Raw genomic sequence first — 57,671 nt, forward strand, 5'->3', positions numbered from 1 at the left:
TAATGCAACTGCAACGTCGAGTTGAACTGGCTGATAGCATCGACCACATGCCTGGAGCCTTGCTGGATCTCCAGAATTGCCTCTCCCGCCTCATTGGCCAGTTCAACACCCAGCCCGGTTCGGCTCAGGCTCGACTGCATGCTGGTGACCGCACTGAGCGATAGGTCATGGTTTCTGCGTACCACTTCAACAATTTCCAGTGTGGCCGCACTGGTGCGCGCCGCCAGATTTCTGACCTCATCTGCCACCACTGCAAAACCGCGCCCGTGCTCACCAGCCCTTGCCGCCTCTATCGCGGCATTGAGCGCCAGCAAGTTGGTCTGATCGGCGATCCCGCGAATGGTCTGCACAATCTTGCCAATGCTGTCCGACTGCTTGCTCACGGCATCAATGCTCTGCGCAGCTTCATTGAGGTCCCTGGAAATGGCCTCGATGATTTGCACCGTCTGCTGAACCACCTGCGACCCCTTCTGCGCGCAGGCGTCGTTTTGCACCGAAGTGCTGTGGGCCGATTCGGCAGCAGTTTGCAGGTTGGTGACCTGGGCGGTGATATCGCTGGCGAACTTCACTATTTTGTACAACCGGCCTTTGGCATCGAAAATCGGGTTGTAGGACGCTTCAAGAAAAACCGTATGACCGTATTTGTCGACCCGCTCAAAACGTCTGGAATGGTATTCACCTCGGTTGAGCGAGGCCCAGAAAGATTTATATCCGGCTGATTCGCTCTCACTTCGATGACAGAACATGCCGTGGTGTTGGCCAACAATTTCGTTCACTGAGTAATGCATGGTGTCGAGAAAGTTCTGGTTGGCATTGATCACCCGCCCATCAGGTGAAAACTCGATGACGGCCATGGAGCGGCTCAGGGCATTCACGATGCTCTGGTTTTCGTGCTCTTTATTGATTTGCTCGGTGATGTCCGAAGCAACCTTGATCACACGGGTGACCTGCTGGTCTGAACCGACAATGGGCATATAGCTGGCTTCCAGCCATACCTCACGCCCCGACTTGTCAAGCCGTGAGAAGGTGCCGCTCAACGGTTCGCCGCGTTCCAGATCGCGCCAAAAATGGCTGTAGTCGCTGCATTTGATGTAAGACTGTTCACAAAAAAGTCGATGGTGTTTGCCACGAATCTCGTCAACGGAATAACCCATGACCCGACAAAAGTTCTCGTTGGCATCCAGGATGGTGCCATCAGGGGCGAACTCAATAATAGCCATGGAGCGACTGATAGCCTGCACTTTGGCTGCCATGTCATTTAACAAGCTATTGAGGCGTTGATTCTCAAGCTGATCGGCTTTTCGGGGCGAATTAAACATGGCTCAATCCCTGGAGGTGCTGTCTATTGATAATTCAAAAGTGTCCAAGACACAGCAAACCACCTGCGCTTTTAACTCTTAACGTTAGAGCTGTACGCACTTCGAGGGTTTAAGCACTTAGCGCCCGGCCCCGTGAAACAGGAGCATAGCTAGCCAAATAACGGGTGCAAGCAAATGGCCATCAACTTGCGACGAAACGCACAGGCTTAAAAAATAATCCAAATGGAGGATGCGGCGTTTAAAAGTACGACAGGAGCCCGAGAACCGAGCTCCTGGAGAGTTACTTAATGCCCAAACAACCCGGTATCGGACTTTTTGGATTTTTTATCAGCGCGTTTTTCGTCAGCTGTTTTGGCCGGTTTTTTCTTCGCTGCTTTCTTTGAATCCATGCCTTTAGCCATGTTGTGCGCTCCAGTGTTCAGGGATGTGGACTCAGGTATAGCACTGATCACGCGCGAACTTTTATTTAAAACCGTTTATTCGAAAAAGAACGATAAAACTTACGTTTTAATTCCGAATAGACCTCAACAGTAAATATCGGCAACACCACAAAACCCGCGCCATGTTTGTTTATACTGCGCGCCCCTTCCCTAAAAGCCTGTGGACTCATGACTGCCATTGTTTACGCCCCGCTTGAAGCACCTTTGTGGCCGTTGATGAACAAGTTTTATCGTGCGCACCAGTCGTCGATGAAAGCGGTCAAGGACGCGCAATTATGGGTCGCTCGCCAAGAAGAGATTATTGCGGGGTTGTGTTTGCGGCCAATGGCTAACGGCTACTGGCTAACAGGGTTGTTTGTCGCGCCAGCGCTACGCGGGCAAGGTGTGGCTGGCGAACTGGTCAGCCAGGCAGTGGCAACCTGCGACGGCCCGGTCTGGTTGTTCTGCGATCCAGAACTGCAGGGTTTCTATGAAAAACTGGGATTCAACCTGGACGTGGAATTGCCCCACGCCCTGCATGAACGACTGGTTCGCTACCAACGCAACAAGGCGATGATTGCGTTAGGGGTTACTCCTGCGTGCCCGGTTCCAGATCCGGAAACAACACATCAATAAAGCCAAATTTGTTGAAGTCCTTGATTCGTGACGGATACAGACGCCCGATCAGGTGATCGCATTCATGTTGCACCACCCGCGCATGAAAGCCTTCCGCAACGCGTACGATCGGCTCACCTTTGGGGGTGAAGCCTTCGTAGCGGATCTTGTGATACCGCTCGACTACACCGCGCAGGCCTGGGACTGACAGGCAGCCTTCCCAATCCTCCTCAAGCGCGGGGCTCAGAGGCGTGATCAACGGATTGATCAGGATGGTCTGCGGCACGGCTTCGGCATCCGGGTAGCGTTCGCTGTGCTCGAAGCCAAAGATCACCAGTTGCAGATCAACACCAATCTGCGGGGCCGCCAGACCCACACCGCCCGCATGTTCCATGGTCTGCAACATGTCGTCGAGCAGTTGCCAAAGTTCAGGCGTGTCGAACATTTCAGCCGGCACCGGTTGGGCTACACGCAATAGACGCTCATCGCCCATTTTCAGAATTTCACGAATCATAGTCAGGCTTCATCAGAAGTGGGTTTAAGGGAATGGTCGCGCCCCAGGCCAGAAACATGCTGCTTCGAGTCGGGGTCTTCGGATTCAGCGAATGTTTTCTCACCCGGATTTTTGCCTTCGGCCGACAAGTGTTCGATCACCGCATTCATCTCGGCTCCCAGCAACAGCACTGCCGACGAAATGTAGAAGTACAGCAACAACACGATGATTGCCCCGATACTGCCATACATGGCGTTGTAGTCCGCGAAGGTTTTGACATAAAAGGCAAAACCCAATGACGCCACAATCCAGACGACTACCGCAAGCACCGACCCAGGCGTAATAAAACGAAATTTCTGCTCAACATCGGGCATCACGTAATACATCAGTGCCACCGCAACCATCAGCAACAGGATAATCACCGGCCAGCGCAGGATGGTCCACAGCGTCACAACGAAGTCTTCAAGCCCCACCTGCCCTGCCAGCCAGCTCATCACTTGCGGCCCGAGCACCATTAGCGCAGCCGCGGCCAGAAGCATGCCGGCAATGCCGATGGTGTAAAAAATCGACAGCGGAAAACGCTTCCAGATGGGCCGCCCTTCGACCACGTCATACGCGGCATTCATCGCACTCATCATCAGCCGCACACCCGCCGAAGCGGTCCATAACGCAATCACGATACCCACCGACAGCAACCCGCCCTTGGACTGCTGCAACTGGTCGATGACCGGATTGACCTGCTCCAGCGCTTGCGGCGGCAAGACCAGTTCAGACTGCAAACGCAACCAGGTAAAGAAGTCGGGCAGATGCAAAAAGCCGATCAGAGCAATCAGGAACAGAATGAAGGGAAACAACGAAAACAGCATTTGGTAGGCCAGCGCCGAGGCGTAGGTCGACATTTCATCGTCGATAAATTCCTTGACCGTACGGATCAAGACTTTGCCCAAAGGCAGGCCGTTCAAGCCTGGAAAAAACATAGCGTCTCCTTTCGCCGCGCAGTTATTGAGTTCAACACGCCTCCAAGCGAAGGGTTTTACCTAAAAGTAGTCCAATTGGCGACTCTGAAAGCACTTCACCGCCAAACCTGTAAATCGACCAACCCAAGGTTGACTCACCTTCCCGCACCGAGTTTCATTTATTTTCTACCGATCATTTCGTCGTTCCGCGCAGGTTGGGCTTTATGTTTGCCCGCTAACCCCCGAGAATACGCGACGTATTCAGGCTATGGCGCTGAAGATCCGCAATTGTAGGAAGGTTATGAAACTCGATAAAAAGCTGGCTATTGCCCGCAGAAACCAGGAACTCGGCGGCGCGGTACTCGGCGTCAACAACTGCCATTTCGCCGCACTGAACACCAACAAGAACATCTGGTGGTTCGATATTCCGTTGGCCCGCTTGGCTGTCGGTCAATACGAATGGGTACACTTGTTGCTGCACACTCCAAGCACCGACGAGCTGCTGCATTTGAAGGTAACGACAGCATTCCTGCGCGAAAAGCGCGAAGGCATGGTCGTACGTGCTACGCACAAGCGTACGCCAACCATGAGCCTTGAGCTGAGCGCAGACAAGGACTCCTTCCTGCAGGACGTGCGTCCGACAGGTACTGGTGTCAACTTCGCGCAATTTATGCAGAAGTAAAAAATCCGTGGGAGCGAGCCTGCTCGCGAAAGTTACAAGCGTTAACATCTTTCGCGAGCAGGCTCGCTCCCACACAAGTAAACAACAAAGCCCCGCAATGCGGGGCTTTGTTGTATTCAGGCAAGTTACTTTTTAAGGCCCAGCTTTCTCAGCTCTTCGTCTCGCAGCTCACGACGCAAAATTTTGCCCACGTTGGTGGTCGGCAAACTGTCGCGGAATTCGACGAATTTAGGCGCTTTGTAGGCTGTCAGATTGGCACGCATATGCGCCATCACCTGGTCTTTGGTCAAGGTCATGCCCGGCTTGACCACGATAAACACTTTGATCAGTTCACCGGTTTTCTCATCCGGAATACCGATTGCCGCGGACTGCAAAACACCAGGCAAGGAAGCCATCACGTCTTCCAGCTCGTTCGGGTACACATTGAAGCCCGAAACCAGAATCATGTCTTTCTTGCGATCGACAATACGGATATAGCCATCTGGCTGAATGAGTGCGATATCACCGGACTTCAACCAACCTTCAGCGTCCATGATCTCCGCGGTCGCGTCCGGGCGCTCCCAATAGCCTTTCATGACCTGCGGGCCCTTGATGCACAACTCGCCAACTTCACCCAGCGGCAGCTCCTCACCGGCATCGTTGATTACTTTGCACAGCGTCGAAGGCACCGGAATGCCAATGGTGCCAACCTGGATGCTCTGGGCCGGGTTTACCGTGGCCACAGGGCTGGTTTCGGTCATGCCGTAACCCTCGCAGATCGGGCAACCGGTCACAGTTTTCCAACGTTCGGCCACCGACATTTGCAAGGCCATGCCGCCCGATAACGTCACCTTGAGAGCCGAAAAGTCCAGCTTGCGGAAGGCATCGTTGTTGCACAGCGCCACAAACAGGGTATTGAGACCCACAAAGCCGGTGAACTTCCACTTGGACAGTTCTTTGACCATCGCCGGCAAATCACGTGGGTTGCTGATCAGCACGTTATGGTTACCGAGCAACATCATCGCCATGCAGTGAAAGGTAAAGGCGTAGATGTGGTACAGCGGCAGTGGCGTAATCAGGATTTCACAACCCTCATTGAGGTTGGAAGCCATCAGCGCCTTGCACTGCAACATGTTGGCGATCAGGTTGCGGTGGCTCAGCATCGCGCCCTTGGCCACACCCGTAGTGCCACCGGTGTATTGCAGCACAGCAACATCACTGCTCGCAGGGTTGGCTTCCTTGACCGGCTGGCCCTGCCCTTTGCTCAGCACATCGTTGAATTTGATGGCCTGGGGCAAGTGATAAGCCGGAACCATTTTCTTCACATACTTGATGACCGAGTTGATCAGCACCCGCTTGAAGGGCGACAACATGTCGGCCACTTCGGTGACGATCACATACTTGATCGAAGTCTGCGGCACGACCTTTTCGGCCAGATGCGCCATGTTCGCCAGACATACCAGCGCCTTGGCGCCAGAGTCCTTGAATTGGTGTTCCATTTCCCGCGCGGTATACAGCGGGTTGGTGTTGACCACGATCAAGCCGGCGCGGATTGCTCCGAACACAGCGATCGGGTATTGCAGCAGGTTGGGCAATTGCACGGCGATGCGATCGCCGGGTTGCAGGTCGGTGTGCTGCTGCAACCAGGCAGCAAAAGCGCCGGACTGCTCATAAAGCTCACCATAGGTGATGGTTTTGCCCAGATTACTGAACGCCGGTTTATCGGCGAAACGCTGGCAAGATTCCCGCAGTACCGTCTGAATATTTGGGTATTCATCTGGATTGATTTCAGCAGCAATCCCAGTTGGGTACTTATCCTTCCAAAAGCTCTCAATCATGGAAGCCCACTCCTCAGCGTCGCGAATTCTTCACCGCATGGGTGCGGTTCTTATTTGTTTGATTTTTATAATGGACAGTTCAGGTTTTTACTTAACCTGGAAGTCACAAAGCGCGCCGAGAGTAGCAGCTTTGCTAAAGGCCGCCTAGAGCCAAAAATGGGCCGCAGAGTAACCAACCTGACTGTAGGACAATCCTAAGTCATCATTAGTGCAATAACTCTACTAACGTCAAAAGCCCTCTATATCGGGCATTACAGCGCACCTACTGAAGGTTATGGGCCATTGTCGGTCAGTGTCATGGCCGAAAAAAAACGCCCACTGGCTTACTGCCAGTGGGCGTCTGTCGCCAGGTTGAACGAATCAGGCGTTATCGCGTAACTCGCGACGCAGGATCTTGCCAACGGGGGTCATGGGCAAGGAATCACGCAACACGATTTGCTTGGGCACCTTGTAGCCCGTGAAGTTGTCCTTGCAGTAAGCCTTGAGTTCTTCAACGGTCACCCCGCCTGCGCGCGGTACTACAAACAGTTTGACCGCCTCCCCGGTGCGTTCATCGGGCACACCAATGACTGCGCAATTGGCTACTTTTGGATGAGCCATGACGATGTCTTCAATCTCGTTGGGGTACACGTTGAAACCGGAGACGATGATCAGGTCTTTTTTGCGATCGACGATGCGGACAAAACCATCCGGATCAATCACCGCAATATCGCCGGTCTTGAACCAGCCATCGGCGTCCAGCACCTCGGCTGTGGCTTCCGGGTTTTGCCAGTAGCCCTTCATCACTTGCGGACCTTTGACGCATAGCTCGCCCCGCTCGCCCAGCCCCAGATCAACCCCCTCATCGCTGATCACTTTCATGGCCGTGCCCGGAACCGGCATGCCTACCGTGCCCAGCCTTGCCAGGGAGCCGCAAGGGTTGGCGCTGGCCACCGGCGAGGTTTCCGTCAGGCCGTAGCCTTCGACAATTCTGCACCCCGTGAGTTTTTCCCAACGCTCAGCCGTGGCCTTGACCAGTGCCGTACCGCCCGAGTTGGTGACTTTAAGCCCGGAGAAGTCCACGGTCTTGAAGTCGGGGTGGTCCATCAGCGCAACAAACAAGGTGTTGAGGCCCAGAAAACAGGTGAATTTCCAGTTTTTAAGTTCCTTGATAAAACCTTTGATATCACGCGGATTGGTGATCAGGACGTTATGGTTGCCGGTGACCATCATGCCCATGCAATTGGCGGTGAATGCATAGATATGATAAAGCGGCAGCGGACCGATCATGATCTCGCGGCCGTCCTTGAGCATCGGCTGGCCATCAGCCCCATGCTGTGACAGGCACGCACGCACCTGCTGCATGTTGGCTATCAGATTGCCATGGGTGAGCATCGCGCCTTTGGGCAGGCCGGTGGTGCCGCCCGTGTATTGCAGCACTGCGGTGTCATCCAGCGTTACCGTCAGCGGGCGAATAACCTGGCCGGCACCACGGCGTAACACGCTTTTGAAGGAAATCGCCTGGGGCAACTGGTAGGCAGGCACCAGTTTTTTAACCTTATCGACCACCAGGTTGGTGATCCAGCCTTTGGCGGCCGGCATCATGTCGCCCATTTTGGCTTCGATCAGGTAGTCGATTTCGGTGTCTTGCAGTACTTCCTGTACGCGCTTGCCGAACATGTTCAAGTACACCAGTGCACGAATACCTGCGCTCTTGAACTGATGACGCATCTCACGCGAGGTGTAGAGCGGGTTGGTGTTGACCACTATCAGCCCGGCACGCATCGCACCAAATACGGCAATCGGATACTGCAAGGTATTGGGCATTTGCACGGCGATGCGGTCGCCAGGCTTGAGATCGGTGTATTCCTGCAGATAACCGGCAAAAGCGGCACTGTGGCGTTCAAGCTCGGCATAGGTGATGGTCACACCCAAATTGCTGAAGGCCGGGCGATCCGCGAATTTCTTGCAGGAGCGCTCAAAAACATCAACCACCGACTTGAAAGTCGTCATATCGATATCCAGCGGTACACCGGCGGGACGTTTGTCATTCCAGAAATCAGGTTGCATTATTTTTATCCTCGTACCTGAGCGTGTCTGGCCGCGTCATTCATTTAATGAAAAGCGGAATGTGCGGACGTTAACAGTTATCAAGTTGTAGGCAAATACAGCGATCTTCGCCATTTACATCTTGAATCTTATTGCTACGGGATTACCTGTTGAGTGGCCTTCAGGCAAATGCGCTATACACTGCTACGACTACAAATGAAGGAATTGCCATGATCCCTGAGACTTTCTGGCTGGAGGCGAACGACCGTAGTGGTCTTTTTGTTCACCAGTGGCTGCCTGCTGGCACGCCCAAAGCCATTGTTCTGTTGGCTCATGGCATGGCTGAACACAGTGGCCGTTATGCATACCTGGGCAAAACCCTGTGTGATGCCGGTTTTGGGCTGTATGCCCACGACCAGCGCGGCCACGGCAAAACGGCGGAGCAAGAAACTCTGGGCTACTTTGCCGACAACGATGGCTGGTGTGCTGTGGTCAGTGATGTGGCGGCTATTAACCGACATATCAGCCAGACCTATCCGGGAGTGCCAATTTTCCTGCTCGGCCACAGCATGGGCAGTTACATCGCCCAGGCGTATTTGATGCATCACAGTGCAAGCCTGCAAGGCGCGATTCTCAGCGCCTCGAATTTCCAGCCGGTGGCGCTCTATCGTGCCGCCAGCCTGATCGCCCGTTTCGAACGGTGGCGCCAAGGACCCAAAGGTCGCAGCGCGCTGATCGAGTGGCTGTCCTTCGGCTCTTTCAACAAAACCTTCAAGCCCAACCGCACCGCTTACGACTGGCTCAGTCGTGACCCGGCCCAGGTCGATGCTTACGCCAGTGACCCCTTGTGTGGTTTTCGCTGCACCAACCAACTGTGGATCGATTTGTTAGGCGGGTTGCAGCAAATCAGCAAAGCGTCCAATCTCGCTCAAATTGATCCGGGCCTGCCGTTACTGATAATGGGCGGCTCATGTGATCCGGTGAGTGAAGGCAAGCGTCTCACTGATCTGGCCAAGGCTTTGCGACAAGCCGGTAATCGTCAGTTGCAGTTGAATCTGTACCCGCAAGCGCGGCACGAACTCTTCAATGAAATTAATCGCGACGAAGTGATGGCTGATGTTATTGAGTGGCTCAATCAGGCATTGAGCCACACCCGCCCGCTGCGCAGCGAATGAGCATATTTGCTTTTTTATCTAAAAGAATTGAAAAATCTTTTAAAATCATGGCTTTAAAACCAAACACTCGTCACAGGACATGCGCTAGATGACCCAGGTTACCAACACCCCGTACGAAGCCCTCGAAGTCGGCCAGACTGCCAGTTACAGCAAAACCGTCGAAGAGCGCGACATCCAGCTTTTTGCGGCCATGTCCGGCGACCACAACCCGGTGCACCTCGACCCTGAATTCGCCGCTGCGACCATGTTCAAAGAGCGCATTGCCCATGGCATGTTCAGTGGCGCGCTGATAAGTGCTGCCGTGGCCTGCGAACTGCCTGGCCCGGGCACTATTTATGTCGGCCAGCAAATGAGCTTTCAGAAGCCGGTAAAGATCGGTGACACCCTGACCGTGCGTCTGGAAATTCTGGAAAAAATGCCCAAGTTCCGCGTTCGCATCGCTACCCGCGTGTTCAATCAGCGCGATGAAATCGTGGTTGATGGCGAAGCCGAAATCATTGCCCCGCGCAAGCAACAAACCGTGACCTTGCCGGTGCTGCCGGCGATCAGCATTGGTTAATCCCCGCCCATAAAAAAACGCCGGTTAACCGGCGTTTTTTTATTCAGCCATGTTGCTCTCAAGCACGGGCACGGGCCTGATTACGCAGGGCTTTGACCTGATCGTGATTGCGTTGCACACCGTGATACTGGCGTTCTACCAGATCGCGAATACCCACCAGGTTGTGCTTGCTGATTTTCTCCAGCGCTTCCTTATAAGCTTTCAGCGCGTGGTCTTCACCGCGCTCAGCTTCGTTGAGCACTACTTCTTCATCCTTGCCGGTAAACACCGACTTGACGTCCACCCAGCGGCGATGCAAATCACCGGCGACGCTGGTGCTGGTTTCCGGATCACCACCCAGTGCACGTACCTGTGCCTGCAATTCGGCAGCTGCCGCTGCACAGTCAGCAGCACGCTTGGCAAACAGTGCCTTGAGCTCCGGGTGTTTGATATCTTCAGCGCAGGTTTTAAACCCTTCCTGGCCGTCTTTGCTGGTTTCGATCAAATCGTTCAGGACGCTAATGGCTTCTTTATTAAGGTCAGTCATTGTTCAATTCCTTACAGGGTTGAGGATCGTGCAATAGAGATTGCAGGGCTCGTGCCAGTTTTTAAAATCGAATAAAACCCTTAATAATCAGCAAGTTACAAAACTCATTAAAATCTGTATCCGGTTTATATGCATGAACTGTCAATTGGCCTTCATGCAAATTGCCTGTATTTTTCATCCTATAGCTTCACGTAATAAAGGCCGCCGCATGAACCCCGAAAAACTCGAACTGTTGCTGACACGCGAAATGCCCTTCGGCAAATACAAAGGCCGCATCATCGCCGACCTGCCCGGCCAGTACTTGAACTGGTTTGCCCGCCAGGGCTTCCCCCACGGCGAACTGGGCGGCTTGCTGGCCCTGATGCAAGAGATTGATCACAACGGCCTGTCGGACCTCCTCGACCCATTGCGCGCCAAACACGCAAAACCCAAACCCCGCCACTGAAAGAGTTGCCCATGCCAAGGATTGAAGACAACGCCCGCGACGAAAACTTCTGGCACGCCATTGCCGAGCGCTACGACGTAGCTCCCGGCCCGATCAATCTGGAAAACGGCTACTTCGGGCGCATGACCCGCGACGTGGCGCAGGACTACCAGCGCAATATCGACTTTATTAACCGCAACAACTCGATCCCTGTGCGCCAGCATTTCGATGTGTCCCGGAACATCGAGATCCGCGACCAACTTGCCGAGCTGCTGGGCGTTGACCCGGCAGGTGTGGCACTGACTTCGCGCGCGTCCGACGCACTGCAATCGTTGATTCGCAACTACAACGGCCTGCAACCCGGCGATCAATTGCTGATCTGCGACCTGGAATACCACAGCGTCGAATATGCGATGCGCTGGGTGGCACAGCAACGCGGGCTTGAAGTCATTGAAATCACCCACAAGCACCCTGCTACTTATGAAAGCCTGGTGGCCAGCTATCGCGAAGCCTTTGTGCGCCACCCGCGTATCAAGCTGATGGCCCTTACCCATGTGACCCACCGCACCGGGCTGGTGCTGCCCGTGCAGGAGATTGTCGCAGCGGCCAAAGAGCACGGGGTCGATGTGATACTTGACGGTGCCCACGCCCTGGGCCAGATCGAGTTCGATCTGCAGACACTGGGCGTCGCCTTTGCCGGGTACAACCTGCATAAATGGATCGGGGCGCCGCTGACACTGGGCTGTATGTATATAGACCCGCAGCGCCTGGCCGATATTGACCCCGACATGGCCAGCCAGCATTACCCGGAACCGGATATCCGCAACCGCTCGCCCTACGGCACCGCCAATATCCCGGCCTGGCTGACCCTGCCCACAGTGTTACAGGAGCACCAGGACATGGGCGGCGCACGGGCCAAGGGAGCACGACTGAACTACCTGCGCGATCTGTGGGTGAGTGAGGCGCGAAAAATGCCGGGGATTGAAGTGCTGATCGAAGATGATCCGCGGCTGCGTTGCGCCATTACGTCGCTGCGCTTTACCCATCTACAGGATCAGCAGCCGATGGTTGACCGCCTGCTCAAGGACTACAACCTGTTCACCGTCGCCCGCAATGGCTCGGCGTGTGGCAGTTGCATTCGTATCACTGTGGGTTTAACCACCAGTCTGGATGACATTAATCAGTTGGTCAGGGCGTTGCGCGAGCTGTCACTGGCCCACGCATAACCATTTGATGCTCGCCCCGGAGCAGCTGCCGTAGGAACGAAGCTGCGTTGGCGTGGTGCGGCACTCCGACGAAGCCGTCGTAAAGTCAGACTATGCGTTCTTTCTGAAAAAACCGTGCATTCAGGATTTACGATCGCTGCGCAATCGAACGCAGCCTCGTTCCTACGGCAGCTGCTACGGGTTGGTTGTAATCACAAAAACCCGGGCAAAAAAAAGGTGCGCCGACCAAGCGCACCAAAAACCGTAGAACACACAACATATTCGTAGCTAAAACATCAATCCAGCAGAGCAAGCGCCTCTGCGGTGCATTCCTGGATTCGGGCCCAGTCGCCGTTTTTGATCCACTCGCTGTCCAGCATCCAGCTACCGCCCACACACATCACGTTTTTCAACGCCATGTAGTTGCGAATATTCGCCGGGCCAACCCCGCCAGTCGGGCAGAATTTGACCTCGCCAAACGGGCCGCCCAATGCCTTGATCGCGGCCACACCGCCACTGACTTCAGCCGGGAACAATTTAAAGCGACGGTAGCCCAGTCCGTAGCCTTCCATGATTCCGGAAGCATTGCTGATACCCGGCAACAGCGGGATATCGCTGGCAACGCTGGCCTGGAGCAAGTCACGGGTAATGCCCGGCGTAACAATAAATTGCGAACCAGCTTCTTCTGCCGCCGCCAGCATATGGCGATCCAACACGGTGCCCGCACCTGTCACCAGCTCAGGGCGCTGATCGCGCAGAATACGGATGGCCTTGAGGCCGAACGACGAGCGCAAGGTCACTTCCAGGGCCGTCAGACCACCGGCCGCCAGCGCATCCGCCAATGGCAGGATGTCTTGTTCGCGGGCAATGGTAATCACCGGCAGAATTCGTGCACGTTCACAGAGGCTGTCGATCAGGGCGACTTTATCCGCCATCGATACGTTCGCAATTGTTGTTGTCATGGCAGCTGATCCTTGGCTCATGGGCACCAGTAAATCTCTAACGTAGGTTGCAGAAAGGCACGAATCGGCAAGGCAGCAACATCTGTGCCCCCCAGCGCTTCGTTGAGGGTGTTCAATTTGGACTGTCCCTGGATCGACAGCACTTTGTGCTTCGCACTGGCCAGCAGACTGCGGCTCATGCTCAAACGCTGATGCGGCACGGTTGGCGCCAGCATCGCCCAGCAACGGCGCGGGTTGTCCAGTTGCAGGGCTTCGCTCAGGTTCGGGCTGTTAGGAAACAACGACGCGGTATGCCCGTCATCACCCATGCCCAGAATCAGCACATCAATCGGCGGCAATTCGGCCAGGCCTTGATCCGCTTCCAACGCAGCCTTTTCAACTGTGGCTGCAGCGTTATACAAACCGACAAAACGGGCCTTGGCGGCTGGCCCCTGAAGCAGGTGCTTTTTCAGCAGCCCGGCGTTGCTGTCGGCATGTTCAACCGGCACCCAGCGTTCATCAGCAAGGCTGACGACAACTTTCGACCAGTCGATCGGCTGTTTGATCAAGCTCTGGAAAAATGCCACCGGGCTGCGACCGCCAGACACTACCAAAGTGGCAACGCCCTGAGTGCTGATGGCCTGGTTCAATTCCTCGGCAACACGAGTTGCCAGCCCCTCGGCCATGTGTGCCGGGTTCTTGAAAGTGTGCGCATTGACACCTTCAGGCAGTTTCACATCAGATATCGCCATACCAAGACCTCCCGTCCCGCGTAATCAGAGCAATGGAACTCATCGGCCCCCAGGAGCCCGCCGCGTACGGCTTGGGTGCATCACCGGACTTTTTCCAGCCGGCGATCAACTGGTCGCACCATTTCCATGCTGCTTCAATTTCATCTTTGCGTACAAACAGGTTCTGGTTGCCACGCATGACTTCAAGTAACAGACGCTCGTAGGCATCCGGGATCCGCTCACTGCGATAAGTGTCGGAAAAATTCAATTGCAACGGACCGCTGCGCAGCTGCATGCCTTTATCCAGGCCCTGCTCTTTAGTCATCACACGCAAGGAAATACCTTCATCCGGCTGCAGACGAATAATCAGCTTGTTGCCGATTTGGAGACGCTGCTCAGGGGCGAAGATGTAGTGCGACGGTTCCTTGAAGTGGATCACGATCTGCGACAGCTTTTGCGGCATCCGCTTGCCGGTCCGCAGGTAAAACGGCACACCCGCCCAACGCCAGTTGCGAATATCGGCACGTAGGGCAACAAAGGTTTCGGTGTCGCTCTGGGTGTTGGAGTTCTCCTCCTCCAGATAACCCGGCACTGACTGGCCTTCGCTGTAACCGGCAATGTACTGGCCGCGCACCACTTGGGTGGTCAGGCCTTCGGCGCTGATCGGGGCCAGTGCCTTGAGTACTTTTACCTTCTCGTCGCGAATGCTGTCGGCCGACAGGTCCGCAGGCGGATCCATCGCAATCAGGCACAGCAACTGCAACAGATGGTTTTGAATCATGTCGCGCAGCTGGCCAGCCTTGTCGAAATAACCCCAGCGACCCTCGATGCCGACTTTCTCGGCCACGGTGATTTCAACGTGGGAGATGTAGCGCTGGTTCCACTGGGTTTCGAACAGGCTGTTGGCAAAGCGCAGCGCAATCAGGTTTTGTACGGTTTCTTTGCCAAGGTAGTGGTCGATCCGGTAGGTGCGGTTCTCGGGGAAGAACTGCGCCACGGAATCGTTGACCTTGCGCGAGGATTCAAGATCCGAGCCGATGGGCTTTTCCAGCACCACGCGGGTGTTTTCCGCTAGGCCAACTTTCGACAGGTTCTCGCAAATAGCACCGTAAACCGCCGCCGGTGTGGCGAAGTAGGCAATCAAGCGCTGTTCTGTTCCGGCAAGCTCTGCCAGAGACAAATAGTCTTCAGTCTTGAAAAAATCCACATGCAGATAGCTCAATCGAGCCAGGAAGCGGGTTAGCGCCTCAGCTTCGATTTCCTTGTCGCCCAGGTACTGGCGCAACTGGCTGTCGATATGCGCCAGATGCGCGGTGGCGTCGCCGGGTTCACGAGCCAGCGCAAGAATGCGCGTGTCAGCGTGGAGCAGACCGGCGCGATCCAATTGGTATAAAGCAGGAAACAGCTTGCGCAAGGCCAAATCGCCGAGGGCGCCGAACAAGGCAAAGGTGCACGGTTCAACCGTAATCGAAGGCATGATGTTTGTTCTTTTATCAAGTTAAGCTACAAATACCTTTTTTCAAGGCATCACTCAAGGAAAAATGTAGTAATAAACACAACATTTTCTGAAAATACAGATTCCTGCTAGTGGTCGTCACAGGCCACCAGTAGGATAGGCCACCTTCCAGAACCGCTTTAGTCCGGTTCTTGCATCGCTGACCCAAGGATCATAAATGGACCGCGTGCGAAATTTACTCGAACAGATCAAGGGCCGCCTCGAAGACCTGAACAAGGCCGAGCGCAAAGTGGCTGAAATCATTTTGCAGAACCCGCAGCAGGCAACCCGGTTCAGCATCGCTGCGCTGGCTCAGGCAGCCTCCGTCAGCGAACCCACGGTCAACCGTTTCTGCCGTTCATTTGGCGTCAGTGGCTACCCTGAATTAAAACTGCAACTTGCGCAGAGCCTGGCCAGTGGTGCAGCTTACGTCAGCCGTGCGGTTGAAGCGGACGATGATCCGGCCGCTTACACGCAGAAGATTTTCGGCAGCGCCATCGCCTCCCTGGACAGCGCCTGTCAGGCATTGGACCCCAACCTTGTCAGCCGCGCCGTCGACTTGCTGATCCAGGCTCGGCAGATCCACTTTTTTGGCCTGGGTGCCTCGGCCCCGGTGGCACTGGACGCGCAGCACAAGTTTTTCCGCTTCAATCTGGCGGTCACCGCCCACGCCGACGTACTGATGCAGCGCATGATCGCCTCGGTGGCGCATACCGGCGAACTGTTTGTGATTATTTCCTACACCGGACGCACCCGTGAGCTGGTGGAAGTGGCGCGTATTGCGCGAGCCAATGGTGCCTCTGTACTGGGTTTGACCGCCGAAAATTCGCCGCTGGCCAAAGCCAGTACCTTGAGCCTGAATATCCCGCTGCCCGAAGACACTGACATTTATATGCCAATGACCTCGCGCATTATTCAGCTCACCGTACTCGATGTGCTGGCCACCGGCATGACCTTGCGCCGCGGCGTGGACTTCCAGCCACACCTGCGCAAAATCAAGGAAAGCCTCAACGCCAGCCGCTATCCGGTAGGCGACGAATTCAACTGACAGCCCACGGGGCTTGTAGCCGCTGAGGAGCGCAGCGAGCCCGACATTTTGAAGGTTCTTCGGACCTTATCGCAGCCTCTCTGCGCTCCTCAGCAGCTACACCATGATCTTCCCTCCTCTTCTAAAGCCGCAGTCCCCAGGACGTTTTACTGTCAGATATGACAGGTTACAGCTGTCGAAAACAGTCATAACGTGAACGCCTCGGGGTCATTCTTTAAACGGGGTTCAGTCTCTCCTCTGCCTGCTACTCCTGCCCCTTCATCTTCAGATCGGTCTATCTGAAAAAGCCCCGTGGCAGGAGTTCATGATCATGGCCCAAGAACCGCTCAGTATTTCTGCACCCTCACTGCCAAAAGGCGGCGGAGCCATCCAAAGCATTGGCAAAGGCTGGGCAGCCGTCGGCTTCACCGGCGCAGCGTCAGTCGCCATTCCCTTGCCCATCACGCCTGGCCGCGGCTATGCCCCAGCACTGGGATTGAGCTACAGCAGTGCTGGCGGACGGACAGAGTTCGGTCAGGGATGGTCAATCAACCGGCCCTCGATCAGTCGGAAAAACAACCGGGGCACGCCGCAGTTCGAGCCCGACGCCAATGGCAATATGAGCGAACCGGCCTACCTCTCGCCCAATGGCGATGTGTTGTTGCCTGAGCGCAATGCCAATGGCCAGATCAACACTCGCGATGCATCACGCTTTCGCGACCGGTCGTTGTCTGAAACCTACCGCGTGACCGCCTACAGACCACGGGTGGAAGGAGACTTCAGCACATTCGAACACTATGTCGGCGCAACCGATTCGTTTTGGCTGATCCAGATCGCCGACGGTAGCGTCCATATTTATGGCCATAGTGAAACCGCCCGATTGCAACACCGGCATGACACCTCGACCTGGGTTGCAGAGTGGCATCTTGAAGAGTCGGTCGCGGTGAATGGCGAACATGTCCTGTACGAATACATAGCTGAAAACGATGTATCGCTGAGCACTCTGACAGGGCCCTACGCAGACGCCTGGCAACGCAGGGACAGCAACACCCATCGTTATTTGCAGCGTGTGCGTTATGGCAATCTGACTGGCGACCGGGTGCCTTTTTTGCTGCAAAAGCCAATGGCACCGGTCTGGTTTTTTGATCTGGTGTTCGACTATGGCGAATCCGACGCTCGACTGGTGGCCCAGCCCGAGTACCCGCAGACCGCTGGCCAGTCGTGGCCACTGCGGGCTGACCCGGTCAGCAGTTACCGATATGGCTTCGAGGACCGCACTCTGCGCCTGTGCCATCAGGTACTGATGTATCACTGGTGTGCCGATGGCCCCGACAATACCGGCCCGGTACTGATTGAGGGCAAACCGACGCTGGTCCAGCGCCTGCAACTGGAGTACCAGCAGCAACCGGTTGCGTCATTGCTGAGCGCCGCTCACTTGATTGGTTATGTCGGGCAAGAGGCGCAGTTCAACCCGCCGATGGAGTTCGAGTACAGCTCATTCAACCTCACCGCCGGGGAGGCCCGGTTCTCGCCATTTTTTTCCGAGCAGGCGCCAAGGCTGGACGCGGGCATCGATGCCGGTAACTACCAATTGGTGGACCTGTTCGGCGATGGCCTGGCCGGAATCCTGTATCGCCTGGAAAACGCCTGGTACTACCGGCGCCCCGTCCGTCATCCCTCTCCCGGTCTTGATAAAAACGCGGTGAGCTACGCTGCGCGGGAGTTGCTCAAGCAAATGCCTGCCGCCAACCTGCAATCGCCGACACTTCAAGTTCTGACTGATCTAAACGGTGACGGCAAGCTCGACTGGCTGGTGGCCCAGCCCTCCATTGCAGGCTTTTTCACCCTCGACACCAATCAGCAATGGGACCACTTCACCCCCTACGCAGCCTTCCCCAGCGAATTTTTTCATCCGCAAGCACAACTGGCCGACCTGATGGGAGACGGCCTGTCGGATTTGGCGATGATCGGGACACGCAGCGTTCGCCTGTATGCCAATTTGAAGAACAAGGGTTTCGCTCCCCCCGTCCTGGTCAAACGCCAGGTCGATGAAAGCGCCTTGCCCGTATTCAGTGATGATCGCTACGAACTGGTGGCGTTCAGTGACCTGCTGGGATCGGGCCAGCAGCATTTGATCCGTATTACAGATCAGGCCGTGAGCTGCTTTCCTAACCTGGGGCGCGGTCGATTCGGCGAGCCGATCAACCTTGGCAAACTGGAGTTTGCCGGGGAGTTTAACCCCGCGCATATTCGGCTTGCCGATCTCGATGGCTCGGGTGCCGCCGACATCCTGTATTGGCAAAGTGGCTCGGTGCAGATTTTCATCAACCTCAGCGGGCATGGTTTCGCCGCCCCCGTCACTATTACGTTGCCCGAAGGGTTGCGATATGAGGCGCTGACCAGCGTCAGCGTGGCTGACCTGCAAGGTCTGGGCTGCTCAAGCCTGGTGGTGACCAGCAACACCTGCAAGCCAGATCTTGAGCCTGTTCATTGGCGTTGCGACTTTGTCAGCAACAGCAAACCGTATCTGCTGTGCGCCACGGACAACAACATGGGCGCTGCGGGCGAGGTTGTGTATCGCTCATCGGCCCAGGAATGGCTGGATGAAAAAGCCCTTCTGCAAGACCCGTCTCAGGCAGTGTCTGAAATGCCCTTCCCCATGCATCTGGTCAGTGAACAACGCCAGTTCGATCAGATTACCGGCAACCACTTATCTCAGTTCTTTGCCTATCGACACGGTTATTACGATGGCGTAGAGCGGGAATTTCGCGGATTTGGGTTGTTGCTGCAAACCGACACAGAGTCTGCACCGGCTACCGAGACCCAAGGATTTAGCGCACCGGTACTGAGCAAAACCTGGTTTCACACCGGCAAGACCCTGCACATGGCCGTTACCGATGCCTGGGCCGACGATGCACTGCTTGCGCCGCTGGGCAGCCCACTGTGCACCCAGCGCGTGGACGGCAACGAGCAGATCCATACCGACTGGGATGCCCCAACCCTGCGCGACGCGGCCCGCACCTTGAGTGGCTCGGTTTTGCGCACCGAAATTCTGGGGGTGGATGGCAATTGCGTGCCTTACAGCGTCTCGCAAAGTCGCTATGGCGTTCGCCTGCTGCAAGCGCGCTCGGCACATGACAACTACAGCGTCATGCTGCCTTTCGTCATCGAACAGCGCAGCCTGCAATACGAGCGCCAAGGCGATGATCCGCTCTGCCAGCACCAGATCAACCTGACCATGGATGAGTATGGCAGCGTAAACCATGCCGTCTCCGTTGCATGCGCCCGACGGGCCGGTGCACGGGCTCCGTACCCGGACGACGAAGATCACGCACACTTGCGTCGTTGGTGGGGCGATGCCTGGGACGACGCCCAACTGCGCTGCTACCTGAGCGAGAGCCATGCGCGGGTGTTACATATCAAGCAGACCGACTACCTGCGATTAGGCCTGCCCTACCGCAGCCAGGATGTGGCCTACGTCCTGGACGCTGGCGACCCATCGATCAAGAACATCAGTTATGAAACCTTTATTGGCCCCCAGTCACCGCTGGGCAAAGACCCGCTCAACGGCCAGCGCATGCTGGCGGGCCAGAGCCGCGTGCAATACCAGGGCTGCCCTGACGGGACGGTAAACTTCGAGGCACTGCCCGAATATGGCGAACAGGCCGAACTGGATGCCAGTGCCTTGCAAGCCTATGTGATCAAGGATGCTCAGGGCGCACCGACAAACCTGCTGGGCAACACTCCTGACGAGATCAAGGCCAAACTCGAATCGGCCGGTTATGTGGATGTCGGTCTGTGGCGGCCCACCAGCAACACGGTCGATGCCAGCACCAGCCTGTGGGCCGCACGCACGGGGTATTCAACTTTCGCCGCGATTGAGCATTTCAACAAATTGCTCGAGCAAAAACCGGTGGTATGGGTCAAACCGTCCAGGGTCAGCTATGACCACCTTTGGTTACTACCGGAAAAATTTACGGCACCTGACGAGGGTGTGACTGAAGTGGTTTACGACTACAAATCCTTGCAGGCCAAATGGATTCGTGACCCCAATCAGAATGTTAACGAAGCCCGCTACGATGCGATGGGCAGGCTGGTGCTGAGCACGTTCTGGGGCACCGAGTGGAACGACACAACCCAGGCGGTCATGGATGTCGGTTTTGGCACCATGGCCAGCCATACGCAGGCCACGGCAAGCGCTGGGCAGGCCATTGCCGACAGCTCGGTGATGGGCGACCTGGCCTCGGCCATGTTCTACGAACCCTGCAGCTGGATGGGGAAGGCGCCGCAGAACCTGCTGCCCAATGGCGTAGCGCTGGGGGTGCTGATGCCCACCGGGTATTTACGCGCCAGTGCGCGCAAACGCTTGGCCAACGGTGAGTACCCGCAAAGCCAGATCTCGGCTCAAACCTGCGCAGCCTTGTTGGCCTTGCCTCGCGAACCGGCCTATTGCGCAGTTTTGCAGGCTGACCGCTACCCGAACGACCCGCAACGCCAAGTACGCATGTCCATCAGTGCCTCGGACGGGTTTGGCCGAGCCTTGCAAAGCAAACAGAAGGTCGAACCGGGGCAGGCCTACGCAGTCGACGACCAAGGCAACCTGAGCATTACGGGAGGCCAGCCAGCACAGGTACAGGCCGCCGAGCGCTGGCGTGTCAGCGAGCGCGTGGAATACAACAATAAAGGCTTGGCGGTTCGCGTCTACCGGCCTTACTTCGCCGATAAGTATCGTTACATCAACGACGAGTCCTTTCGCCAGTTCGGTTACAGCGACCAACAGTTCTACGACCCGCTGGGCCGCCCGACCAAAACCATTACCGCCAGTGGTTATTGGCGGCGCCAGACGTACCTGACCTGGTACAGCATCAGTGAGGATGAAAATGACCTGTATCTGGAGGCCTTCCCCCTCAAAACCATGAGCAGCGTCGGCGATACAGGAGGCTTGCAATGACTATTAGCTTGCACAACCGGCAGGATGCAATGACCCCGATACTCACAGTCATTGAACCGCGTGGGTTGGCTGCCCGAACAGTTGCCTACTATCGCAGCAACCTCGAAGAACCTGTCAGCGAACGTGTAACTCGTCAACAATTCGATGCCGCCGGGCGACCCATCGCGTGCACTGACCCGCGCCTGGGCGCCCCCAATCAAAGCGCCGTATTCAGTCTGTCCAACCGGGTACTGTTAACCGACAGCGTTGATGCCGGTTGGCGTTTGCTTCTGGCTGACGCAAATGCCAACAACGCTGAAAGCTGGGACAGTCGAGGCAGCCATTGGCGGACCGAGTTCGATGAACTGGCACGACCGGTCTCCATTAGCGAACAAGGACCGGGCCAGCCTGAACAGGTTATTACGCGTCTTGGCTATGGCGCTGTTTCTGCGCCAGCCGCTGCACACAACCAGTGCGGTCGTTTGGTTCGCAACGATGACAGTGCCGGCACACAACTCTTTGCCGATTACACATTATCGGGCACCGCCTTGAGTGCAACACGACACTTTTTAACCCGCCTGCAGACGCCTGACTGGCCGCAGCCCGTAACCGAACGCGATGCGTTACTCGAACCCGGAAGTGGTGCAACCACTAACTGGCAGTACAGCGCCCTAGGCGAAACAACCTGTCAGATCGATGCCTCGGGTCATCAGCAACGCACGAGCTACAACGTTGCAGGTGAAGTCAACGGCGCAACCCTGCAACTCAAAGGAGGCACGCAAACTGCTGTTTTCCACAGCGTGGCCTATAACGCCTTTGGCCAAATTGAAAGCCAGACCCTGGGCAATGGCGTCACCCGCGCCAGCCAGTACGACCCTGCCAGCGGACGCTTGATAAAACTCACCTCAACCCGACCCGGTAGTACCCTGCAGTCGCTGAGCTATCAGTACGATCCGGTGGGCAATGTGCTGCAAATTGAAGACTTTGCCCAATCTGTGCACTTCTTTGCCCATCATAAAACCTCACCCATCAACACCTATCGCTACGACAGCCTCTACCAATTGATCGAAGCTACCGGCAGCGAAGCACTCGGGGCCAGCATTGGCCCGCATTTACCTGAACTTGCGCCCAACCCGGGCGATTTGAGCCTGTTGGTCAATTACCGCCAGACCTATCAATACGATGCGGGCGGCAATCTGACTGAACTACGTCATACAGGCCAGCAGAACTACACCCGCACGATGCTGATCGCGCCCAAAAGCAATCGTGGTTTGACCCAGGTTGAAATACCGGACTTTAACGCGGCCTTCGATGCCAATGGCAACCAGCAAGCCCTGCTACCCGGTCAGCCCCTGAGCTGGGATAACCGCAATCAATTGAGCCGAACCGTACAAGTCAGTCGCCAGGGAGGCAGCGATGATGAGGAGCGCTATATCTACGACGCCAGCGGCCAGCGCCTGCGCAAAGTCGGCACCCAGCAGGCAAAAATGGTGACCCATACCTCAGAGGTGCGCTACTTGCCGGGGCTGGAAATACATACCCACGAAGGAGAACGCCTTGAAGTCGTGATCGCGACTGCCGTTCGCTGCCTGCATTGGGCACACGGCAAACCCGACGCGGTCGAGAATGACCAGTTGCGCTACACCCTGGATGACCACTTGGGTTCAAGCACCCTGGAACTGGACGCACACGCCAGCCTGATCAGCCATGAAGGTTATTACCCCTATGGCGGTACAGCCTGGTGGTCAGCGCGCTCCGCCGTTGAGGCAGCCTATAAAACCATTCGTTACTCGGGCAAGGAGCGCGATGCCAGTGGGCTTTACTACTACGGCATGCGCTATTACGCGCCATGGTTGCAGCGGTGGATTAACCCGGATCCGGCGGGGACTGTGGATGGCTTGAATCTGTATCGAATGCTGCGCAACAACCCGCTGAACTTTGTTGATCCAAATGGCAATGCGCCGCAAGAAGTCGAGGCGGCCTATAACCATATGCTCAAACATGGCGAGGCGTGGGAGGACATAAGAACCCAAGGCAACGGTTTCACCGCCATCAGTGAGTTATCCGATAGAAATATGGCGAGGCTTAAGCAAGACCTGGACTTGTCAGCCGCAGAAGAGCTGTTCGTCACGGGGTTTCAAGAAGAAGTATTTAACCTTGTGCACTTTTCAAACAAGGATTTTCGCGACAGCAGTGGCGCACTGACGCTGCAGTCGAGAAAGCAGCTGCAAAAAAACAAAATCACCTTCGATAAAAACAATACCGAACTCTTGGACATCGAAAGTTTCGCTACAAACGATTTCGTATTTTTTTCACTAGAGGCCGGCGAAAAAAACCAGAAAGAAAAGAGCCGATTCGGTGAGCATCGATACCGGACGGTCCTGGAACCCATGCATGAGTATCACGACGTGGCGCATTTAGAGCTGACCGACCTTGCGCAAATTGATCAGAGACCCGTAACGAACCCACCCGCATGGGTAGCACATGGGGATAAAGATCTTTTTTTCAGGTCAGCCGAGTCAAACACAATTCTGCCTTCCATCTTTATGGGAATGGACATGATTGAGGGCCTTGCACTCAGCATTGTGAACGAGCTGCAACCGTTCAGCGGCGACACAAAAGAGGCTGTTTTCGAGTTGCAGCGTTCCGGGCAATCGGACGTGGTCATGAACAGTTTGTTTCGACCACAAATACTCATACCCCACAGCCTGACTATTTCGAAATCAAACCTGTCTTATAAAGGCCCGGCAAAAAGTACAGCATCCGCTGCAAGCTCTGCCCCCATCGTCAAGCATTTCTACGTTTGATGAGAAAAGAGGCTGTGAGCAAGCCGCAACATTAACCAGCCACCAACCCCGCCCTCGCCTGCAAACTCAAATGAGCTTTCTCGCCGGGGGCCAGGGTCTGGTTATGCGTGCCGCCACTGGTGGACTCCACGCACACAAAACCCATCACTTCATTCCAGCTCACGCCCAGTAATGGCCGCTTGCCCGGATGCCAGACCACCGTGTTGGCCTTGACTCCCGTGTCGATACTCAACGCTCTCTGCCAGGCGTGATCGTTGAGCTGCATTTCGCCGTCATGCTGGAACACCCGCTGGCAACCGCCTTCCACCCGCAGCTCGCCCTTCTGCTGACAAACCTCACGGTTCAACTGATCGTAGCCCTGCACACCGTCCAGACCGGACAGCGCTACCTCCGCGACATCACCAATACGCCAGTAAGCGCGTAATGCTTGGCTGACCTGGCACGGCTCATCGTCCTGATGTTCGGTACTCAGGCGCAGCTCCATTTCTTCACCCAGACGTGCATGCAAATCGACCTGCCAATCGCACAGCTGCAAACGCCAGTGCAGGGTCACACCCTCTTCATCGGTGCTGCTGTCGAGCAGCTTCCAGTCGATCAACCGCGCCCAACCATGGGATGGCCACGCGTTTTCACTGGGATGGCGGCCATACCAAGGCCAGCAAATAGGGACCCCACCGCGTATGGCACCCACTTGTGGCCATTTGGCTGCGCACCACAACCACGGCTTTTGCCCGGTTGGTTGGAAGTGCAGCAATTGCGCGCCCTGACGGCTGAATACGGCCTGGCAATGTGGGTGATCGATCACCAGTACGTCGCGTTGCTGAAAACGCTCCCACTGAAAAATCGGCTGTTCGCGTTTGGATTTGAAGAAACGGTGAAGCGGATGCTCATGCATGTGCCGCAGTCCTGAAAATCATACGCCGAGGTGTGCAGCCCCGAAAAAAAAACGGATAGCCAAGGCTATCCGCTGGAAAAGCAAGGAGCTTAGCGCAAGAACCCTAGAACACCGACTGAATTTTCAGTCCTGCTACCAATGCGTTATCTACCTGGTCCACACCACCCGGGTGAGTGATGTATTGCAGGTTTGGACGCACGGTAAGCCAGTTGGTCACGTGGAAGCCGTAGTTGATTTCGTAGTTGTACTCGGTAGAGCGCAATGGCGAGTACAGCGGATCGCTGTAGTCGGTGGCGCCAATGGCCGCGTTGGCCAGCTCGGCGTTTTTCTTCACCTCGTCGTTGACATGGATACGGGCAAAACCGATACCTACGTCATCTTTTGGACGCGCATCGAACGGGCCCTTGTACACGAACATCAGCGACTGGTAGTTGTCGACGATGTTGGTGTCCTTGTCGTGGAAGGTGGCATTGGCAGCAATGTTCAGGCCGCGGGAAGCATCACCGTTATGGGTGGTGAGTTGCTGCTGCGCAACAAACCAGTAGCCGCTTTTGCTGTTGCGAACGCGGTAGCTCTGGCCGGTGGTTGCGGCGTCATTGCCATTGATGTCTTCGCGCAGGTCATCGGCCGGCGCGGTGCTTTTGTAGTAACCGACACGGTATTCACCCGGCAGGCTGTTGACCTTCGGCGACCAGACCAGTTCGACCGGCAGGACGGTGCCCTTGGTGCCGCTGCCGCTGAGCTTGAAGCCATTGCCGTGTTCAAGCTGCGACGGATTCTGGTTGTACGCGCCGATCTGCGCATAGAACTCGGGCGAAATATTATATTTCACACGCAGTGCAGCCTGGCTAACCGGCCAGTTGTACCAGATGTTGGTGGCCCAGTTACCGACCTGGGAGCCGCAGAACGCCAGGTTCTGGAATTCGCACGGGAAGGTGTTGAAGTCTTCGCCTTCACCGAAGTAACCGGCCTTGACGTCCAGTTTGCCGTCGAGGAACTGGTGCTGAATCCACAATTGGGTCAAGCGCACCATATGGCCACGGCCGTAGACTTCCTGGGAGGAACTCAGAGTGCCGGCACGCGGGTCGCCGACACGGTCATTGGAGATGTTCTGGCCATTACGGTTGGTGAGTTGGATCTTGGCCTGGGTGTTATCCCAGCCCCACAGTTTCTGCAGGTCCAAAGCCACGCCCAGACCGAACTGGTCGCTGTAGCGCGCAGTCTTGTCGTCGTTGTAACCGCCATGCAGGTTGGCACCGACTTCACCGACGTAATCGGCCTTGATGTCGATGCCCTGTTCAATCAGTTTGGTCCGTTCACCGCCCCAGTCGCCGGTCATCCATTTCGAGTCGGCGCTGAACGCTTCGTCGGCGTAGACACTGCTTGCACCCAGGCTTAGCGCGATAATTGCCGATAGCTGGCAGGCCAGACGGGTGCGGGTCATTCTGTTAGTCATCCCTTAATCCTCGTTGTTTTCTTATTGGCATTGTTTAACGCGGCACAACTCAAGGAGGCCTGGTCACAGGCTCCCTGTTCCGACTTAACGACCCTTGAATTGCGCCACGTTATCTGCCCGGCCGTGGGTCTGAGGCGAACTCATCGCTCCCAGACGCTCGCCCGTATTCGCATCAAACAGTAGCACTTTGGCCGGATCGAACTGCAAATTGAGGCTCTGCCCCACTAGCGGCGCATCATCAGGGGCCATTCGGCAGCAGACCTTGCTCCCGTTCAGGTTCACAAAAACCAGGGTGTCAGGGCCTGTGGGCTCGATGACCTGCGCTTCAGCACGAATCGTTGGCAAGCCATTGGGCTCGGCGGGTGCCAACACAATCTGCTCGGCGCGAATGCCCACAATCACATCACGATCCTCCAGCCCGGCGTCCTGCATGCCCAGCGGCAACTCGCAGCGTGCCTGCCCGCTGTCGAGCAGGGCCAGCAACCGTCCTTCGCGACGCTGCAGGCGCAGGGGGATGAAGTTCATCGGTGGCGAACCAATAAAGCTGGCCACAAACAGGTTGGCCGGGTCGTTGTAGATCTGCTTGGGCGTACCGAACTGCTGGATGATCCCGTCTTTCATCACGGCCACTTTGTCGCCCAGGGTCATGGCTTCAATCTGGTCATGGGTGACGTAAACGGTGGTGGTTTTCAGGCGTTGATGCATCAACTTCATTTCAGTGCGCATTTCGACCCGCAGCTTGGCGTCGAGGTTGGACAGCGGCTCGTCAAACAGGTAAATCTTCGGCCGCCGCGCCAGTGCCCGCCCCATCGCCACGCGCTGTTGCTGACCACCCGACAACTGACCAGGCTTGCGGGTCAGCAGGTGCTCGATTTGCAGCAGCTTGGCAACCCGTGCGACTTCTTCTTCAATCGCCTCCGCGCTCATTTTGCGGATCTTGAGACCGAAGGCGATGTTGTCGCGCACGTTCATTGTCGGATACAGCGCGTAGGACTGAAATACCATGGCGATATCACGGTCCTTGGGGCTCATGCCGCTGATGTCGGCATCGTCCACCAGAATCGCCCCGCCACTGATGGTCTCAAGACCGGCAATGCAGTTCATCAGGGTCGACTTACCGCAGCCCGAAGGTCCCACCAGAATCAGAAATTCGCCATCGTTAATTTTCAGTTCAATGTTTTTCAGCGTGTCGGGCAAACCCTTGCCGTAGGATTTATTCACGTTACGTAATTCGAGAGTAGCCATGCCTTACCCCTTGACCGCGCCGGACGTCAGCCCGCGCAGAAAATACTTGCCCGCAAAAATGTAGACCAGCAGCGTCGGCAGCCCCGCGATCATGGCCGCAGCCATATCAACGTTGTATTCCTTGGCGCCGGTGCTGGTATTGACCAGGTTGTTCAGCGCCACCGTAATCGGCTGCGCATCCCCACTGGCAAACACCACACCAAACAGAAAGTCGTTCCAGATTTGAGTGAATTGCCAGATCAGACAGACCATCACGATCGGCACCGACATCGGCAGCAGAATCCGCCCGAAAATAGTGAAAAAGCCCGCCCCATCAAGCCGCGCAGCCTTGACCAGGGCATCCGGGATGCTCACGTAGTAGTTGCGGAAAAACAGCGTGGTAAAGGCCAGGCCGTAAACCACGTGCACCAGCACCAGGCCGGTGGTGGTGTTGGCCAGGCCCAGCTTGCCAATGGTGAACGAGGCCGGCAGCAACACGGTTTGAAATGGCAGGAAGCAGCCAAACAGCAGCAGGCCAAAGAACAGTTGCGAACCGCGAAAGCGCCACATCGACAGGACGTAACCGTTCATGGCCCCGATAAAGGTCGAGATCAATACCGCAGGCACGGTGATTTTCACCGAGTTCCAGAAGTACCCGCCCACCGTGTCCCAGGCCTTGATCCAGCCAATACCGTCAATTACTTGCGGCCAGCTCAGCAGGTTGCCGGTGCGGATATCTTCAGGGCTTTTGAAGCTGGTAAGCAGCATCACCACCAGCGGGATCAAGTAGATCGCGGCAGCTAGAATCAAGGTGGCGTAAATCGCCAGGCGGCTGAAGCTCAATCGTGGTGCCCCGATCCCGCTCGTCATATTAGTCATGGCGTTTATTCCTCAGTTCGGAATACAGGTACGGCACGAGGATGGCCAGAATCGCCCCCAGCATCATGATCGCACTGGCAGAACCGACACCCATTTGCCCACGGCTGAAAGTGAAGGAATACATGAACATCGCGGGTAAATCCGAGGAGTAGCCCGGGCCACCGGCGGTCATCGCCGACACCAGGTCGAAGCTCTTGATCGCAATGTGCGCAAGGATCATGAAAGCGCTGAAAAACACCGGGCGCAGGCTTGGCAACACGATGCGCAGGTAGATGGTCGGCAGGCTCGCACCGTCGACCTGGGCGGCACGAATGATCGACTGATCGACCCCGCGCAGACCGGCCAGAAACATCGCCATCACAAACCCGGAAGCCTGCCATACCGCCGCGATCACCAGGCAGTACACCACCCGATCCTGATCCAGCAGCCAGTCAAAACGAAAGCCTTCCCACCCCCAGTCGCGCAGCATTTTGTCCAGCCCAAGGCCGGGATTGAGCAGCCACTTCCAGGCCGTACCGGTGACGATCATCGACAGCGCCATCGGGTACAGATAAATCGTGCGGATAAAGCCTTCCTTGCGAATCCGCTGGTCGAGCAGAATCGCCAGGAACACGCCGATGACCAGGCTGATGGCGATAAACATCCCGCCAAATACCGCCAGGTTTTTACTGGCGACCCACCAGCGGTCGTTTTCCATCAAGCGTGCGTATTGCTGCAAGCCCACCCATTTGTAGCTGGGCATAAAACTGGAGTTGGTGAACGAAAGCACAAACGTCCACAAAATGTAGCCATAAAAGCCAACCAACACGATCAGCATGCTCGGCGCCAAAACCAGCTTGGGCAACCAGCGTTGCAGCGCATCAAAGGGCGAGGCCTTGCTGAACACAGCCACGGAACTCATCGAAATACTCCCGAGAGGGTATGCCGGCATCCGCAAACGCAGATGCCGCACAACCTGGGGTCATGGGGTGCCACGCCTGAGCGTGGCAGGTCAGAGCAACGAATTACTGCGCAGACTTGATCGCGGAGTAGAGCTTTTTGCCAGCAGTGGCTGGATCCGCATTCTTGTCACTCATGAAGTTGCTCACGGTGTCAAAAATCGCGCCTTGCACCGCCAGCGAAGTGGCCATGTTGTGCGCCATGCTTGGCAACTGGCTGTTGGACTTGCCCGCTTCGGCGAAGTCTTTGGCTGACGCCTGGCCACAGCTGTCGAACTTGCTCATGTCCAGATCGTTGCGTACCGGAATCGAGCCTTTGTTCTGGTTGAACACGTACTGGAATTCAGGTTCGAGGGCGATTTTGGCCACATCGTTTTGCGCTGCGATATTGCCTGGCGTGTTGTTTTTGGCAGACAGTTTGAACATCGCCAGCGAGTCGATGTTGTAAGTGAAGCTGCCCTTGGTGCCGGGGAAAGGCACGCATTCATAGTCTGTGCCAGCCTTCTTACCCGCAGCAGCCCACTCGCTCTTCGCCCAGTCACCCATGATCTGCATACCGGCTTTGCCGTTGATCACCTTGGCCGCTTCCAGGTTCCAATCCTGGCCGGTGCCATCCGGATCCATATAGCTCTGCAGTTTTTTCAGGTTGGTGAAGACTTCGGCCATTTGCGGGCCGGTCAAGGTTTTTTGATCAAGATCAATGAAGGCTTTTTTATAACCGTCAGGCCCCATGACGCTCAGCACCAGGTCTTCAAAAACCGTGCTGTCCTGCCAAGGTTGGCCACCGTGGGCCAGAGGTATAAAGCCCGCGGCCTTAAGCTTGTCGCCTGCGGCATAGAGCTCTTCAAGGGTGGTTGGCGCTTTGTCGATGCCGGCTTTTTTGAACACTTCGGGGTTGATCCACAACCAGTTCACCCGGTGAATATTCACCGGTACAGCCACGTAATGGCCGTTGTATTTCATGGTGTCGGATACGGTTTTGGACAGCAGCGCGTCCCAGTTATTAGTCTTGGACACCTCATCGAGGTTGGTCAGCAAACCGAGGGCGCCCCAGTCCTGCAAGTCAGGGCCTTTGATTTGTGCAGCTGACGGCGGGTTGCCTGACACGGCGCGGGTTTTAAGCACGGTCATGGCCGCTGCGCCACCACCACCGGCCACAGCGCTGTCCTGCCAGGTGTAACCGTCTTTTTCGATCAGCTTTTTAAGAACACCAACCGCCTTGGCTTCACCACCGGACGTCCACCAATGCACGACTTCAACCGTACCTTTGGAATCGGCAGGGGTGCTGGCATAGGTATTCAGGGGGAATAGAGTGGCAAGCGAAATGACAACGGCGAGGCGACTGAATGAATTCATGACTGATCCTTTCTTGTTGTTATAGCTGTGCAAGTCTTTTGCTTGCGCTGCCAAAGAGTGTATCCATCACTACCCGCCCCCGCGTAACGAAGAGACGCGCATATGTCACAACCTTGTGACACAGAGGTTTGGGCGATTTTCGATGCTGAAGGTTTTACGACAATGTCTGACACTGGGTTCCTGTAAGCCACCAAGCTGGGCCCACAACCGAAGTAAGGCATTTTCCGCATTACATGTAGGACGCATCCCGAAGTCGTTTTCCCACGTTGTACCAGCAAAAAACTTCAGCGAGTCTGCTGCACATCGTCACGATTAAAGAACGGATGCCGGTCCCCATCAGGAGATGTGACTTATGCCAAGCCCACGCGCAACGACCCGTAATCACTGTTTCATTTACCCGCTTGAATACCCGGACGGTCGCGCCTACGCCTGGAAACTGGACATTCAGCGCTCCGGCAAGATGCATCTGCACCTCTTCGACTTTGCCGAGTACGGAGGGGAAGCTGCAGCATTGGACGCGGCCGAAAACTTGCGCAACCAACTGGTGCTGAAAATGCCCCAGGCCTTCACTTATGAGAGCCGCCAACGCCTGATGCCGCACAACACCAGCGGGCACCCCGGGGTTTACCGGGTTCTGTCCAACCACATCGATTACTGGCGCGCGACGACGCGTATTCACGGTTACAACCTGAGCAAGAGCTTTCGCGTTGATCGTTATGGCGATGACGAGGCCAAGCGGCTGGCACTGCAAGAGCGCCAGCGGCAATTAAGCCTGTGCAACGAGCCCTATGACGTGGCCATGGAAAAACTGCAGCAGCACTTCAGCCAGACCAGCAGGCGCGTGCGCGAAAACCGTATCAACGCTGCGATGAATAGCCCCCGCCGACCTGAAGCCATTATCGAAAAGGCTTCAGCATCCAACCTGGAAGTCTTGTTGCCCATCAGTGCCGAGCAGGCGAGTCTGTCGATCAGTCGCCATTTCGCGGCAAGTACAAAGTAACCCGCAGGCCGCCGACGCGCAGGTTCTGCAAACTGACTTCACCGCCGTGGCTGTGGGCGATGCTGCGTGCGATACCCAGCCCCAGCCCGTAGCCCTGCTGCTGCCCGGCCAGGCGAAAGTGAGGCTCAAACACTTGCTCAAGCCGCTGTTCGGGAACGCCCGGCCCTTCATCGTCAACGGTCAGCACAAAAGCGTTTTCATTGTCATCAATACGCAAGTGCGCGTTTTTACCGTACTTGAGTGCGTTATCGATCAGGTTGCCCATGCAGCGCCGCAAAGCCAGCGGTTTGCCCGAATACGGCCAGAGGGCCCTCCCCTGTAACGTCACACGGCCATTTCCCTGCGGGAGCAAATAAGGCTCGATCAAGCAATCGAGCAGGTGATTCAAGTCCACTGCCTCGATATTTTCGTGAATATCAGTGTCTTTCACACATTGCAGCGCGCCTTTGACCAGCATCTCCAGCTCATCCAGATCGCGACCGAACTTGTGTTGCAGTTGCTCGTCGTCCAGCAGCTCAACGCGCAGGCGCAGGCGGGTAATGGGCGTGCGCAAATCATGGGAGATGGCACTGAACAATTGACTGCGCTCGGTCAAGTAACGACTGATACGCGCGCGCATGGTGTTCAAGGCACGCCCCACCTCGACCACTTCGCTGCCACCGCCCACCTCGACCGGCTTGACCTCATCCTCGCCCAGCGACATATCGCGGGCAGCCCGGGCCAGACGCTTGAGCGGGCGACTTTGCCAGTGCACTAGCAGCCCGATAAACAACAATAAAAAAATGCTGCTGAGGACGATAAACCACACCTGCAATGCCGGTAGGCCCTCTTCTTCAAGGCTGGTGTAGGGCTGGGGCAACAGGGACGCGATGTACAGCCATTCGCCCGGCACCATCTGAATTTGCGTCACCAGCACCGGCGGATTGACCGGTTCCAGGGTCAACGCAAAATGCGCCCAGGAACGTGGCAGCTCATCGAGCTTGAGACCGGCATTGAAAATACGTAAATCCTGCGGGCTGACAAACCTCACCGACATGTCGACGTTGGGCCCTACCGACTCGCGCAACACCTGATCCACCGCATCCAGCACCGCCTGCTTGCGCTGGGTCGGCGGCAACACTTGCATGTCCAAAGGCTTGTCATTGAGGCTGACGACAAAACGTGTACCGCCCATGCTGCGCAATTGATCCAGTACCAGCGGACGATAGGCCAATGGCAAGGAGCGCAGGTAGGTCACGGTCGCGTTCATCGAGTGCGCCATGCTGCGTGCACTGTTGACCAGGCCTTCAAGTTGCGTGGTACGCAACTGCGACAGCCAGATAGCACTGGACAGGGTTTGTGCCAGCAAAATGGCGAGCAAGGTCAGCAGCAACATGCGGCCCAGCAATGAGCGGGGCAAATGCCATTTGCGCAGGAATTTAAAGGTCATTGCCGAACGAGACCTGAGCCGCCAACTGATAACCACTACCGCGGATGGTGCGGATCAACCGCGGTGGTTTGTCGGTGTCGCGCAAGCGTTGGCGCAAGCGACTGACCGCCATGTCGACGATCCGGTCCAGCGGCATCAGGTCCCGCCCACGGGTAGCGTTGCCGATGGTGTCACGGTCGAGAATCTGCTGCGGGTTATCCAGAAACAACTTGAGCAAGGCGAAATCAGCCCCTGACAGGATTACCTCTTCGCCATCGGAATGAAACAGTCGATGGGTCACGGTGTTCAGTCGCCAGTCTTCAAAGGCCAGGACTTCGTTGCCCGAACTCGTATTGGCAAATTGCGCCCTGCGCAATAACGCCTTGATCCGCGCCAGCAGCTCGCGTGGGCTGAAGGGTTTACCCAGATAATCGTCGGCGCCCAGTTCAAGGCCAATGATCCGGTCCGCCTCGTCAGAGCTGGCGGTCAGCATAATGATCGGAATCTGGGCAAAACGTGGATGTTGACGCACCCAACGGCACAAACTGAAGCCATCTTCGTCGGGCAGCATGACATCAAGGATCAACAGATCGCTGGCCGCCGCATCCAGCGCTTCGCGAAACCCCGCACCATCGCCCACGGTGCGCACCTGAAAACCGGCGCGAGTGAGATAGAGATCAAGCAGTTCTCGGATTTCCTGGTCATCATCGACCAGCAAAATGGATTTGCCGGGTATGGTCACTGTGGTGTTCCTTATTTTTATTGGTAACCGCTGCCGCAGGCTGCGATGGCTTTGAAGGGCCTTCGGCCCTTATCGCAGCCTGCGGCAGCGGCTACAAGGTTTACACGTTTTAGCCAAACGCTTGCTGCAACGCCACTCCCGCACCGATCAAACCAGGGTACGGTGCCGTCACCAACCACACCGGGATGCCCTTCAGGTAATCACTCATACATCCCTTGTCGGCGAAGCTGCGGGCAAAGCCGCTGGCCAGGAAGATATCGGCAAAACGCGGAATCACACCGCCCACGATATACACCCCACCACGCCCGCCGATGGTCAGAACATTGTTGCCCGCCACACGTCCCAGCCAGCAACTGAAGTGCTCCAGCACCTGCAGCGCCACCGGATCCCCTTCCAGCGCGGCGGCGGTGATCGCACGGTCGCTGTCCAGCACCGGGGTATGACCATCCACTGCACAAATCGCCCGATAGACCCGCGGCAAACCGCTGCCGCTCAAAATGCTTTCAGCACTCACATGGCCAATTTCGTTGTAGATGTGTTGCCACAACTGCACTTCACGCGGGTTGCTCATGGGCAGGTCAACGTGGCCGCCCTCCCCCGGCAAGGCCATCCACTGCGCCTCGCCAAGATTTAGCAGGGTGCCCACGCCCAACCCGGTTCCAGGCCCGATAACCACCGATGGCCGCGTCGAGTCTGCAATACCCGGGCAAACCTGGCGCACGTCATCCGGTTGCAGGCGAGTCATGCCCAGGGCCATCGCACTGAAGTCATTGATCAGCAGCAGGTTGTCGACTTGTAACGCTTGGCAGAACCCCGAGCGGCTCAAGCGCCAATGGTTGTTGGTAAAGCGAAACTCATCGCCACTCACGGGACCTGCGACTGACAAACACACCGAACCTACAGAGCCCAGAGCCAGGTTCAGGTCGTGCAGATAAAGCTTGATGGCGTCTTGCGGGCAGGCAAAATCTGCCGTGGCCAGCACGCGGACCGAATGCAGCTGGTCGTTTTCCCACAGCGCAAACCGTGCATTTGTGCCGCCAATGTCACCGACCAGTGCGAGCTTCATTTCAAATTTTCCAGAGACGAGGTAAAGGTGCTCGCGCCCTGCTCGGCCGAACTGAAGGCCTGACGCATAAACGCAAACAACTCACGCCCGGTGCCGACGGCATTATCCAGAGTGCCGATGGCCGGGGTGCGCGCCGCGAATTCTGCCTCATCCACCAGCAGTTGCAATGTGCCTTTGACGCCATCGACACGAATCATGTCGCCGTCCTGCACTCGCGCCAGGGCGCCGCCAATCGAAGCCTCGGGGCTGACATGAATCGCTGCCGGGATTTTGCCCGATGCGCCTGACATCCGCCCGTCAGTAATCAGCGCCACCTTGAAGCCCCGGTCCTGCAACACACCGAGGAACGGCGTCATTTTGTGCAGCTCGGGCATGCCATTGGAACGCGGGCCCTGAAAACGCATCACGGCGACAAAATCGTGTTCCAGTTCGCCCGCCTTGAATGCATCGGCCAGTTGCTGCTGATCCTGGAACACGCGGGCCGGGGCTTCGACGATTTGATGCTCCGGCGCGACCGCCGAGACTTTCATCACTCCTCGGCCCAGATTACCTTGCATCACCCGCAACCCGCCCTCGGCCGAGAATGCACGGGCAACCGGGCGCAGGATCGCCTCATCGAGGCTTTCAATCGGGCCTTCGCGCCAAACCAGTTCGCCATCCACCAGGAACGGTTCACGGGTGTAACGGCTCAGGCCATAACCCGCCACGGTGTTGACGTTTTCGTGGAGCAGACCGGCTTCGAGCAGTTCTCGAATCAGGAACGCCATACCGCCCGCGGCCTGGAAGTGGTTGATATCGGCTTTGCCGTTTGGATAGACGTGGGACAGGGTCGGCACCACCTCGGACAGGTCGGCCATGTCCTGCCAGGTCAATTGAATGCCCGCTGCCATGGCAATCGCCGGCATATGCAAGGTGTGGTTGGTCGAACCGCCGGTAGCGTGCAGCGCGACGATGGAGTTCACCAGCGAGCGCTCGTCAACGATTTCGCCCAATGGCATGAAGTCGCCATTTTGCTTGGTCAGACGGGTAACCTGGTGAGCGGCTTCGCGGGTCAGCGCATCACGCAATGGCGTGTAGGGATTGACGAAAGAGGCACCCGGCAAATGCAGGCCCATCACTTCCATCAACAACTGGTTGGTGTTGGCGGTGCCGTAAAACGTACAGGTTCCAGGGCTGTGGTAGGACTTCATTTCCGACTCCAGCAGCTCCTCGCGGCTGGCCTTGCCTTCAGCGTAACGCTGACGCACGTCGGCTTTTTCCTTGTTGGAAATCCCCGATGGCATCGGCCCACCCGGTACAAAAATGGTCGGCAGATGCCCGAAGCGCAGTGCGCCCATCAGCAGGCCCGGCACGATCTTGTCGCAAATCCCCAGCATCAGCGCCGCATCGAACATGTTGTGCGACAGCGCCACGGCCGTCGACAACGCGATCACTTCGCGGCTCAGCAAGCTGAGCTCCATGCCCGCCTCGCCTTGGGTCACGCCATCACACATGGCAGGCGTGCCACCAGCGAACTGACCCACCGAGCCAATTTCGCGCAACGCTTTTTTGATTTGTTCAGGAAAGTGTTCGTAAGGCTGATGAGCCGACAGCATGTCGTTATATGACGAAACTATTGCAACGTTGGCAGCGTTCATCATCCGCAGGCTGTTTTTATCTTCTGTGCCGCACCCGGCCACACCATGGGCAAAGTTGGCACATTGCAGCTTGCCGCGTTGCGGACCGTCACTGGCGGCGCCGCGAATAAGTGTCAGGTACGCCTCACGGGTGGCACGACTACGGGCAATAAGACGCTCGGTGACTTCAAGAACGCGGGGATGCATGTGTTGAACTCCAGGCTAACGGATGTGGCGACCTGTACGTGTCCTATGCTGATCGAAGGGTGCAGACACACGACTTCAATCATTCGGACCCGTTGATTCAGGTCACTCGTTGTAGATAAAACAAAATATTGCCACTTAAATGGCTTGTTTTCTATTTTTATGCGAATAATCTTGTAATTCCAACAACAAATCGATGGCAGGCGCTTTCCATGACTCTACGAATCGCAATCAATGGTTTTGGCCGGATCGGCCGGAACGTCCTGCGCGCACTGTATACCCAAGGTTACCGCCAGGACCTGCAGATCGTCGCCATCAACGATCTGGGTGACAGTTCGATCAACGCTCATCTGCTCAAGTACGACACCGTTCACGGCACGTTCGACGCCAGCGTCGAGCATGATCAGGAGAGCCTGACCGTCAATGGCGACCGCATTAGCGTGTCAGCCATTCGGAACCCGGCTGAACTGCCGTGGGCGGCGCTGAAAATTGACGTGGTGTTTGAATGCACAGGTTTGTTCACCGATCGCAGTAAAGCCGAGGCGCATATTATCGCCGGTGCCCGTAAAGTGATTATCTCTGCACCAGGTAAAAATGCCGATGCGACTGTGGTCTACGGTGTTAACCACGACATTCTGCGCCAATCCCATCAAATTATTTCCAATGCGTCCTGCACCACCAACTGCCTGGCACCGGTGGCGCAAATCCTGCACCGCGAGTTCGGCATTGAAAACGGCCTGATGACCACCATCCACGCCTACACCAATGACCAGAACCTGACCGACGTTTATCACTCGGACCCGTACCGTGCACGCTCGGCTACCCAGAACATGATCCCGAGCAAAACCGGCGCCGCCGAAGCTGTGGGCCTGGTATTGCCAGAGCTGGCCGGCAAGCTGACCGGCATGGCCGTGCGGGTTCCGGTGATCAACGTGTCGCTGGTCGACCTGACCATCGAGCTCAAACGTGAAACCACCGCGGCTGAAGTCAATGCGCTGTTTAAAGAGGCCAGCCAGCACTCCAAGGTACTGGGTTACAACAGCCTGCCGCTGGTATCGAGCGATTTCAATCACAACCCTCTGTCGTCCATTTTCGACGCCAATCACACCAAAGTAAGCGGCAAGCTGCTTAAGGTTCTGGCCTGGTACGACAATGAGTGGGGTTTCTCCAACCGCATGCTCGATAACTGCCTGGCGCTGTACAACGCGGAGTAACGCGATGATCGGTATCAGCTTCACCACGGCCACCTTGGCGGCGCGCAAGCGCATCGCCCTGGTGGCCCATGATCACTGCAAAGGCTTTTTGCTGGAGTGGGCCGAGCGCCATAAAGAGGAACTCGGCCAGCATGACCTGTGTGCCACTGGCACTACCGGCCTGCTGTTGAGCCAGCGTCTTGGGCTGCCGATCGAAAGCATGATCAGCGGACCTTTGGGCGGCGATCAACAGCTTGGCGCACGGATTGCCGAGCAGCGGATCGATATGCTGGTGTTTTTCTGGGACCCGTTCGAACCTCAGCCCCACGACCCGGACATCAAGGCCCTGCTGCGAGTGGCTGCAGTATGGAACATTCCGGTGGCCTGCAATGAATGCAGCGCGGACTACCTGCTCAGCAGCCCATTGATGAGCCAGGCCCACGAACACCGCATCCCGGATTACAGTGCGTATTTGAAAGGACGGGCGTAAGTCTGGGCACCTATTGTGTAGCAGCTGCCGAGGCACGAGGCTGCGTTCGGCTGCGAAGCAATCGTAAAATCATAGTGTTCGGTGGGTCAGGAAAACCGTGCATTCAGGGTTTACGGTCGCTTCGCAACCGAACGCAGCCTTCGGCAGTTGCTACAGGATAATTACACCTTTTTAAAACATCACTTGACCAACAGCACGGATGATAAGCATTATCATTCGCTCAAAATCGGTCGGGTAGCACAGTGAGCCAGTCCCACTTCAATCAAGTCTTCCTTACCCAACGGGTAACCTTGCTGCGCACTCTGGAGCGGATGGTCAACAACCACAGCACCGCCGAGGACCTGCTGCAAGAGACCTACTTGCGCGTAACCCGGGCCTTGAGCGAGCGCTCCGTCGAGCACCTTGAACCCTTTGTCTTCCAGACCGCACGCAACCTGGCGCTTGATCACCTGCGCGCCCGCCGTATTCAGTCACGCACCGTGGTCGAAGATGTGCCACTGGAAGTCATCGAAGGCGTCGCCTCCACCCACAGCACCCCGGAAGAAGCCCATCAAGCCGCGCAACTACTGGAGCGTTTGAGTGTGAGCCTGAGCCAGCTAAGTGCGCGTCAACAACGGATTTTCATCCTCAGCCGCCTGCATGGCTGCAGTTATCAAGAAATTGCCGAAGAACTTGACGTGTCACTGAGCACCGTTCAAAAGGAACTCAAATTGATCATGGCAATCTGCATCGGGGTAGCCGACAGACTTGAACGCCCTTAACCTTAAGCGGTGATGCCTGTAAGAACGCTCTGAAACTGCCAAGGAACATCCGTGACGGACACTCACAAATCTGCCGTGCCTGAACTGGCGCAAGACGTGCTGCAAGACAGCGCCATGGATCAGGCACTGGACTGGCTGATTACCCTTGAGTGTGCGAGCGACGAACAGCAAACCGCCTTCGAAAACTGGCTGAATGCCGACCCGGCCCATGCCCGGGCCTTTGCCAGGGCCAACGCGATATGGAATGGAGAGCCGGTGCTGGCCGCCGCGCAAACCCTGCAGACCCATCGCACACCCAGCCTGCTGCGACGCATCGGGCGGCATTGGAAACACTTGGCAACCGCAGCGGTGGTAATTATCAGCGTGGGCAGTTACAGCAATGTGCCCTTGCGCCTGCAAGCCGATCATTTGACCGTGATCGGCGAGCGCCAGCGTCTGCAACTCGAAGATGGCTCCAAAGTACTGCTTAACACCAATTCCGCGTTCTCCAGCAAGGTGGTCAACGCCCAAGGCAGCGCTCGCCTGTACCAGGGTGAGGCGTATTTTGAGATCCCGGCCAATCTGGAATTCCCGCTGGTGCTCGATGCCGGCCCCGTACGCGTGAGTGTGCGCGACACCGACTTCGCCGTGAGTTACCTCAATGGCGAAGCCCAAGTACGAGTGCAGCGCGGCGATGTGGACTTGCGGGTGAGCAGTGCCGGTACGCAAATGCGCCTGTCTGCCGGCAACAGCGTCAGCATTGGCCCCAACGGTTTCAGCAAGACCGCCAAACTTAACCCCCAGACCGACCTGGCCTGGGTTCAAGGACGCCTGGTGTTTGAGAACTGCCCCATGGGCAAAGTGCTGGACGAAGTACGGCGCTACTACCCCGGCTGGATCGTCAACAACAACGACAAACTGGCCAGCGTCGCCGTGACCGGTAACTACCGGCTCGATCAGCCGCTGGACATCCTGCGCTCGCTGGCTCACATCACTTCCAGCAACATCTCGGAATTCCCGGCGCTGGTCATTCTCAATTAAATGTTTGAGATGCTTCTGTGGGAGCGAGCCTGCTCGCGAAGGTCGCAAACGATAGCGCGCTTTCGCGAGCAGTCTCGCTCCCACAGTTGAGGTCACAGGGACCTTGAGTAACTAGCATCACAATTAAATGTAGGTTTTTTTACTCGATAGCCGTAGGTCATTCGTCTCGTTGTAGTCAATGCAACTGATTCGCATTTTGAATCAGCTTCGCAACTATAAGATTCGTTCACCTCGGAGCGCTATCAATGCCCACTCGTTTCAACAGCCGGCCCTCATCCAACGTCCGCACAGGCGGTTTGCAGCAATGCACATTGTCGTTGTTGACCGCTGCCATAATTTTGGCTGGCGTACAGGCGGCTCCAGTCCTGGCGGCAACCGATGAGCAGCCGGCTACGCGTTCCGTGGGTAACTACAAGTTTGCAATCACGCAACAGCCACTGGCCTCTGCCCTGAACGATTTCAGTACAGTCACCGGCTGGCAGGTCGGCCTGCCGGCTGAGCTGGCGCAGAACGTTTCTTCACCCGGCGTACGCGGCTCGCTGTCCCCGGAAAAAGCTCTGGAGCGTTTGCTGATCGGTACCAACCTGGGCTACCGCAAACTGAGCAACAACAATATCGTGCTGGAAAAGCGCAGTGGCACCACCGGCACCCTGGCCCTGCAACAAGTGACCATTAGCGCCACCCGCCAGGAGCAGGATGTAAACTCGGTGCCCAGCACCGTCAGCGTCCATGACCGCCAGGATATGGACCGCAATAACGTCAATACCATCAAAGACCTGGTGCGGTATGAGTCGGGTGTTTCGGTAGGTGGTGCCGGTCAGCGTGGTGGTATCAGTAACTACAACATCCGCGGCATCGATGGCGACCGGATTCTGACCCAGGTCGATGGCGTAGAAATCCCCAACTCGTTCTTCAACGGCCCTTACGCCAAGACCCAGCGCAACTATGTCGACCCGGAAGTCATCAAGCGCGTCGAAATCCTGCGTGGTCCGGCGTCAGTGCTGTACGGCAGCAACGCCATCGGCGGCGCCGTCAGCTACTTCACCCTGGACCCGGATGACATTATCAAGCCAGGCCAGGATGTCGGTGCCCGCCTTAAAACAGGTTACAGCTCGGCCGATCGCAGTTGGCTGAAATCAGGCACCGTGGCCGGGCGCTCCGGCGAATTCGACGGCCTGCTGCACCTGAGCCAGCGTGAGGGTCACGAAACCGAATCCTATGGCGATCACGGCGGCACCGGTCTGTCCCGCACTGCGGCCAACCCCGAAGACGTGAAAACCACCAACGTACTGGCCAAGGCAGGCTGGAACTACAACGATGATGATCGTCTTGGCTTCACTTATGAGAAGTACAAGGACCGTCTCGACATTAATGAGAAAAGTGCGGTCGGCGGTCCGTTCGGCAAAGGTGTAGGCCAAAACATGTACCGCTCCCGTGACGGTAAAGACACCATCAGCCGTGAGCGTTTTGGCCTTGAAAACAGCATGGTGCTCGACACCCTGCTGGCCGACCACTTCAAGTGGAGCCTGAACTATCAGATCGCCAAGACTGACCAAAAGACCCTGGAGGACTACTACGTCCCGTTCTCCCGCAATGTAATGCGCTCGCGTAACACCACCTACGAAGAAAAGACTTGGGTACTCGATGCCCAGGCGGACAAAGCCTTCAATATTGGTGACACCGATCACTTGCTGACCTACGGCGCCACCATCAAGCACCAAAAAGTCACCGGCTCGCGCAGCGGCTCGGGTACTTGCCTGGCAGTGGGTACAGGGTGCCCGTCCGTCGGTGCCGACAGTTCAAAAGACTATCTGGTCAAATCCAGCGATTTCCCGGACCCGACCATCAACACCTATAGCCTGTTCGCCCAGGATCAGATCAGCTGGAACGACTGGACCTTTATGCCGGGCCTGCGTTACGACTACACCAAGCTGACGCCGCACATCACTCAAGAGTTCCTGAACACCGTTAACCCTGAAAATCTGGACACGGTCAGCGACAAGGAAAAGGTCTGGCATCGCCTGTCGCCCAAGCTAGGCGTGACCTATGCGTTCAACGACAACTACACCTGGTACGGCCAATATGCCGAAGGCTTCCGTACACCGACCGCCAAATCACTGTATGGCCGCTTTGATAACCTTCAGGCAGGCTACTCGGTAGAGCCAAACCCGGACCTGGAACCGGAAAAAAGCAAAAGCTACGAGACCGGCTTGCGCGGCAACTTTGACGCTGGATCATTCGACGTTGCGGTTTTCTATAACAAGTACCGCGACTTCATCAATGAAGACGCCATCACTCCTGGCTATGACGACCTCAAGTTCCGGGCCAACAATATCAAGCACGCCACCATCAAGGGTGCAGAAGTGAAAGGTCGCTTGAATCTGGACGCCTTCGGCGCGCCTCAAGGCCTGTACACCCGTGGCTCGGTGGCCTATGCCCACGGCCGCAATGACGACACCGGCCAGCCAATCAACAGCGTCAACCCGCTGACCGCCGTCATGGGCCTGGGCTACGAGCAGCAAAACTACGGCGGTCTGGTGAGCTGGACCCTGGTCAAGAACAAGGATCAGGTAGACGACACCAGCTTCTTCGCCCCGGATGGCACCAGCACCCAATTCAAGTCGCCGGGCTATGGCGTGCTCGACCTGACCGGTTTCTACAAGGTCACCAAGGACGTCACCGTCAACGCTGGCCTGTACAACCTGACCGACAAAAAATACTGGAACTGGGATGACGTGCGCGGCTACGACAGCGTGGGGGAAGCCGGTGTGCTGAACCCGGCCAATATGGAGCGCTTGACCGCTCCAGGCCGCAACTTCGCAATCAATCTGGTCTGGGATATCTGACCTCAAAGCTCACCGCGCAGGCTTTTGCTCTGCGCAGTGAGGATTTTTTACTGTGATGCGTCTTCCTGATCGTCTAGTTACAAAGCGCATCTCATTCTCAAGGATATATTCATGACCGCTCCTGAATCCGCAGCACGTCCTGCCTTGCGTTCGCAACGTCTGAACCAGATCACCAACGAGCCGCATCAAAAGCTCGACACACTGGTCAAGGCGCACAAGCCGTTTGAAGAAGTGGCCAATTTCGCCCGCTTTGTCGTGGCCCAGTACCTGTTCCAGTCGGAACTCAAGACGCTGTATACCGACCCGGCCCTGAAAGAGATCGTGCCCGACTTGCCAGAGCGCTGCCGCGCCGAGCAAGCCAAGGCCGACCTGGCTGACCTCAACACCGAAGTGCCGGCCCCGGTTGCCGGTGCGGTCAACTCGCCAAGCAAGGCCGAAGCACTGGGCTGGATCTTCGTTTCCGAAGGCTCCAAGTTAGGCGCTGCGTTCTTGATCAAGCGTGCCGTGGGCCTGGGCCTGAGCGACACCTTTGGTGCCCGCCACTTGGGCGAGCCTGCTGGTGGCCGTGCCGAAGGCTGGAAAAGCTTTATCAAGACCCTTGACGGTCTGAAACTGACCGCTGAAGAAGAAACCGATCTGGACAAAGGTGCAGTAGCGGCTTTTGAGCGTTTCACCGTATTACTGGAACACGCCTACGCTGCTCAGCCAGAACTGGCTTAAGCTGACAGGCCCGGTCAGCGCTGGCTGACCGGGAGTCCTTTTATGCGTCTTGAGCTTATGACCCGCCAAAGCCAATCCTCGTCGAAAATCACTCGCATTCTGTTCGGCTTGCTGGCCTACGTGAGCCTTGCCATTGGCCTGATCGCCATTGTGATTCCTGGCCTGCCAACTACCGAATTCATTTTGCTCGCTGCCTGGGCCGCGACCAAAAGCTCCCCGCGCCTGAGTGCCTGGCTCGAAAATCACCGTTTGTTTGGCCCGATCCTGACTAACTGGCGCAACGGCAAAATCATCCAGCGCAAGGCCAAGGTCAGCGCCACCATCAGCATGCTGCTGTGTGCAGGGTTGATGCTGTATGTGCTCGACCACCAATGGCCGGTCTTCCTCGCCATTGCCGGCATGAGCATGGGCAACCTGTGGATCTGGTCACGGCCGGAGCGCTTACCTGTTGCAACTGCAAAACACCTGTAGCCGCTGCCGCAGGAACGAGGCTGCGTAAGACGACGTAGTCGTCGTAAAACATGAATCCCATTTTTACCTGACACAACCAAATTGCCTGACTTTACGACGGCTTCGCCGCCGGACGCAGCCTCGCAGGCTCGGCAGCTGCTACAAAATAATCACAAGCTTATAAAACCGCCATAGAGCGCATACGCCGCCCCCAGTGCAGTCATCAGCACCGCCGCAAAAATCACCTTCTCCCATGTTTTGAACAGAGGTTCATTCTGTTCACGCTTGGCCTTGGCAAAAAAGAAAATCCCCGGGGCATACAGCAACGCCGACAGCAACAGATACTTGGGGCCCGCCGCATACAGCAACCACATCGCATAGATCAGCGCGACAGCCCCCACCGCCAGGTCCTTGATGCGCCGACGACCCGCCCGCTCGTAAGTCTCGCCCCTTATGCACAACAGCACCGCATAGGCGGCCGACCACAGGTAAGGCACCAGAATCATCGACGAGGCCAGGTAGATCAGGCTGGTATAGGTGCCGGCAGACACCAGGGTGATAATCAAAAAAATCTGGATCATCGAGTTGGTCAGCCACAAGGCGTTGACCGGTACATGGTTGGCGTTTTCCTTTTTCAAAAACGCCGGCATGGTTTTATCCCTTGCCGTGGCATACAGAATTTCTGCACACAGCAACGCCCACGACAACAGCGCCCCCAGCAACGAAATCGCCAAGCCGATACTGATTAGAATCGCCCCCCACTCCCCCACCACATGCTTGAGTACACCGGCCATCGACGGATTCTGCAGCTTCGCCAGCTCCGGTTGGCTCATGATGCCCAGCGACAGCACGTTGACCAGCACCAGCAACGCCAGCACGCCGAGAAAACCGATGACGGTGGCCTTGCCCACATCCGAACGTCTTTCGGCCCGCCCCGAGTACACACTGGCGCCTTCGATGCCAATAAACACAAACACCGTGACCAGCATCATGTTGCGCACCTGGTCCATCACACTGCCCAGGCTCGGGGTCTCGGCCCCCCAAAAATCCCGGGTAAAAATATCCGCTTTAAATGCCACACCAGCCAACACGATAAACATCACGATCGGCACGATTTTGGCGACGGTGGTCAGCTGGTTGATGAACGCTGCCTCCTTGATCCCGCGCAGCACCAAAAAGTGCACACCCCACAACAGCAGCGACGCACAACCGATGGCAATCGGCGTGTTGCCTTGCCCGAACATCGGGAAAAAATAGCCCAGGGTACTGAACAGCAACACGAAGTAGCCGACGTTGCCCATCCAGGCGCTGATCCAGTAACCCCAGGCGGACGAAAAACCCATGTAATCGCCGAAACCGGCCTTGGCGTAGGCATACACCCCGGAGTCGAGTTCCGGCTTGCGATTGGCAAGGGTCTGAAACACAAAGGCCAGCGCCAGCATGCCCACCGCAGTGATCGCCCAGCCGATCAACACTGCACCGCCCGCTGCACGCTCGGCGATATTTTGTGGCAGCGAAAAAATCCCGCCGCCAATCATCGAGCCAACCACCAACGCGATCAGGGCGTTTAGCCGGAGCTTCTGTGTCTGTTGCGACATCGCCACCTCTGCTGCTGTTGATTTAAAACTCAGGGCTATAAAGCTACAGCCACTCACCGACTAAATATATGAACTAACCGAACGTTTAATAGGGTTGCGCAATAAGCCGGCCATTCTTAATTGCGAACCTTTCTATTGAAACCTAAAAAACTGTTCACATATAGATGACGATTTAATTTCGTCGACAGGTTCATGAAACATGGCAATGAAATTTGCATATCTGAAAATACTGGCTAGCTTCAATCCCCACGACCCTCCGGTCGACGAACGTATTAATACCTGAAAACATGTCTGGAGTAAGGCTTTCAGGAAGCGTCATAAAAATACGTCATCGCGACCTTCCCCGCTCTATCAACAATGGAATGTAGTAATGCCCTGATCTATGTCAAACGGCTCGAATACCAATGGACTTACTTTGAAGCCTCACTTCTCCTGGATTGGAGTTACTACAAATGTCTGATACTCCTGGAAAACTGCGACTGGGTGCGCTGGTTGCTCTAGTAGTTGGTTCAATGATTGGCGGTGGCATTTTTTCATTGCCGCAAAACATGGCCGCCAGTGCCGATGTGGGTGCAATCCTGATCGGTTGGGCAATCACCGCAGTCGGTATGTTAACCCTCGCTTTTGTGTTCCAAACCCTCGCCAACCGCAAACCTGACCTCGACGGCGGCGTCTATGCCTACGCCAAGGCCGGCTTCGGCGATTACATGGGTTTCTCATCCGCTTGGGGTTACTGGATCAGCGCCTGGCTGGGTAACGTCGGCTACTTCGTGTTGCTGTTCAGCACCTTGGGTTACTTCTTCCCGATCTTCGGTGAAGGCAACACCCCTGCGGCCATCATCGGTGCCTCAATCCTGCTGTGGGCTGTGCATTTTCTGGTACTGCGCGGGATCAAGGAAGCAGCGTTCATCAACCTGGTGACCACCGTTGCCAAGGTCGTACCGCTGGTGCTGTTTATCCTGATTGCCATCTTCGCGTTCAAGCTGGACATCTTTACCAGCGACATCTGGGGCGTGAAAAACCCGGATCTGGGCAGCGTGATGGACCAGGTGCGCAACATGATGCTGGTCACCGTATGGGTGTTCATCGGTATCGAAGGCGCAAGCATCTTCTCTTCCCGTGCCGAGAAACGTTCGGACGTGGGTCGAGCTACCGTGATCGGTTTTATCACCGTGCTGCTGTTGCTGGTACTGGTGAACGTGCTGTCGCTGGGCATCATGACTCAGCCTGAACTGGCCAAACTGCAGAACCCGTCGATGGCGGCCGTGCTTGAGCATGTGGTCGGTCACTGGGGTGCGGTGCTGATCAGCGTCGGCTTGATCATCTCGCTGCTGGGTGCCCTGTTGTCCTGGGTACTGCTGTGCGCCGAAATCATGTTCGCGGCGGCCAAGGACCACACCATGCCGGCCTTCCTGAAAAAGGAAAACGCCAACCATGTTCCGGTCAACGCCCTGTGGCTCACCAACGCCATGGTGCAACTGTTCCTGATCATCACCCTGTTCTCGGCCAGTACCTATCTGTCGCTGATCTACCTCGCGACCTCGATGATTCTGGTGCCTTACCTCTGGTCTGCGGCCTACGGCTTCCTGCTGGCGGTGCGTGCCGAGACTTACGAGAACGCCCTGGCAGAACGCAAGAAAGACTTGATCATCGGTGGTATCGCGCTGATCTACGCCATCTGGCTGATCTATGCCGGCGGCCTCAAGTACCTGCTGCTGTCGGCCCTGCTGTACGCACCTGGCGCCATTCTGTTCGCCAAGGCCAAGCGTGAAAGTGGCCAACCTGTTTTCACCAACATCGAGAAAGTAATTTTTGCCGCAGTAGTGATCGGTGCCCTGGTGGCTGCCTATGGTCTCTACGACGGCTTCCTGACCCTGTAACAACCTGTTTGTGTACTTTGGAGGATGACTGTAATGACCACGGAAAAAGTGAAGTTCGGCGTGCATTCCGAAGCCGGTAAGCTGCATAAGGTTATGGTGTGTTCCCCAGGCCTGGCTCACCAGCGCCTGACCCCAAGCAACTGCGATGAGCTGCTGTTCGATGACGTGCTGTGGGTCAACCAGGCCAAACGCGATCACTTCGACTTCGTCACCAAGATGCGCGATCGCGGTATTGATGTACTGGAAATGCATAACCTGCTGACCGATATCGTCGCCATGCCAGAAGCCCTGGACTGGATCCTGGACCACAAAGTGACCCCCAATCAGGTGGGTGTGGGCCTGGTCAACGAAGTCAAATCCTGGATCAAGAGCCTTGAGCCACGCCAGGCGGCCGAATACCTGATCGGCGGCGTGTCGGCAGACGACCTGCCAGACAGCTTTGGTGGCAAGACCATTCAGATGTTCCGCGATTTCCTCGGCCACACCAGCTTTATCCTGCCACCGCTGCCCAACACTCAGTTCACCCGTGACACCACCTGCTGGATCTACGGTGGCGTGACGCTGAACCCGATGTACTGGCCAGCGCGTCGTCAGGAAACCCTGCTGACCACGGCGATCTACAAGTTCCACCCCGAGTTCACCAACGCCGAATTCCAGATCTGGTACGGCGACCCGACAGTCGACCACGGCAACGCCAGCCTTGAAGGCGGCGACGTGATGCCCGTCGGCAACGGCGTGGTACTGATCGGTATGGGCGAGCGCACCTCGCGTCAGGCCATCGGCCAACTGGCGCTGAACCTGTTCAAGAACAAAGCGGTAGAACGCATCATCGTGGCCGGCATGCCGCGCTCACGCGCCGCGATGCACCTGGACACCGTATTCAGCTTCTGCGACCGCGACCTGGTCACCATCTTCCCTGAAGTGGTGAAGCAGATCGTTGCCTTCTCCCTGTATCCGGATGACAAGAAACAAGGCGGCATCGATGTACGACGCGAAGAAGGCAGCTTCCTCGAAGTCGTGGCCCACGCCCTGGGTCTGAAAAAACTGCGCGTCGTCGAAACCGGCGGCAACTCTTTCGCCGCAGAACGCGAGCAGTGGGACGACGGCAACAACGTGGTGGCGCTGGAACCTGGCGTGGTCATTGGCTACGACCGCAACACTTACACCAACACCCTGCTGCGCAAGGCTGGCGTTGAAGTCATCACCATCAGCGCCTCCGAACTGGGACGCGGCCGTGGCGGTGGCCACTGCATGACCTGCCCGATCATTCGCGACCCAATCGACTATTAATCACCCCATTTGATTGCTTGCGCGGGCCCCTACGAGGGGCCAGTGCAAGCCGGTTAACCCAAAACCAAGGAGATCACCATGGCTTTTAACATGAAAAACCGCAGCCTTCTGAGCCTGATGCACCACACGCCACGTGAGTTGCACTACCTGCTCGATCTGTCTCGCGATCTCAAGCGCGCCAAGTACACCGGTACTGAAGAGCCGCACTTGAAAGGCAAAAACATTGCGCTGATTTTCGAAAAAACGTCGACCCGTACCCGTTGCGCATTCGAAGTTGCAGCCCACGACCAGGGCGCACACGTGACGTACATCGATCCGGTTTCCTCGCAAATCGGCCACAAAGAAAGCATGAAAGACACCGCCCGCGTGCTGGGCCGCATGTTTGATGCCATCGAATACCGTGGCTTTGAACAAGCCATTGTGGAAGAACTGGCCAAGTACGCTGGCGTACCGGTATTCAACGGCCTGACCGCTGAGTTCCACCCGACGCAAATGATCGCCGACGTGCTGACCATGCGCGAACACAGCGACAAGCCGCTGCACAACATCAGCTACGCGTACCTGGGCGATGCCCGCAACAACATGGGTAACTCGTTGCTGCTGATTGGCGCCAAGCTGGGCATGGACGTGCGTATCGCCGCACCAAAAAGCCTGTGGCCGGAAGAGTCGTTCGTCAAACAGTGCCAGGAATTCGCCAAGGAAAGCGGTGCCAAAATCACCCTGACCGAAGACCCGAAAGCTGCGGTCAAAGGCGTGGACTTTATCCACACCGACGTCTGGGTATCGATGGGCGAGCCGGTTGAAGCCTGGAACGACCGTATCAAGCTGCTGCTGCCTTACCAGGTCAACAGCGACATGATCAAAGCGGCAGAAAACCCACGCGTGAAGTTCATGCACTGCCTGCCAGCGTTCCACAACTGTGAAACCAAGGTTGGCAAGGATGTGGCCGAGCACCATCCAAACCTGAAAAACGGCATTGAAGTGACCGAAGAAGTGTTTGAGTCCCCGGTCAACATCGCCTTCGAGCAAGCCGAAAACCGCATGCATACCATCAAGGCGATCCTGGTAGCGGCGCTGGCTGATATCTAAGCCTGGCCCACAGTAGATGTGTAAACACACATCTACTGTGGGAGCGAGCCCGCTCGCGAACGAGCTTCGCGAGCAGGCTCGCTCCCACACAAGGCGCTCTCACACTTCTAAAAGGACATCCTGTATGCGTATCGTCGTTGCACTGGGCGGTAACGCCCTCTTGCGTCGCGGCCAGCCCATGACCGCCGAGAACCAGCGCGAAAATATCCAGACCGCTACCGCCCAAATCGCTCGAATTGCCCACGGCAACGAGCTGGTAGTGGCCCACGGCAATGGTCCTCAGGTCGGCCTGCTGTCGCTGCAAGCTGCCGCTTATACGGCAGTAGCCCCCTACCCGCTGGATGTACTCGGTGCTGAAACCGAAGGCATGATCGGCTACATGATCGAGCAAGAACTGGGCAACCTGCTGCCACCAGAAGCGCCTTTCGCCACCCTGCTGACCCAGGTTGAAGTCGACCCCAAAGACCCGGCGTTTCAGAACCCCACCAAACCCATTGGCCCGGTCTACACCGAAAGCGAAGCCAAGAGCCTGGCCGCTGAAAAAGGCTGGAGTATTGCACCGGACGGCGACAAATTCCGCCGCGTGGTAGCCAGCCCGAAACCCAAACGCATCTTCGAAATTCGCCCGATCAAATGGCTGCTGGAAAAAGGCACCATCGTGATCTGCGCGGGCGGTGGCGGGATCCCGACCATGTATGGCGAAGACGGCAAGCTGCGCGGCATCGAAGCCGTAATCGACAAGGACCTGGCCTCCTCACTGCTGGCTCAACAGCTGGGCAGCGACCTGCTCGTGATCGCCACTGACGTGAATGCTGCCTTTATTGACTGGGGCAAGCCAACCCAGAAAGGCATTGCTCAGGCTCACCCGGATGAGTTGGAAAAGCTCGGTTTTGCCTCCGGTTCAATGGGACCAAAAGTGGAGGCTGCCTGCGAGTTTGCCCGTAAAACCGGCAAGACCGCAGTAATCGGCGCACTGGCGGATATCGAAGCAATCGTTCAAGGTAAGGCCGGTACTCGCGTCAGCACCGAAAAACCGGGTATCACTTACTTCTAAGTCCCTGGGCAGGCCCCGGGGTCTGCCCTTTTTCCCATAGCATCAAGGAGTACCCCTATGGCCTCGTTCGAACCCGGTCACCTGCATATCCATCGCGAACCGCTGCAGCCGGGCGACTTTGGGTATGACATCAAAATTGATTACCAGGTCGTTCAGGATCCCAAGGAAGGCAAGTCGATGCAGTTCGACATGCATGGTCAGATCAACCAGAAGGACTTCAAAGAGTCGTTCACCCTGCCCAAGGACCTGGCTTACAACTTTGCCCATGACGCATTCCAGATTGCCGTGAAACACGGCATTCCAAAAACCGCAGACATCCGCGCGATGCACGGTTACTACGACAAGATGTTTGCCGACGTCCTGGCCCAGCTCAACCACAAGCCTGGCGACCCGATCAAACCTGAACATCTGGAGTAATTCAGCCACTTGATGATGGCTGCGCTTTTGTGGGAGCGAGCTTGCTCGCGATGCAGGCAACGCAGTTTTACTGTTAGGCCGTGTTGATGCCATCGCGAGCAAGCCCGCTCCCACGGAATTTCACCTATCCTCCCCGCCAAGGCATACTGGCCATCCCCGCTGGCCAGAAGTGTTCCTTGTTCCCATGCGTATCCATGTCAGTTTTATCGACCGTGTCGGCATCACCCAGGAAGTCCTGGCCCTGCTCGGCGGGCGTAACCTCAACCTGGATGCGGTGGAGATGGTCCCGCCCAACGTCTACATCGATGCCCCGACCCTGAGCCCGCAAGTACTCGACGAACTGCGCGAAGCCCTGTTCAGCGTCAAGGGCGTGCAATCGGTGACAGTGGTCGACATCCTTCCCGGCCAACGCCGCCACTTGCAACTCGACGCCTTGCTCGCGGCCATGACCGATCCGGTACTGGCGCTGGACAGCCAAGGCCATGTGCTGCTGGCCAACCCGGCACTGGTGGCCCTGTACGGCCATGAACCGACCGGCGAAAGCATCGGCGAGCTGTTCACCGACCCCGGACTGCTCGACGTGCTGCTGGAAAACGGCTTTCGCCTGCCATTGCGCGAAGTCACACTCAACGGCCATCCGTTGATGCTCGATGCCACGCCGATCACCGATGCGGGTGCCCTGCTGACCCTGTATCAACCGAGCCGTATCGGCGAGCGCCTGGCCGCGTTGCACCACGACCATGCCGAAGGCTTTGATGCCCTGCTCGGCGAGTCGCCTGCGATTCGCACGCTTAAAGCCCGCGCACAGCGTGTGGCCGCGCTGGACGCGCCCTTGTTGATCCAGGGTGAAACCGGTACTGGCAAGGAATTGGTGGCCCGCGCCTGCCATGCCATCAGTGATCGCTTTGGCGCGCCGTTTCTGGCCCTCAACTGCGCTGCACTTCCGGAAAACCTGGCCGAAAGCGAGCTCTTCGGTTATGCCCCCGGCGCCTTCACCGGTGCCCAGCGTGGCGGCAAGCCGGGGCTGATGGAGTTGGCCAACCACGGTACGGTTTTCCTCGATGAAATCGCCGAAATGTCCCCCTATCTGCAAGCCAAGCTGCTGCGCTTTCTCAATGACGGCAGCTTCCGCCGGGTGGGCGGCGAACGCGAGGTCAAGGTCAATGTGCGGATCCTCAGTGCCACTCACCGCAACCTGGAAAAAATGGTCAACGAGGGCACCTTTCGCGAAGATCTGTTCTACCGACTGAATGTGCTCAATATCGAAGTACCGCCGCTGCGCGAGCGCGGCCAGGATATTTTGCTGCTGGCGCGCACCTTCATGCAGCAGGCCTGCACTCAGATCCAGCGCCCGGTGTGCCGACTGGCGCCGGGCACCTACCCGGCCCTGCTGGGCAATCGCTGGCCCGGTAACGTACGCCAATTGCAGAACGTGATCTTTCGCGCTGCCGCCATTTGTGAAAGTAACCTGGTCGACATTGGCGACCTGGACATCGCTGGCACCTCGGTTGCGCGGCAAAGTGACGGCGAGATTGAAACCCTTGAGCACGCCGTCGAGTCCTTCGAAAAGGCGTTGCTGGAAAAGCTCTACGTCAGCTACCCCTCGACCCGCCAACTGGCCAACCGCCTGCAAACCAGCCACACCGCCATTGCCCACCGGCTACGCAAATACGGCATCCCGGGTAAAGCCTGACGCGCTCATTCCCCTGTGGGAGCGAGCCTGCTCGCGCGTGAATCGACCCGTAATCACGGTCAGACCGCGTCGCAGGCATCGCGAGCAGGCTCGCTCCCATAGAGCCCTCCCCTCGCCCGTATCGATATCACTCCAGTGGAGCGATATCGATACAGTCCCTCTAAACCGCAGCCACGCAAGGCTTTGATCCTCTTGAATTTTTTTATTGCCTTTGTGCTGTAGCGATTTCGCTACAGCACAGTTGTAAATCTGATCCTTATAAATACATAACTAATTGATAAATAAGGATATTTATAAACTGGCAGCCATTTTGCAATGAACTCTCAATAAGCTCGGTCTTCACGAGCATTTACCTGTGACCACCAGACATGTCTGGCCCTGAGGAGTTTCCATGAGCGAATTGCGTTTTACTGAAGACCACGAATGGCTGCGCGCCGAAGCCGACGGCAGCGTAACCGTGGGGATTACCGCGTTTGCGCAAAACGCTCTGGGTGACGTGGTGTTTGTGCAGTTGCCTGAGTTGCAGTCCTACGACAAGGGTGCAGAAGCCGCTACTGTTGAGTCGGTCAAGGCTGCCAGTGGCGTGTACATGCCTTTGGACGGTGAAGTGCTCGAAGTGAACCCCGCGCTCGACAGCAGCCCGGAACTGGTCAACGAAGATCCGCTGGGCGAAGGCTGGTTCTTCCGTTTCAAGCCCGCCGATGCCGATGCGCTCGACAAGCTGCTCGATCAGGACGCCTACGACCGCCTGATCAAAGCCCAAGACGACAACTGAGAACTCAGCCATGACTATCAATCTCAGCACTGCCAATGAATTCATCGCCCGCCATATCGGCCCGCGCCAGGCCGATGAGCAGGCGATGCTTGCCACCCTCGGCTTTGATTCCCTTGAAGGCCTCAGCGCCAGCGTGATCCCGGAAAGCATCAAGGGCACCAGCGTGCTCAACTTGCCGGCGGGTCAAAGCGAAGCCGATGCACTGGCCTCGATCAAAGCCATCGCAGCCAAGAACCAGCTGTGCAAAACCTATATCGGCCAGGGCTACTACAACTGCCACACGCCTTCACCGATCCTGCGCAACCTGCTGGAAAACCCGGCCTGGTACACCGCTTACACGCCGTATCAGCCTGAAATTTCCCAAGGCCGTCTCGAAGCGCTGCTCAACTTCCAGACCCTGATCAGCGACCTTAGCGGCCTGCCGATTGCCAACGCTTCATTGCTCGACGAAGCCACCGCCGCTGCCGAAGCGATGACCTTTTGCAAACGCCTGAGCAAGAACAAAAACAGCCACAGCTTCTTTGCATCCAGCCACTGCCACCCGCAAACCCTCGACGTGCTGCGCACCCGTGCCGAGCCGCTGGGCATTGAGGTGGTGGTCGCTGACGAACGCGAGCTGACTGACGTATCGATCTTCTTCGGCGCTCTGCTGCAGTACCCGGCAAGCAACGGTGACGTGTTCGACTACCGTACATTGGTTGAGCGTTTCCACACGGCCAACGCACTGGTGGCCGTTGCCGCCGATCTGCTGGCCCTGACCCTGCTGACGCCTCCGGGCGAGTTCGGTGCTGACGTGGCCATCGGCAGCGCCCAGCGTTTTGGCGTGCCCCTGGGCTTTGGTGGCCCGCACGCGGCCTACTTCGCTACCCGCGACGCGTTCAAGCGCGACATGCCTGGCCGTCTGGTCGGCGTTTCGGTTGACCGTCACGGCAAACCGGCACTGCGCCTGGCCATGCAAACCCGCGAGCAACATATCCGCCGCGAGAAGGCCACGAGCAACATCTGCACCGCGCAAGTGCTGTTGGCCAACATCGCCAGCATGTACGCCGTGTACCACGGTCCCAAAGGCCTGACCCAGATCGCTGGGCGCATTCACCAACTGACCGCGATCCTGGCTCAGGGCCTGAGCGCGCTGGGGCTGATAGTCGAGCAAGAACAGTTCTTCGACACGCTGACTCTCAACACCGCCAGCGCCACCACCGCCCTGCACGCCAAGGCCCACGCACAAAGCATCAACCTGCGTGTGGTCGACGATCAGCGTCTGGGCCTGTCGCTGGATGAAACCAGCAGCCAGAGCGACGTAATCGCCCTGTGGACCCTGCTCGCCGCCGATGGTCAGACCCTGCCTGACTTCGACGCACTGGCCCAGACCGTGACCGGCACCCTGCCAGCCGCCTTGGTGCGCCAGTCACCGATCCTCAGCCACCCGGTGTTCAACCGTTACCACTCTGAAACCGAACTGATGCGTTACCTGCGTCGTCTGGCGGACAAGGACCTGGCGCTGGACCGCACCATGATCCCGCTGGGTTCGTGCACCATGAAGCTCAACGCTGCCAGCGAAATGATCCCGGTGACCTGGGCCGAGTTCGGCAGCCTGCACCCCTTTGCTCCTGCCGAGCAAAGCCTGGGCTATCAACAACTGACCACAGAACTTGAGGCCATGCTCTGCGCGGCCACCGGTTACGACGCCATATCCTTGCAACCGAACGCCGGTTCCCAAGGCGAGTACGCCGGTCTGTTGGCGATCCGCGCCTATCACCAGAGCCGTGGCGAAGAGCGCCGCGACATCTGCCTGATCCCGTCTTCGGCCCACGGTACCAACCCGGCAACTGCCAACATGGCCGGTATGCGCGTGGTGGTAACGGCCTGTGATGCACGGGGCAACGTCGATATTGAAGACCTGCGCGCCAAGGCCATCGAGCACCGCGATCACCTCGCCGCGCTGATGATCACCTACCCGTCGACCCACGGTGTGTTCGAAGAAGGCATCCGCGAAATCTGCGGCATCATTCATGACAACGGCGGCCAGGTGTACATCGACGGCGCTAACATGAACGCGATGGTGGGCCTGTGCGCACCGGGCAAGTTCGGCGGCGACGTGTCCCACCTCAACCTGCACAAAACCTTCTGCATCCCACATGGCGGTGGCGGCCCGGGTGTTGGCCCGATTGGCGTCAAATCGCACCTCACGCCGTTCCTGCCGGGTCACGCGGCAATGGAACGCAAGGAAGGCGCGGTATGTGCGGCACCGTTCGGCAGCGCCAGCATCTTGCCAATCACCTGGATGTACATCCGCATGATGGGCGGCGAAGGTCTCAAGCGCGCTTCGCAGCTGGCCATCCTCAATGCCAACTACATCGCCCGTCGTCTCGAGGAGCACTACCCGGTGCTGTACTCGGGCAGCAATGGCCTGGTGGCCCACGAATGCATCCTCGACCTGCGCCCGCTCAAGGAAACCAGCGGTATCAGCGTCGATGACGTGGCCAAGCGCCTGATCGACTTTGGCTTCCACGCTCCAACCATGTCGTTCCCGGTGGCAGGCACGTTGATGATCGAGCCAACCGAAAGCGAATCCAAGGAAGAACTGGACCGCTTCTGCAACGCCATGATCTGTATCCGTGAAGAAATTCGCGCCGTTGAAAACGGCAGCCTGGCCAAGGAAGACAACCCGCTGAAAAACGCTCCGCATACCGCCGCTGAAATGGTCGGCGAATGGACCCACCCGTACAGCCGCGAACAAGCGGTGTACCCGGTTGCATCCCTGATCGAAGGCAAGTACTGGCCACCGGTTGGCCGGGTCGACAACGTGTTTGGCGACCGCAACCTGATTTGCGCTTGCCCTTCGATCGAAAGCTATCAGGAAGCATAAGCAACCGGGTCATGGAGATCCAAATGTGGGAGCGGGCTTGCTCGCGATACAGGCAATGCGGTTTTGCAGCCAGACCGCAGTGATGCTATCGCAGGCAAGCAACTCCCACAGGGATCGAAGTTGCACTACACAATAAGAAACCGGAGAACCCTATGTCTTTAAGCGTGTTCGACCTGTTCAAGATTGGCATCGGCCCCTCCAGCTCCCATACCGTCGGCCCCATGCGTGCTGCTGCGCGTTTTGTCGAAGGTCTGCGCCGTGATGAAATGCTGCAACACACCGCCTGCGTAAAAGTTGAACTCTACGGTTCCCTCGGCGCCACCGGCAAAGGACACGGCAGCGACAAAGCCGTATTGCTGGGGCTCGAAGGTGAACACCCGGATACCGTTGACACCGAAACCGTGGCCGAGCGTCTGGCCGCCATTCGCAGCAGCGGGCGCTTGAACCTGCTGGGCCAACACCCCATCGATTTCAACGAAAAGTCGCACCTGGCGATGATTCGCAAACCCCTGCCCTATCACCCCAACGGCATGATTTTCAGAGCACTCGATGGCGCTGGAATTCAGATCCGCAGCCGCGAGTACTACTCGGTC

The 57,671-nt window shown here is 56.9% G+C and carries 47 protein-coding genes and 1 pseudogene (3 of these 48 running past the window's edge); 27 read left to right on the forward strand and 21 right to left on the reverse strand.

Annotated elements, in window-relative coordinates; genetic code table 11:
* Positions 1-3, forward strand: partial view of an HTH-type transcriptional regulator GntR gene (gene gntR, locus U5A05_RS18510; protein WP_261739343.1) — the end only. The gene continues 1,029 nt to the left of window position 1, outside the view; only the last 3 of its 1,032 coding nucleotides appear in the window; its start codon lies beyond the left edge, outside the window; the stop codon is at positions 1-3.
* Here gntR and U5A05_RS24330 read toward each other — a convergent pair.
* Both U5A05_RS24330 and U5A05_RS24335 read right to left on the reverse strand, forming a co-directional pair.
* Positions 1-569: the 5' portion of a methyl-accepting chemotaxis protein gene (locus tag U5A05_RS24330; RefSeq protein WP_395246986.1), read on the reverse strand. 1 nt of this gene lie to the left of the window's left edge; 569 of the gene's 570 nt are visible here — the first part of the coding sequence; it begins with the start codon at positions 567-569; its stop codon straddles the left edge of the window (only 2 of its three bases are visible, at positions 1-2). The two genes, gntR and U5A05_RS24330, sit on opposite strands and share 4 nt — an antisense overlap.
* Positions 549-1,319, reverse strand: a pseudogene (locus tag U5A05_RS24335) (PAS domain-containing protein); the annotation flags it as partial. The gene U5A05_RS24330 and the pseudogene U5A05_RS24335, both read right to left, overlap by 21 nt.
* Positions 1,320-1,927: 608 nt before the next feature.
* On the opposite strand from U5A05_RS24335, the gene U5A05_RS18520 reads away from it, so the two are divergent.
* A complete protein-coding gene (locus U5A05_RS18520; RefSeq protein WP_321834271.1) occupies positions 1,928-2,374 on the forward strand; it encodes a GNAT family N-acetyltransferase in 447 nt (148 codons plus the stop codon).
* Here the strand turns inward: U5A05_RS18520 and def are convergent.
* Positions 2,328-2,867 (reverse strand): peptide deformylase, encoded by a 540-nt coding sequence (gene def / locus U5A05_RS18525; RefSeq protein ID WP_261739346.1) that lies wholly within the window; start codon positions 2,865-2,867, stop codon positions 2,328-2,330. The genes U5A05_RS18520 and def overlap by 47 nt on opposite strands.
* Positions 2,868-2,869: 2 nt before the next feature.
* Positions 2,870-3,823 (reverse strand): YihY/virulence factor BrkB family protein, encoded by a 954-nt coding sequence (locus U5A05_RS18530; RefSeq protein WP_321834274.1) that lies wholly within the window; start codon positions 3,821-3,823, stop codon positions 2,870-2,872.
* A 280-nt stretch (positions 3,824-4,103) separates the two neighbouring features.
* On the opposite strand from U5A05_RS18530, the gene U5A05_RS18535 reads away from it, so the two are divergent.
* Positions 4,104-4,484: a hypothetical protein gene (locus tag U5A05_RS18535; RefSeq protein WP_261739348.1), complete on the forward strand. Its 381-nt coding sequence runs from the start codon at positions 4,104-4,106 to the stop codon at positions 4,482-4,484.
* A 125-nt stretch (positions 4,485-4,609) separates the two neighbouring features.
* Here U5A05_RS18535 and fadD1 read toward each other — a convergent pair whose 3' ends face one another.
* Together fadD1 and fadD2 are read right to left on the reverse strand one after the other, a co-directional pair.
* A complete protein-coding gene (gene fadD1, locus U5A05_RS18540) occupies positions 4,610-6,301 on the reverse strand; it encodes a long-chain-fatty-acid--CoA ligase FadD1 (protein WP_321834276.1) in 1,692 nt (563 codons plus the stop codon).
* 360 nt (positions 6,302-6,661) lie between these two features.
* Positions 6,662-8,350: a long-chain-fatty-acid--CoA ligase FadD2 gene (gene fadD2 / locus U5A05_RS18545; RefSeq protein WP_261739351.1), complete on the reverse strand. Its 1,689-nt coding sequence runs from the start codon at positions 8,348-8,350 to the stop codon at positions 6,662-6,664.
* A 209-nt stretch (positions 8,351-8,559) separates the two neighbouring features.
* Between fadD2 and U5A05_RS18550 the strand changes: the two genes are divergently transcribed.
* Together U5A05_RS18550 and U5A05_RS18555 are read left to right on the forward strand one after the other, a co-directional pair.
* A complete protein-coding gene (locus tag U5A05_RS18550) occupies positions 8,560-9,504 on the forward strand; it encodes an alpha/beta hydrolase (RefSeq protein ID WP_261739352.1) in 945 nt (314 codons plus the stop codon).
* A gap of 88 nt (positions 9,505-9,592) precedes the next feature.
* Positions 9,593-10,063 (forward strand): MaoC family dehydratase, encoded by a 471-nt coding sequence (locus U5A05_RS18555; protein ID WP_060694572.1) that lies wholly within the window; start codon positions 9,593-9,595, stop codon positions 10,061-10,063.
* A 58-nt stretch (positions 10,064-10,121) separates the two neighbouring features.
* Here U5A05_RS18555 and U5A05_RS18560 read toward each other — a convergent pair whose 3' ends face one another.
* Entirely contained in the window at positions 10,122-10,589 is a 468-nt protein-coding gene (locus U5A05_RS18560; RefSeq protein WP_321834280.1) for a PA2169 family four-helix-bundle protein, read from the reverse strand.
* Positions 10,590-10,797: 208 nt separating this feature from the next.
* Between U5A05_RS18560 and U5A05_RS18565 the strand changes: the two genes are divergently transcribed.
* Complete coding sequence (locus U5A05_RS18565) at positions 10,798-11,034, forward strand: DUF3820 family protein (RefSeq protein WP_261739354.1); 237 nt, start codon at positions 10,798-10,800, stop codon at positions 11,032-11,034.
* A gap of 11 nt (positions 11,035-11,045) precedes the next feature.
* Positions 11,046-12,239: an aminotransferase class V-fold PLP-dependent enzyme gene (locus U5A05_RS18570; RefSeq protein WP_321834281.1), complete on the forward strand. Its 1,194-nt coding sequence runs from the start codon at positions 11,046-11,048 to the stop codon at positions 12,237-12,239.
* A 275-nt stretch (positions 12,240-12,514) separates the two neighbouring features.
* Here U5A05_RS18570 and U5A05_RS18575 read toward each other — a convergent pair whose 3' ends face one another.
* From U5A05_RS18575 to zwf, 3 genes are read right to left on the reverse strand one after another with little or no spacing between them, the layout of a single operon-like run.
* A complete protein-coding gene (locus tag U5A05_RS18575; protein WP_395246975.1) occupies positions 12,515-13,180 on the reverse strand; it encodes a bifunctional 4-hydroxy-2-oxoglutarate aldolase/2-dehydro-3-deoxy-phosphogluconate aldolase in 666 nt (221 codons plus the stop codon).
* Between the two features lie 17 nt (positions 13,181-13,197).
* Positions 13,198-13,911, reverse strand: a complete 714-nt coding sequence (pgl, locus tag U5A05_RS18580) for a 6-phosphogluconolactonase (RefSeq protein WP_261739357.1) — start codon at positions 13,909-13,911, stop codon at positions 13,198-13,200.
* Complete coding sequence (zwf, locus tag U5A05_RS18585) at positions 13,898-15,367, reverse strand: glucose-6-phosphate dehydrogenase (protein ID WP_261739358.1); 1,470 nt, start codon at positions 15,365-15,367, stop codon at positions 13,898-13,900. The genes pgl and zwf overlap by 14 nt, the downstream gene beginning before the upstream one ends.
* A 205-nt stretch (positions 15,368-15,572) precedes the next feature.
* Here zwf and U5A05_RS18590 point away from each other — a divergent pair, with 205 nt between their 5' ends.
* The 3 genes from U5A05_RS18590 to U5A05_RS18600 all read left to right on the forward strand — a co-directional run bounded on the left by U5A05_RS18590 (position 15,573) and on the right by U5A05_RS18600 (position 24,149).
* Positions 15,573-16,433, forward strand: coding sequence for a MurR/RpiR family transcriptional regulator (locus U5A05_RS18590; RefSeq protein WP_261742479.1), 861 nt, complete (start codon positions 15,573-15,575; stop codon positions 16,431-16,433).
* A gap of 304 nt (positions 16,434-16,737) precedes the next feature.
* A complete protein-coding gene (locus tag U5A05_RS18595) occupies positions 16,738-21,363 on the forward strand; it encodes a SpvB/TcaC N-terminal domain-containing protein (protein WP_321834282.1) in 4,626 nt (1,541 codons plus the stop codon).
* The gene (locus U5A05_RS18600) at positions 21,360-24,149 is read left to right on the forward strand and encodes an RHS repeat-associated core domain-containing protein (protein ID WP_321834285.1); all 2,790 of its coding nucleotides are present in this window, start codon (positions 21,360-21,362) and stop codon (positions 24,147-24,149) included. The genes U5A05_RS18595 and U5A05_RS18600 overlap by 4 nt, the downstream gene beginning before the upstream one ends.
* 31 nt (positions 24,150-24,180) lie before the next feature.
* Here the strand turns inward: U5A05_RS18600 and U5A05_RS18605 are convergent, their stop codons facing one another.
* The 6 genes from U5A05_RS18605 to U5A05_RS18630 form a co-directional block, all read right to left on the reverse strand.
* On the reverse strand, positions 24,181-25,044 hold the full coding sequence (locus U5A05_RS18605; RefSeq protein WP_261739361.1) for a D-hexose-6-phosphate mutarotase: 864 nt from the start codon (positions 25,042-25,044) through the stop codon (positions 24,181-24,183).
* A 103-nt stretch (positions 25,045-25,147) separates the two neighbouring features.
* The gene (locus tag U5A05_RS18610) at positions 25,148-26,500 is read right to left on the reverse strand and encodes a carbohydrate porin (RefSeq protein WP_261739362.1); all 1,353 of its coding nucleotides are present in this window, start codon (positions 26,498-26,500) and stop codon (positions 25,148-25,150) included.
* Between the two features lie 84 nt (positions 26,501-26,584).
* Positions 26,585-27,745, reverse strand: coding sequence for an ABC transporter ATP-binding protein (locus U5A05_RS18615; protein WP_261739363.1), 1,161 nt, complete (start codon positions 27,743-27,745; stop codon positions 26,585-26,587).
* 3 nt (positions 27,746-27,748) lie between these two features.
* Entirely contained in the window at positions 27,749-28,594 is an 846-nt protein-coding gene (locus U5A05_RS18620) for a carbohydrate ABC transporter permease (RefSeq protein ID WP_261742480.1), read from the reverse strand.
* A 1-nt stretch (position 28,595) separates the two neighbouring features.
* Positions 28,596-29,504: a carbohydrate ABC transporter permease gene (locus U5A05_RS18625; protein WP_261739364.1), complete on the reverse strand. Its 909-nt coding sequence runs from the start codon at positions 29,502-29,504 to the stop codon at positions 28,596-28,598.
* 103 nt (positions 29,505-29,607) lie between these two features.
* Entirely contained in the window at positions 29,608-30,897 is a 1,290-nt protein-coding gene (locus U5A05_RS18630) for an ABC transporter substrate-binding protein (RefSeq protein ID WP_261739365.1), read from the reverse strand.
* Positions 30,898-31,249: 352 nt separating this feature from the next.
* Here U5A05_RS18630 and U5A05_RS18635 point away from each other — a divergent pair, with 352 nt between their 5' ends.
* Positions 31,250-31,897, forward strand: a complete 648-nt coding sequence (locus U5A05_RS18635; protein ID WP_261739366.1) for an AP2 domain-containing protein — start codon at positions 31,250-31,252, stop codon at positions 31,895-31,897.
* On the opposite strand, the gene U5A05_RS18640 is transcribed toward U5A05_RS18635, so the two are convergent.
* The 4 genes from U5A05_RS18640 to edd all read right to left on the reverse strand — a co-directional run bounded on the left by U5A05_RS18640 (position 31,866) and on the right by edd (position 36,936).
* Positions 31,866-33,326, reverse strand: a complete 1,461-nt coding sequence (locus U5A05_RS18640; RefSeq protein WP_315968124.1) for an ATP-binding protein — start codon at positions 33,324-33,326, stop codon at positions 31,866-31,868. The genes U5A05_RS18635 and U5A05_RS18640 overlap by 32 nt on opposite strands.
* The gene (locus U5A05_RS18645) at positions 33,316-34,047 is read right to left on the reverse strand and encodes a response regulator (protein WP_261739367.1); all 732 of its coding nucleotides are present in this window, start codon (positions 34,045-34,047) and stop codon (positions 33,316-33,318) included. Before U5A05_RS18645 ends, U5A05_RS18640 begins: the two co-directional genes overlap by 11 nt.
* A 109-nt stretch (positions 34,048-34,156) precedes the next feature.
* Entirely contained in the window at positions 34,157-35,113 is a 957-nt protein-coding gene (locus U5A05_RS18650; protein ID WP_261739368.1) for a glucokinase, read from the reverse strand.
* On the reverse strand, positions 35,110-36,936 hold the full coding sequence (gene edd / locus U5A05_RS18655) for a phosphogluconate dehydratase (RefSeq protein ID WP_321834290.1): 1,827 nt from the start codon (positions 36,934-36,936) through the stop codon (positions 35,110-35,112). The genes U5A05_RS18650 and edd overlap by 4 nt, the downstream gene beginning before the upstream one ends.
* 209 nt (positions 36,937-37,145) lie before the next feature.
* Between edd and gap the strand changes: the two genes are divergently transcribed.
* The 7 genes from gap (at position 37,146) to U5A05_RS18690 (ending at position 44,434) form a co-directional block, all read left to right on the forward strand.
* The gene (gene gap / locus U5A05_RS18660) at positions 37,146-38,147 is read left to right on the forward strand and encodes a type I glyceraldehyde-3-phosphate dehydrogenase (protein ID WP_261739370.1); all 1,002 of its coding nucleotides are present in this window, start codon (positions 37,146-37,148) and stop codon (positions 38,145-38,147) included.
* 4 nt (positions 38,148-38,151) lie between these two features.
* Positions 38,152-38,616, forward strand: coding sequence for a methylglyoxal synthase (locus tag U5A05_RS18665; protein WP_261739371.1), 465 nt, complete (start codon positions 38,152-38,154; stop codon positions 38,614-38,616).
* Positions 38,617-38,858: 242 nt separating this feature from the next.
* Complete coding sequence (locus tag U5A05_RS18670) at positions 38,859-39,377, forward strand: RNA polymerase sigma factor (RefSeq protein ID WP_261739372.1); 519 nt, start codon at positions 38,859-38,861, stop codon at positions 39,375-39,377.
* Between the two features lie 51 nt (positions 39,378-39,428).
* Complete coding sequence (locus tag U5A05_RS18675) at positions 39,429-40,397, forward strand: FecR family protein (RefSeq protein WP_261739373.1); 969 nt, start codon at positions 39,429-39,431, stop codon at positions 40,395-40,397.
* A 245-nt stretch (positions 40,398-40,642) separates the two neighbouring features.
* A complete protein-coding gene (locus U5A05_RS18680; protein WP_321834291.1) occupies positions 40,643-43,243 on the forward strand; it encodes a TonB-dependent receptor in 2,601 nt (866 codons plus the stop codon).
* 111 nt (positions 43,244-43,354) lie between these two features.
* Positions 43,355-43,963 (forward strand): biliverdin-producing heme oxygenase, encoded by a 609-nt coding sequence (locus U5A05_RS18685; protein ID WP_261739375.1) that lies wholly within the window; start codon positions 43,355-43,357, stop codon positions 43,961-43,963.
* A gap of 57 nt (positions 43,964-44,020) precedes the next feature.
* A complete protein-coding gene (locus U5A05_RS18690; RefSeq protein WP_321836533.1) occupies positions 44,021-44,434 on the forward strand; it encodes a YbaN family protein in 414 nt (137 codons plus the stop codon).
* A gap of 149 nt (positions 44,435-44,583) precedes the next feature.
* Here the strand turns inward: U5A05_RS18690 and arcD (U5A05_RS18695) are convergent, their stop codons facing one another.
* Positions 44,584-46,011, reverse strand: a complete 1,428-nt coding sequence (arcD, locus tag U5A05_RS18695) for an arginine-ornithine antiporter (protein WP_321834292.1) — start codon at positions 46,009-46,011, stop codon at positions 44,584-44,586.
* A gap of 452 nt (positions 46,012-46,463) precedes the next feature.
* On the opposite strand from arcD (U5A05_RS18695), the gene arcD (U5A05_RS18700) reads away from it, so the two are divergent.
* From arcD (U5A05_RS18700) to U5A05_RS18740, 9 genes are all read left to right on the forward strand, one after another.
* Complete coding sequence (gene arcD / locus U5A05_RS18700) at positions 46,464-47,891, forward strand: arginine-ornithine antiporter (RefSeq protein ID WP_261739377.1); 1,428 nt, start codon at positions 46,464-46,466, stop codon at positions 47,889-47,891.
* A 33-nt stretch (positions 47,892-47,924) separates the two neighbouring features.
* Positions 47,925-49,181 (forward strand): arginine deiminase, encoded by a 1,257-nt coding sequence (gene arcA / locus U5A05_RS18705; protein ID WP_261739378.1) that lies wholly within the window; start codon positions 47,925-47,927, stop codon positions 49,179-49,181.
* Between the two features lie 78 nt (positions 49,182-49,259).
* Positions 49,260-50,270: an ornithine carbamoyltransferase gene (locus U5A05_RS18710; RefSeq protein ID WP_261739379.1), complete on the forward strand. Its 1,011-nt coding sequence runs from the start codon at positions 49,260-49,262 to the stop codon at positions 50,268-50,270.
* Between the two features lie 124 nt (positions 50,271-50,394).
* Positions 50,395-51,324: a carbamate kinase gene (gene arcC / locus U5A05_RS18715; protein ID WP_261739380.1), complete on the forward strand. Its 930-nt coding sequence runs from the start codon at positions 50,395-50,397 to the stop codon at positions 51,322-51,324.
* A gap of 57 nt (positions 51,325-51,381) precedes the next feature.
* Positions 51,382-51,741 (forward strand): DUF5064 family protein, encoded by a 360-nt coding sequence (locus U5A05_RS18720; protein WP_261739381.1) that lies wholly within the window; start codon positions 51,382-51,384, stop codon positions 51,739-51,741.
* A 184-nt stretch (positions 51,742-51,925) separates the two neighbouring features.
* Positions 51,926-53,434: a sigma-54-dependent transcriptional regulator gene (locus U5A05_RS18725; protein WP_261739382.1), complete on the forward strand. Its 1,509-nt coding sequence runs from the start codon at positions 51,926-51,928 to the stop codon at positions 53,432-53,434.
* 391 nt (positions 53,435-53,825) lie between these two features.
* The gene (gene gcvH, locus U5A05_RS18730; protein WP_261739383.1) at positions 53,826-54,209 is read left to right on the forward strand and encodes a glycine cleavage system protein GcvH; all 384 of its coding nucleotides are present in this window, start codon (positions 53,826-53,828) and stop codon (positions 54,207-54,209) included.
* A gap of 10 nt (positions 54,210-54,219) precedes the next feature.
* Entirely contained in the window at positions 54,220-57,078 is a 2,859-nt protein-coding gene (gene gcvP / locus U5A05_RS18735; RefSeq protein ID WP_321834296.1) for an aminomethyl-transferring glycine dehydrogenase, read from the forward strand.
* A 152-nt stretch (positions 57,079-57,230) separates the two neighbouring features.
* Positions 57,231-57,671: the 5' end (the start) of an L-serine ammonia-lyase gene (locus U5A05_RS18740; protein WP_261739385.1), read on the forward strand. 936 nt of this gene lie beyond the right edge of the window; the window shows 441 of its 1,377 coding nt (coding positions 1-441); it begins with the start codon at positions 57,231-57,233; the stop codon falls past the right edge of the window.

It is taken from the genome of Pseudomonas kulmbachensis (assembly GCF_963681935.1).
In the GTDB taxonomy this organism is placed as follows: Bacteria; Pseudomonadota; Gammaproteobacteria; order Pseudomonadales; family Pseudomonadaceae; genus Aquipseudomonas; species Aquipseudomonas kulmbachensis.

Excerpts from the sequence above, each read along its gene's own strand:
- U5A05_RS18650 (WP_261739368.1), bottom strand. The coding sequence starts at position 35,113 with ATGAAGCTCGCACTGGTCGGTGACATTGGCGGCACAAATGCACGGTTT.
- U5A05_RS18625 (WP_261739364.1), bottom strand. The coding sequence starts at position 29,504 with ATGAGTTCCGTGGCTGTGTTCAGCAAGGCCTCGCCCTTTGATGCGCTG.
- U5A05_RS18620 (WP_261742480.1), bottom strand. The coding sequence starts at position 28,594 with ATGACGAGCGGGATCGGGGCACCACGATTGAGCTTCAGCCGCCTGGCG.
- U5A05_RS18600 (WP_321834285.1), top strand. The coding sequence starts at position 21,360 with ATGACTATTAGCTTGCACAACCGGCAGGATGCAATGACCCCGATACTC.
- U5A05_RS18635 (WP_261739366.1), top strand. The coding sequence starts at position 31,250 with ATGCCAAGCCCACGCGCAACGACCCGTAATCACTGTTTCATTTACCCG.
- edd (WP_321834290.1), bottom strand. The coding sequence starts at position 36,936 with ATGCATCCCCGCGTTCTTGAAGTCACCGAGCGTCTTATTGCCCGTAGT.
- fadD2 (WP_261739351.1), bottom strand. The coding sequence starts at position 8,350 with ATGCAACCTGATTTCTGGAATGACAAACGTCCCGCCGGTGTACCGCTG.
- U5A05_RS18610 (WP_261739362.1), bottom strand. The coding sequence starts at position 26,500 with ATGACTAACAGAATGACCCGCACCCGTCTGGCCTGCCAGCTATCGGCA.
- zwf (WP_261739358.1), bottom strand. The coding sequence starts at position 15,367 with ATGCCTTCGATTACGGTTGAACCGTGCACCTTTGCCTTGTTCGGCGCC.
- U5A05_RS18595 (WP_321834282.1), top strand. The coding sequence starts at position 16,738 with ATGATCATGGCCCAAGAACCGCTCAGTATTTCTGCACCCTCACTGCCA.
- U5A05_RS18630 (WP_261739365.1), bottom strand. The coding sequence starts at position 30,897 with ATGAATTCATTCAGTCGCCTCGCCGTTGTCATTTCGCTTGCCACTCTA.
- U5A05_RS18565 (WP_261739354.1), top strand. The coding sequence starts at position 10,798 with ATGAACCCCGAAAAACTCGAACTGTTGCTGACACGCGAAATGCCCTTC.
- U5A05_RS18725 (WP_261739382.1), top strand. The coding sequence starts at position 51,926 with ATGCGTATCCATGTCAGTTTTATCGACCGTGTCGGCATCACCCAGGAA.
- U5A05_RS18680 (WP_321834291.1), top strand. The coding sequence starts at position 40,643 with ATGCCCACTCGTTTCAACAGCCGGCCCTCATCCAACGTCCGCACAGGC.
- U5A05_RS18575 (WP_395246975.1), bottom strand. The coding sequence starts at position 13,180 with ATGACAACAACAATTGCGAACGTATCGATGGCGGATAAAGTCGCCCTG.
- U5A05_RS18520 (WP_321834271.1), top strand. The coding sequence starts at position 1,928 with ATGACTGCCATTGTTTACGCCCCGCTTGAAGCACCTTTGTGGCCGTTG.
- U5A05_RS18535 (WP_261739348.1), top strand. The coding sequence starts at position 4,104 with ATGAAACTCGATAAAAAGCTGGCTATTGCCCGCAGAAACCAGGAACTC.
- gcvP (WP_321834296.1), top strand. The coding sequence starts at position 54,220 with ATGACTATCAATCTCAGCACTGCCAATGAATTCATCGCCCGCCATATC.
- arcD (WP_321834292.1), bottom strand. The coding sequence starts at position 46,011 with ATGTCGCAACAGACACAGAAGCTCCGGCTAAACGCCCTGATCGCGTTG.
- U5A05_RS18665 (WP_261739371.1), top strand. The coding sequence starts at position 38,152 with ATGATCGGTATCAGCTTCACCACGGCCACCTTGGCGGCGCGCAAGCGC.
- U5A05_RS18720 (WP_261739381.1), top strand. The coding sequence starts at position 51,382 with ATGGCCTCGTTCGAACCCGGTCACCTGCATATCCATCGCGAACCGCTG.
- U5A05_RS18690 (WP_321836533.1), top strand. The coding sequence starts at position 44,021 with ATGACCCGCCAAAGCCAATCCTCGTCGAAAATCACTCGCATTCTGTTC.
- arcD (WP_261739377.1), top strand. The coding sequence starts at position 46,464 with ATGTCTGATACTCCTGGAAAACTGCGACTGGGTGCGCTGGTTGCTCTA.
- gap (WP_261739370.1), top strand. The coding sequence starts at position 37,146 with ATGACTCTACGAATCGCAATCAATGGTTTTGGCCGGATCGGCCGGAAC.
- U5A05_RS18605 (WP_261739361.1), bottom strand. The coding sequence starts at position 25,044 with ATGCATGAGCATCCGCTTCACCGTTTCTTCAAATCCAAACGCGAACAG.
- gcvH (WP_261739383.1), top strand. The coding sequence starts at position 53,826 with ATGAGCGAATTGCGTTTTACTGAAGACCACGAATGGCTGCGCGCCGAA.
- U5A05_RS18555 (WP_060694572.1), top strand. The coding sequence starts at position 9,593 with ATGACCCAGGTTACCAACACCCCGTACGAAGCCCTCGAAGTCGGCCAG.
- pgl (WP_261739357.1), bottom strand. The coding sequence starts at position 13,911 with ATGGCGATATCTGATGTGAAACTGCCTGAAGGTGTCAATGCGCACACT.
- U5A05_RS18550 (WP_261739352.1), top strand. The coding sequence starts at position 8,560 with ATGATCCCTGAGACTTTCTGGCTGGAGGCGAACGACCGTAGTGGTCTT.
- arcA (WP_261739378.1), top strand. The coding sequence starts at position 47,925 with ATGACCACGGAAAAAGTGAAGTTCGGCGTGCATTCCGAAGCCGGTAAG.
- U5A05_RS18570 (WP_321834281.1), top strand. The coding sequence starts at position 11,046 with ATGCCAAGGATTGAAGACAACGCCCGCGACGAAAACTTCTGGCACGCC.
- def (WP_261739346.1), bottom strand. The coding sequence starts at position 2,867 with ATGATTCGTGAAATTCTGAAAATGGGCGATGAGCGTCTATTGCGTGTA.
- arcC (WP_261739380.1), top strand. The coding sequence starts at position 50,395 with ATGCGTATCGTCGTTGCACTGGGCGGTAACGCCCTCTTGCGTCGCGGC.
- U5A05_RS18640 (WP_315968124.1), bottom strand. The coding sequence starts at position 33,326 with ATGACCTTTAAATTCCTGCGCAAATGGCATTTGCCCCGCTCATTGCTG.
- U5A05_RS18615 (WP_261739363.1), bottom strand. The coding sequence starts at position 27,745 with ATGGCTACTCTCGAATTACGTAACGTGAATAAATCCTACGGCAAGGGT.
- fadD1 (WP_321834276.1), bottom strand. The coding sequence starts at position 6,301 with ATGATTGAGAGCTTTTGGAAGGATAAGTACCCAACTGGGATTGCTGCT.
- U5A05_RS18685 (WP_261739375.1), top strand. The coding sequence starts at position 43,355 with ATGACCGCTCCTGAATCCGCAGCACGTCCTGCCTTGCGTTCGCAACGT.
- U5A05_RS18560 (WP_321834280.1), bottom strand. The coding sequence starts at position 10,589 with ATGACTGACCTTAATAAAGAAGCCATTAGCGTCCTGAACGATTTGATC.
- U5A05_RS18530 (WP_321834274.1), bottom strand. The coding sequence starts at position 3,823 with ATGTTTTTTCCAGGCTTGAACGGCCTGCCTTTGGGCAAAGTCTTGATC.
- U5A05_RS18710 (WP_261739379.1), top strand. The coding sequence starts at position 49,260 with ATGGCTTTTAACATGAAAAACCGCAGCCTTCTGAGCCTGATGCACCAC.